51 protein-coding genes and 2 tRNA genes (2 of these 53 running past the window's edge) are annotated in these 57,671 nt (G+C 35.0%); 26 read left to right on the top strand and 27 right to left on the bottom strand.

Annotated elements, in window-relative coordinates; all coding sequences use genetic code 11:
* The 4 genes from DFQ03_RS04045 to DFQ03_RS04060 form a co-directional block, all read right to left on the bottom strand.
* Positions 1-93: the start of a translocation/assembly module TamB domain-containing protein gene (locus tag DFQ03_RS04045; protein ID WP_133671720.1), read on the bottom strand. The gene continues 4,905 nt to the left of window position 1, outside the view; the window shows 93 of its 4,998 coding nt (coding positions 1-93); the start codon lies at positions 91-93; its stop codon lies off the left edge, out of view.
* A gap of 503 nt (positions 94-596) precedes the next feature.
* Positions 597-1,700 carry a DUF4407 domain-containing protein gene (locus DFQ03_RS04050; RefSeq protein ID WP_133671721.1) on the bottom strand — a complete coding sequence of 368 codons (1,104 nt, stop codon included), beginning with the start codon at positions 1,698-1,700 and terminating at the stop codon, positions 597-599.
* Between the two features lie 116 nt (positions 1,701-1,816).
* The gene (locus DFQ03_RS04055; RefSeq protein WP_133671722.1) at positions 1,817-4,045 is read right to left on the bottom strand and encodes a M56 family metallopeptidase; all 2,229 of its coding nucleotides are present in this window, start codon (positions 4,043-4,045) and stop codon (positions 1,817-1,819) included.
* A 2-nt stretch (positions 4,046-4,047) separates the two neighbouring features.
* Positions 4,048-4,413, bottom strand: a complete 366-nt coding sequence (locus tag DFQ03_RS04060; RefSeq protein WP_133671723.1) for a BlaI/MecI/CopY family transcriptional regulator — start codon at positions 4,411-4,413, stop codon at positions 4,048-4,050.
* A 226-nt stretch (positions 4,414-4,639) separates the two neighbouring features.
* Here DFQ03_RS04060 and DFQ03_RS04065 point away from each other — a divergent pair, with 226 nt between their 5' ends.
* Complete coding sequence (locus DFQ03_RS04065; protein ID WP_133671724.1) at positions 4,640-5,218, top strand: PhnA domain-containing protein; 579 nt, start codon at positions 4,640-4,642, stop codon at positions 5,216-5,218.
* Between the two features lie 195 nt (positions 5,219-5,413).
* Here DFQ03_RS04065 and DFQ03_RS04070 read toward each other — a convergent pair whose 3' ends face one another.
* Positions 5,414-6,805, bottom strand: a complete 1,392-nt coding sequence (locus DFQ03_RS04070; protein ID WP_133671725.1) for a dipeptidase — start codon at positions 6,803-6,805, stop codon at positions 5,414-5,416.
* 128 nt (positions 6,806-6,933) lie between these two features.
* Between DFQ03_RS04070 and DFQ03_RS04075 the strand changes: the two genes are divergently transcribed.
* The 3 genes from DFQ03_RS04075 to DFQ03_RS04085 all read left to right on the top strand — a co-directional run bounded on the left by DFQ03_RS04075 (position 6,934) and on the right by DFQ03_RS04085 (position 8,675).
* A tRNA-Leu gene (locus DFQ03_RS04075) sits at positions 6,934-7,015 on the top strand.
* A gap of 148 nt (positions 7,016-7,163) precedes the next feature.
* Positions 7,164-8,372, top strand: a complete 1,209-nt coding sequence (locus DFQ03_RS04080; protein ID WP_133671726.1) for a bifunctional alpha/beta hydrolase/OsmC family protein — start codon at positions 7,164-7,166, stop codon at positions 8,370-8,372.
* A gap of 21 nt (positions 8,373-8,393) precedes the next feature.
* Positions 8,394-8,675 carry a DUF427 domain-containing protein gene (locus tag DFQ03_RS04085; RefSeq protein WP_133671727.1) on the top strand — a complete coding sequence of 94 codons (282 nt, stop codon included), beginning with the start codon at positions 8,394-8,396 and terminating at the stop codon, positions 8,673-8,675.
* Positions 8,676-8,810: 135 nt separating this feature from the next.
* Here DFQ03_RS04085 and DFQ03_RS04090 read toward each other — a convergent pair whose 3' ends face one another.
* Entirely contained in the window at positions 8,811-11,189 is a 2,379-nt protein-coding gene (locus tag DFQ03_RS04090; RefSeq protein WP_133671728.1) for an outer membrane beta-barrel family protein, read from the bottom strand.
* Between the two features lie 188 nt (positions 11,190-11,377).
* Here DFQ03_RS04090 and DFQ03_RS04095 point away from each other — a divergent pair, with 188 nt between their 5' ends.
* Together DFQ03_RS04095 and DFQ03_RS04100 are read left to right on the top strand one after the other, a co-directional pair.
* On the top strand, positions 11,378-12,406 hold the full coding sequence (locus DFQ03_RS04095) for a sensor histidine kinase (protein WP_133671729.1): 1,029 nt from the start codon (positions 11,378-11,380) through the stop codon (positions 12,404-12,406).
* Entirely contained in the window at positions 12,403-13,113 is a 711-nt protein-coding gene (locus DFQ03_RS04100; RefSeq protein ID WP_133671730.1) for a LytR/AlgR family response regulator transcription factor, read from the top strand. Before DFQ03_RS04095 ends, DFQ03_RS04100 begins: the two co-directional genes overlap by 4 nt.
* A 759-nt stretch (positions 13,114-13,872) precedes the next feature.
* Here the strand turns inward: DFQ03_RS04100 and DFQ03_RS04105 are convergent.
* On the bottom strand, positions 13,873-15,120 hold the full coding sequence (locus DFQ03_RS04105) for a 3-deoxy-D-manno-octulosonic acid transferase (RefSeq protein ID WP_133671731.1): 1,248 nt from the start codon (positions 15,118-15,120) through the stop codon (positions 13,873-13,875).
* Positions 15,121-15,210: 90 nt separating this feature from the next.
* On the opposite strand from DFQ03_RS04105, the gene DFQ03_RS04110 reads away from it, so the two are divergent.
* The 4 genes from DFQ03_RS04110 (at position 15,211) to DFQ03_RS04125 (ending at position 19,176) form a co-directional block, all read left to right on the top strand.
* A complete protein-coding gene (locus DFQ03_RS04110) occupies positions 15,211-16,365 on the top strand; it encodes a DegT/DnrJ/EryC1/StrS family aminotransferase (RefSeq protein WP_133671732.1) in 1,155 nt (384 codons plus the stop codon).
* A 44-nt stretch (positions 16,366-16,409) separates the two neighbouring features.
* Complete coding sequence (galE, locus tag DFQ03_RS04115) at positions 16,410-17,426, top strand: UDP-glucose 4-epimerase GalE (protein WP_133671733.1); 1,017 nt, start codon at positions 16,410-16,412, stop codon at positions 17,424-17,426.
* A gap of 76 nt (positions 17,427-17,502) precedes the next feature.
* Positions 17,503-18,774, top strand: coding sequence for a metal-dependent hydrolase family protein (locus DFQ03_RS04120; protein WP_133671734.1), 1,272 nt, complete (start codon positions 17,503-17,505; stop codon positions 18,772-18,774).
* Between the two features lie 48 nt (positions 18,775-18,822).
* Entirely contained in the window at positions 18,823-19,176 is a 354-nt protein-coding gene (locus tag DFQ03_RS04125; RefSeq protein ID WP_133671735.1) for a hypothetical protein, read from the top strand.
* 7 nt (positions 19,177-19,183) lie between these two features.
* On the opposite strand, the gene DFQ03_RS04130 is transcribed toward DFQ03_RS04125, so the two are convergent.
* Complete coding sequence (locus DFQ03_RS04130) at positions 19,184-20,287, bottom strand: acyltransferase family protein (RefSeq protein WP_133671736.1); 1,104 nt, start codon at positions 20,285-20,287, stop codon at positions 19,184-19,186.
* Positions 20,288-20,322: 35 nt separating this feature from the next.
* A complete protein-coding gene (locus DFQ03_RS04135; RefSeq protein ID WP_243834415.1) occupies positions 20,323-20,838 on the bottom strand; it encodes an alpha-ketoglutarate decarboxylase in 516 nt (171 codons plus the stop codon).
* A gap of 117 nt (positions 20,839-20,955) precedes the next feature.
* On the opposite strand from DFQ03_RS04135, the gene DFQ03_RS04140 reads away from it, so the two are divergent.
* Entirely contained in the window at positions 20,956-23,751 is a 2,796-nt protein-coding gene (locus DFQ03_RS04140; protein ID WP_133671737.1) for a 2-oxoglutarate dehydrogenase E1 component, read from the top strand.
* Positions 23,752-23,776: 25 nt separating this feature from the next.
* Positions 23,777-24,997, top strand: coding sequence for a 2-oxoglutarate dehydrogenase complex dihydrolipoyllysine-residue succinyltransferase (gene odhB / locus DFQ03_RS04145; protein WP_133671738.1), 1,221 nt, complete (start codon positions 23,777-23,779; stop codon positions 24,995-24,997).
* A gap of 41 nt (positions 24,998-25,038) precedes the next feature.
* On the opposite strand, the gene DFQ03_RS04150 is transcribed toward odhB, so the two are convergent.
* Complete coding sequence (locus DFQ03_RS04150; RefSeq protein ID WP_133671739.1) at positions 25,039-25,488, bottom strand: retropepsin-like aspartic protease; 450 nt, start codon at positions 25,486-25,488, stop codon at positions 25,039-25,041.
* A 37-nt stretch (positions 25,489-25,525) separates the two neighbouring features.
* Here DFQ03_RS04150 and DFQ03_RS04155 point away from each other — a divergent pair, with 37 nt between their 5' ends.
* The 8 genes from DFQ03_RS04155 (at position 25,526) to DFQ03_RS04190 (ending at position 30,680) form a co-directional block, all read left to right on the top strand.
* Positions 25,526-26,293, top strand: coding sequence for a TatD family hydrolase (locus tag DFQ03_RS04155; protein WP_133671740.1), 768 nt, complete (start codon positions 25,526-25,528; stop codon positions 26,291-26,293).
* Positions 26,294-26,315: 22 nt separating this feature from the next.
* The gene (locus DFQ03_RS04160) at positions 26,316-27,347 is read left to right on the top strand and encodes an asparaginase (protein WP_133671741.1); all 1,032 of its coding nucleotides are present in this window, start codon (positions 26,316-26,318) and stop codon (positions 27,345-27,347) included.
* Between the two features lie 71 nt (positions 27,348-27,418).
* A tRNA-Ser gene (locus DFQ03_RS04165) sits at positions 27,419-27,506 on the top strand.
* Between the two features lie 77 nt (positions 27,507-27,583).
* The gene (locus DFQ03_RS04170; RefSeq protein WP_027065007.1) at positions 27,584-28,333 is read left to right on the top strand and encodes a MotA/TolQ/ExbB proton channel family protein; all 750 of its coding nucleotides are present in this window, start codon (positions 27,584-27,586) and stop codon (positions 28,331-28,333) included.
* A 25-nt stretch (positions 28,334-28,358) separates the two neighbouring features.
* Positions 28,359-28,790 (top strand): hypothetical protein, encoded by a 432-nt coding sequence (locus DFQ03_RS04175; protein ID WP_133671742.1) that lies wholly within the window; start codon positions 28,359-28,361, stop codon positions 28,788-28,790.
* Positions 28,791-28,805: 15 nt separating this feature from the next.
* Positions 28,806-29,429: an ExbD/TolR family protein gene (locus DFQ03_RS04180; RefSeq protein ID WP_133671743.1), complete on the top strand. Its 624-nt coding sequence runs from the start codon at positions 28,806-28,808 to the stop codon at positions 29,427-29,429.
* Between the two features lie 22 nt (positions 29,430-29,451).
* Complete coding sequence (locus tag DFQ03_RS04185; protein WP_027065004.1) at positions 29,452-29,934, top strand: ExbD/TolR family protein; 483 nt, start codon at positions 29,452-29,454, stop codon at positions 29,932-29,934.
* A 77-nt stretch (positions 29,935-30,011) separates the two neighbouring features.
* Positions 30,012-30,680, top strand: coding sequence for a porin family protein (locus DFQ03_RS04190; RefSeq protein WP_133671744.1), 669 nt, complete (start codon positions 30,012-30,014; stop codon positions 30,678-30,680).
* Here DFQ03_RS04190 and DFQ03_RS04195 read toward each other — a convergent pair.
* From DFQ03_RS04195 to pyrH, 6 genes are all read right to left on the bottom strand, one after another.
* Entirely contained in the window at positions 30,675-31,280 is a 606-nt protein-coding gene (locus DFQ03_RS04195) for a hypothetical protein (RefSeq protein WP_133671745.1), read from the bottom strand. The two genes, DFQ03_RS04190 and DFQ03_RS04195, sit on opposite strands and share 6 nt — an antisense overlap.
* Entirely contained in the window at positions 31,280-32,737 is a 1,458-nt protein-coding gene (rpoN, locus tag DFQ03_RS04200) for an RNA polymerase factor sigma-54 (RefSeq protein ID WP_133671746.1), read from the bottom strand. The genes DFQ03_RS04195 and rpoN overlap by 1 nt, the downstream gene beginning before the upstream one ends.
* 38 nt (positions 32,738-32,775) lie before the next feature.
* Positions 32,776-34,209, bottom strand: a complete 1,434-nt coding sequence (gene asnS, locus DFQ03_RS04205) for an asparagine--tRNA ligase (protein WP_133671747.1) — start codon at positions 34,207-34,209, stop codon at positions 32,776-32,778.
* A gap of 97 nt (positions 34,210-34,306) precedes the next feature.
* Positions 34,307-36,688: an efflux RND transporter permease subunit gene (locus DFQ03_RS04210; protein ID WP_133671748.1), complete on the bottom strand. Its 2,382-nt coding sequence runs from the start codon at positions 36,686-36,688 to the stop codon at positions 34,307-34,309.
* A gap of 130 nt (positions 36,689-36,818) precedes the next feature.
* Positions 36,819-37,373 carry a ribosome recycling factor gene (frr, locus tag DFQ03_RS04215; RefSeq protein WP_133671749.1) on the bottom strand — a complete coding sequence of 185 codons (555 nt, stop codon included), beginning with the start codon at positions 37,371-37,373 and terminating at the stop codon, positions 36,819-36,821.
* 45 nt (positions 37,374-37,418) lie between these two features.
* Positions 37,419-38,126, bottom strand: a complete 708-nt coding sequence (gene pyrH / locus DFQ03_RS04220) for a UMP kinase (protein ID WP_133671750.1) — start codon at positions 38,124-38,126, stop codon at positions 37,419-37,421.
* 155 nt (positions 38,127-38,281) lie between these two features.
* Here pyrH and DFQ03_RS04225 point away from each other — a divergent pair, with 155 nt between their 5' ends.
* On the top strand, positions 38,282-40,153 hold the full coding sequence (locus DFQ03_RS04225; protein WP_133671976.1) for a M61 family metallopeptidase: 1,872 nt from the start codon (positions 38,282-38,284) through the stop codon (positions 40,151-40,153).
* An 80-nt stretch (positions 40,154-40,233) separates the two neighbouring features.
* Here DFQ03_RS04225 and tsf read toward each other — a convergent pair whose 3' ends face one another.
* From tsf to rplM, 4 genes are all read right to left on the bottom strand, one after another.
* Positions 40,234-41,058 carry a translation elongation factor Ts gene (gene tsf / locus DFQ03_RS04230; RefSeq protein WP_133671751.1) on the bottom strand — a complete coding sequence of 275 codons (825 nt, stop codon included), beginning with the start codon at positions 41,056-41,058 and terminating at the stop codon, positions 40,234-40,236.
* Between the two features lie 71 nt (positions 41,059-41,129).
* Entirely contained in the window at positions 41,130-42,260 is a 1,131-nt protein-coding gene (gene rpsB / locus DFQ03_RS04235; RefSeq protein ID WP_133671752.1) for a 30S ribosomal protein S2, read from the bottom strand.
* A 235-nt stretch (positions 42,261-42,495) separates the two neighbouring features.
* On the bottom strand, positions 42,496-42,882 hold the full coding sequence (rpsI, locus tag DFQ03_RS04240) for a 30S ribosomal protein S9 (RefSeq protein WP_133671753.1): 387 nt from the start codon (positions 42,880-42,882) through the stop codon (positions 42,496-42,498).
* 1 nt (position 42,883) lies between these two features.
* Positions 42,884-43,339, bottom strand: a complete 456-nt coding sequence (rplM, locus tag DFQ03_RS04245; RefSeq protein ID WP_073242320.1) for a 50S ribosomal protein L13 — start codon at positions 43,337-43,339, stop codon at positions 42,884-42,886.
* A 246-nt stretch (positions 43,340-43,585) separates the two neighbouring features.
* Between rplM and DFQ03_RS04250 the strand changes: the two genes are divergently transcribed.
* Both DFQ03_RS04250 and DFQ03_RS04255 read left to right on the top strand, forming a co-directional pair.
* Positions 43,586-46,216 (top strand): DUF5916 domain-containing protein, encoded by a 2,631-nt coding sequence (locus DFQ03_RS04250; RefSeq protein ID WP_133671754.1) that lies wholly within the window; start codon positions 43,586-43,588, stop codon positions 46,214-46,216.
* 96 nt (positions 46,217-46,312) lie between these two features.
* Complete coding sequence (locus tag DFQ03_RS04255) at positions 46,313-46,819, top strand: hypothetical protein (RefSeq protein ID WP_133671755.1); 507 nt, start codon at positions 46,313-46,315, stop codon at positions 46,817-46,819.
* A 52-nt stretch (positions 46,820-46,871) separates the two neighbouring features.
* On the opposite strand, the gene DFQ03_RS04260 is transcribed toward DFQ03_RS04255, so the two are convergent.
* The 6 genes from DFQ03_RS04260 to DFQ03_RS04285 form a co-directional block, all read right to left on the bottom strand.
* Positions 46,872-47,171 (bottom strand): T9SS type A sorting domain-containing protein, encoded by a 300-nt coding sequence (locus DFQ03_RS04260; protein ID WP_133671756.1) that lies wholly within the window; start codon positions 47,169-47,171, stop codon positions 46,872-46,874.
* A gap of 97 nt (positions 47,172-47,268) precedes the next feature.
* Entirely contained in the window at positions 47,269-50,103 is a 2,835-nt protein-coding gene (gene polA, locus DFQ03_RS04265) for a DNA polymerase I (protein ID WP_133671757.1), read from the bottom strand.
* 95 nt (positions 50,104-50,198) lie between these two features.
* Positions 50,199-50,714, bottom strand: coding sequence for a hypothetical protein (locus tag DFQ03_RS04270; protein ID WP_133671758.1), 516 nt, complete (start codon positions 50,712-50,714; stop codon positions 50,199-50,201).
* Positions 50,715-50,724: 10 nt separating this feature from the next.
* Positions 50,725-51,042: a hypothetical protein gene (locus tag DFQ03_RS04275; protein ID WP_133671759.1), complete on the bottom strand. Its 318-nt coding sequence runs from the start codon at positions 51,040-51,042 to the stop codon at positions 50,725-50,727.
* The gene (locus DFQ03_RS04280) at positions 51,005-51,568 is read right to left on the bottom strand and encodes a hypothetical protein (RefSeq protein ID WP_133671760.1); all 564 of its coding nucleotides are present in this window, start codon (positions 51,566-51,568) and stop codon (positions 51,005-51,007) included. Before DFQ03_RS04280 ends, DFQ03_RS04275 begins: the two co-directional genes overlap by 38 nt.
* Before the next feature lie 65 nt (positions 51,569-51,633).
* A complete protein-coding gene (locus DFQ03_RS04285; protein WP_133671761.1) occupies positions 51,634-52,620 on the bottom strand; it encodes an isoaspartyl peptidase/L-asparaginase family protein in 987 nt (328 codons plus the stop codon).
* Positions 52,621-52,661: 41 nt separating this feature from the next.
* Here DFQ03_RS04285 and DFQ03_RS04290 point away from each other — a divergent pair, with 41 nt between their 5' ends.
* The 3 genes from DFQ03_RS04290 (at position 52,662) to DFQ03_RS04300 (ending at position 55,061) form a co-directional block, all read left to right on the top strand.
* On the top strand, positions 52,662-53,384 hold the full coding sequence (locus DFQ03_RS04290; RefSeq protein WP_133671762.1) for a copper homeostasis protein CutC: 723 nt from the start codon (positions 52,662-52,664) through the stop codon (positions 53,382-53,384).
* 58 nt (positions 53,385-53,442) lie between these two features.
* The gene (locus DFQ03_RS04295) at positions 53,443-54,672 is read left to right on the top strand and encodes a metallophosphoesterase (protein WP_133671763.1); all 1,230 of its coding nucleotides are present in this window, start codon (positions 53,443-53,445) and stop codon (positions 54,670-54,672) included.
* Between the two features lie 92 nt (positions 54,673-54,764).
* Entirely contained in the window at positions 54,765-55,061 is a 297-nt protein-coding gene (locus DFQ03_RS04300) for a thioredoxin family protein (protein WP_058103959.1), read from the top strand.
* A gap of 80 nt (positions 55,062-55,141) precedes the next feature.
* On the opposite strand, the gene DFQ03_RS04305 is transcribed toward DFQ03_RS04300, so the two are convergent.
* On the bottom strand, positions 55,142-57,671 hold the 3' portion of the coding sequence (locus DFQ03_RS04305; protein ID WP_133671764.1) for a glycosyltransferase family 117 protein. Its footprint extends 794 nt past the window's final position; only the last 2,530 of its 3,324 coding nucleotides appear in the window; its start codon lies off the right edge, out of view; it ends in the stop codon at positions 55,142-55,144.

Here is a 57,671-nt window from a genome sequence, read left to right on the forward strand (position 1 = left end):
TAAAAGCAAAATAAAAAACAACAGTAATACACCAAGAACAATTTTTCCGAGGAGCTTTAAATACTTTTTGAATTTTGAATTTGTTTGGGTCATATGGTAAACACTAAAGGATTGAATACTAACATTCAATTTTCAACCGTAATGTTACCATTACTGTTGTGCCATAAAACCTGTAGCAATTATAATTAACAATACTATTATAATAACGAGGTTGTAAAACCTTCTTTTCTTTTTCTTGGTTTCTTTAAGTGATGTCATTGCTGTGCAAAGTTAAAGCTACCAATATATAAATTTAGCTTATTTGATACGAAGATTATCGGTAAACAACATATTGTATATATGTTATAGGGTGCTAAAGCCTAGAATTTAAAAGATTGAAATAGCTCGTCTATACATTTTGTCAATTGGTCTATACTTATGCTCTCTTGGTCAGTAACGATAAATTTAAATGACTTTAGCAGAATACCTTTGAAGTGTAATTAACAGTTAGCTAATAATAATTTAGTGCTGAGTTTCATGAAAATAACAAGAAACTCAAATAGATGTTCAGGTAGTTCCCCCAAATCACTAAAGACCAATAGTACTATTGGTCTTTTTTACTTTAATCCTTTTGTTTGAATGTTATGAAAGCTGTCTGCTTGTAAGCGCAGCAGTTCTTCTGCTTTTTTCTTTTTGTAACCGTAAAGCTCTTCTTCTCCCTTTAAGTCTTCATATATTTTCTGATTGATTTCTCCATCAGTTGAAGCAATGAGTTTTCGTTGTGCCAGTTTTTGGTCTACCCAAGTAGAAAGTACGCTTTCTTCCTCATCTAATTTGATATCATATTCACCTTTTGGAGCTAGTAATTTTGCAATAATCGGGGAAGTTTCTATCGCTAAGAATAGCAGAAATATGAAAAAAGAGGGTAACCATGGTAATTCATCTAACGCAGTAATTCTCGCCATTAATCCGTCGAAACCATCTATTATGGGTTGCGAATTTTTAACTACTTCGGCATATTCAGTATCTAATGCCGCAATTTGAGATTCTAAACCCGTAATTTTTTCTGCATTCGTAGTTTTTAAAGCTTGTAATTCGGCAAGAGATGCATCGTGTTTTTCACGTTTCTCGGCATAAACAGGACCTTTACCTAGCAATTTGGTTCCGGCAGTACCTTCAGCTTCATTGATGTAAATATCATATAACGCATTTGTCTCTATTTCTTTGGTCGCAACTTCAGCTTTTAGTCTGGCGATATCTTGATTTAACTGCTCTACTTTGGGGGTGTATTGCAGCGCAAGTTGGTCTTTATTGGCTAAAGTCAGTTCATTCTTTTGCTCTAGTAATACCTGATTGATCTCTTTCTCGAAAATTTTCATTTCCAAGGGTTTTGAAATCACAATGGCGATAATAACGGCAAGAATAATTCGTGGTACGGCCTGTAGAAACTCCTGACCAAAATTCCCTCTTTTTTTAATGGTAGAAACTATAAAGCGGTCTAAATTGAAAATTAGTAATCCCCAGATAAAACCAAAAAATATAGCTGCATAAACATTGTCAAAAACAGTATATAGTGCATAACTACTGGCGATAAATGCCATGACCGCAGTAAAGAATACTGTTGCACCTATACCCGCATACTTATTTTGCTCTCCTTTAGAGCATGTTTTTAAAAGTTCAGAGTCTGCTCCTGAGCAAAGAATAAAGAAGTCTTGAATCATGATTAATAATTTGTTTTTGATTGATGATGATGTATAATGGGTGAACGTAACTTTTTCACTTTTGGTACGCAAAAAGCCCTCGAAAAGAGGGCTTTAACATATGTTTGACGTTGTTGTTACCTTATTGTTACAGGTTCTTTGGTAATTCTTAATTCTGTTTTACCATTTTTCTTGCGAGATTCCATGTTTAGTTCTTTGTTCTTCTTTAGTAAATCAATGGCTTTATCAGACGAAATTTCTTTGTCTTCGTAGAAAAACGTTGCTCCTTTTTTTGCCATGCTTATAGCGTAATCTAACGGTGACGGCGGAGTAGGAGGTGGAGGTGCAACCGGACTGCTAGGTTTAGAATGAAAAGTTTGGGTGTTTGAAGGAATTCCGTTTATAGCCTTTTTGTCAAGGTTTAAATGATCATATGGGTCTTGATTTTCAATGATTTCATTAATCTGACTGTCTGCATAATCTGAAGAATTCGGCGCTTTAGGCACTGGTGGTGGTTTTGGAAAATCTGGGAATGGTTCTGCAGCTGTTTTTTGCTTTTCAGACATGATACCATAGATATTAGTTAATTGGTCCACGTCTGATTTTAAGATGCGTATATTGCCACCTTTGGATATCATAGTATTGTACCTTTTAGCAAGCTTATTGTATTCTTTTATTTGAACCGATGTTGCTTTACGTTTTATTTTATTGGTTTTAGAATTGTATTCTTGAATGTCAATTGTTGCTGCTCCGTATGTGGTTAATTCTTCCTCTACTTTTGCTATTATTTCTTTAGGGCTGTCAGGTACAATTTTTATAATTGTTTTTACAATTTTGCTTTTCTCTTTTGTAGTTAAATGAGGATTAATTAATGATAAATATTTCTCTAAATCATTTAGTTCAACTAGGTCATCTTGTACAAGTAACTCCCCTTGTTTATTTATGTTTACGGTAATCTTTGGTATAGTAGTTTGTTGCTTCTCTAATCTTGTATAGTGATTACCTCTAGAGTCAATTAATTGATTATTTTCGATTTTAAATGTCCAATCTTCATAGCCATATGTGAAATAATAACCGTTGCCACGTTTCTTAGGGTAATAACGAACAGCTTTTTTATCACCTTTTATGAAATCAAAAACCATATAAATATCGTATTCGGAAACAATTATTTTAATGTTATTTTCCTCATTACGCCATGTGCCATTTAATTGATTTCTTAAGCTTTTTTCTTTGCGGATAAATCTTTCTCCGTTAATTTGAATGGTTTCTTCTTTTGCATTTGTTTCAACTAAAAGCTTTTCTTTATTAAGCTCAGAATAATAGTAAAATTGTCCTTCTATTTTTTCAATTTTTAAGATAAGACCTTGGTTATTGCCCCATAGTAAATTTTCATTTTCTTCGGTAATTGTTAATTTTTCTAATTCATTTTCTTTATTTAACCAATCTCCATTAATGGAGTAATTATCGGGTTCACTAACGATTTTTTCTTTCCTGTCAGAAAAACCATAAAGCATTAAAGCTAATATTGGCAGCAACAATAGACTTCTAATTACAATCCCTTTTTTTGATGTTTGTTTTTTCATGATGATGAATCGTTTTTTGATTGATGAATAATTTATGGCATTTGCAATACCAACTGATTGATGCGAGTATAAATTGCCGTTTGATAAGTATGACAGTAAAGTATTTTGATAATTTAAGTGGTCTTCTTGACCATTAAGTACAGCACTATCTGCTAAGAATTCATGATTTAGTTTAATAGTTTTTTTAAAAGCATAGATTAACGGATTGAACCAAAATAATACTTGTAATACTTCAATAAAAAGAACATCTAAACTATGCCTTTGTATAGCATGGGTTTCTTCATGTATCAGAACAGAATTAGGTATGCTTTTGGTCTCAAATTTTTGCTTGTTCAGAAAAATATATCGTAAAAAAGTATGTGGTGGTAGTTGTTCTTTTAATAGTATTCTATAGATAGCACTATGTTTTGTTTTTGGGTTGTTATGAATACGTTTCCAAATTTTATGGAGATTGATAAGAAAACGCAATGCAAATCCTGCAACACCTAATCCATAGATAGTCCACAAAATTAAAGACCAATTCATGGGCGATGTTTCTACAGCCTGAATTACTGGTTGTATTTTTTGGGATTCATTTATAGATATAATTTGAGTGACTGCCGTGGTGGGTTCTAATTCAATATATTCTGTAAAAACAATTTGTGGTATTATAAAAGAAGCGATGACTGCAGTTAGTAGAAAATATCTTTTAAATTGATGCATGCTTTCATTCTCCAAAAGGAGTTTATAGAAAAGCAAAAAGATGCCCATACATGCGGTAGATTTTAAAAGATAGATTTCCATAATTACTTCTTTTCTATTTCAACATCTATTAGTCTTTTAAGTTCTTCCAATTCAGCTTTACTTAAATTGGTTTCTTGCGTGAAAAAAGATGCGAACTGACTCGCACTATCATTGAAGAAATTTTTAATGAGTCCGTTAACATGTTTAGAGAAATAGTCTTTTTTCTTAACCAACGGAAAGTATTCTCTACTTCTACCAAAGCTTTTATAGTCAATAAACTTCTTGTCGGTCATTCTTTTTAAAAGTGTGGCAACCGTTGTGGTGGCGGGTTTGGGTTCTGGGTAAGCATCAAGCAAATCTTTCATGAACGCCTTTTTCTGCTTCCAAAGAATATTCATTAATTCTTCTTCTGATTTGGATAATTGCATTTTCTACAAGTTTAGAGTATGTTCTACAAATATAGAATAAATATTTTAATTCTACAAATATAGAGGCGTTTTGTTAGTTTTTGCCTTAGGGATAGCAATGAAAAGCCCGCATTCGCTTTTTAGCGAAGCGTACTTGTAATGTATAGCCCGACCCCAATTCTTTGGGGAAAGGTCCATATGACCCATTTAAAAGATGTAAATTTGACTTCTTAAAACAACCAAAAATATGAGTGTATTAGCTGATTTGGAAGCACGTAGTGGCTCCACTTGCGAATTATGTATGGGGACCAATAATTTAGAAGTTTTTGAAGTGGAACCGGTAACGGTAAGTGGTGTAGATTCTAGTATATTGGCATGTGAAATTTGCCGAACCCAAATTGAAGATCCTGAGCAAATGGATGCAAACCACTGGCGTTGTCTTAATGACAGTATGTGGAGTGAGTATGATTCTGTGAAAGTTGTGGCTTGGAGAATGCTGTCAAGATTAAAATCTGAAGGGTGGCCGAAAGATTTGTTAGATATGATGTATCTAGAGCCAGATGCATTAGACTGGGCAAAAGTAACAGGCGAAGGTTTAGCGGAAGCTGACAAAATTATTCACCGTGATGTTAACGGAGTAATTTTAGAAAACGGAGATAGCGTTGTTTTGGTAAAAGATTTGAAAATAAAAGGGTCTAGCCAAGTTGCTAAGCAAGGTACTGCAGTAAGAAGAATTTCTTTAGATCGTGAAAACGCAGAATATATAGAAGGTAAAGTAGGACCAACAATGACGGTTATAATTACCAAGTACGTGAAGAAAATATAGTTGAAAGTTGATAGTTGTTGATTCTTGGTTCTTTGAATCAATATATCATCAATAAAAGATACTTCTAGAATAAAACAAACGTCTTTGCGAGGAACTTTTTAGCGACGAAGCAATCTGTAAGTTTCGTGTTCCAGATTTACAGATTGCTTCGCTAAACTCGCAAAGACTTTTTTTAAACTGTTAACTGTTAGCTATTTACTTCTTGGTCATTTCTGTAAAATGCTCATAGAAGTAAGGAATTGTTTCAATTCCTTTAAAATAATTCCATACACCGAAATGTTCGTTAGGTGAGTGTATGGCATCACTATCCAGACCAAAGCCCATAAGTATCGTCTTACTTTTTAGCTCTTGCTCAAATAAAGAAACTATAGGAATACTACCTCCACTACGTTGCGGAATCGGTTTTTTACCGAATGTAGTTTCGTAAGCTTTTGAAGCCGCTTGGTAGGCAATGGTATCTATAGGAGTAACATATCCTTGTCCGCCATGATGAGGTTTTACGACCACCTTCACACCTTTTGGAGCAATAGCCTCAAAATGCGTTTTGAATAAATCGGTGATTTCTCTCCAATCTTGGTTGGGCACTAATCTCATAGATATTTTCGCATATGCTTTACTAGCAATAACAGTTTTGGCACCTTCACCAGTGTATCCGCCCCAGATACCATTAACATCTAATGTCGGTCTTATGGAATTACGCTCGTTGGTAGAATATCCTTTTTCACCGTAAACAGATTCAATATCCAAAGCCTCTTGGTATTTTTCGATACTAAAAGGTGCTTTTGCCATTTCGGCACGTTCTTCAGCAGAAAGTTCTTCTACCTTATCATAAAATCCGGGTATGGTTATATGGTTGTTCTCATCATGTAGACTGGCGATCATTTTAGTTAAAATGTTGATAGGGTTAGCAACGGCACCACCGTATAAACCAGAATGTAAATCACGATTTGGACCTGTAACTTCTACTTCAACATAACTAAGTCCGCGTAAACCTGTAGTAATAGAAGGAACATCATTGGCAATCATTCCCGTATCGGATATTAAAATAACATCGTTAGCCAGTTTTTCTTTGTTCTCGCCTACATAAATGCTTAAGTTATTGCTGCCAACTTCTTCCTCGCCTTCAATCATGAATTTTACATTACATGGAAGTTGATCAGTTTTCACCATCAGTTCCAATGCTTTTACATGCATGTACATTTGTCCTTTATCATCACAAGCTCCACGAGCGAATATGGCACCTTCTGGGTGTTTCTCCGTTTTTTTAATAACAGGTTCAAATGGTGGTGAATGCCATAGATCAATAGGATCTGCCGGTTGAACGTCATAATGACCATAAACAAGAACTGTAGGTAGATTAGTATTTATGATTTTTTCACCATATACGATTGGGTATCCTGCAGTTTCATGAATTTCTACAATATCACATCCAGCATCCTCCAATCTAGATTTTACCATTTCAGCAGTATCTAACACGTCTTGAGAAAAGGCAGGGTCTGCGCTAACAGACGGAATTTTAAGTAGTTCGATAAGCTCATTTAAAAATCGGTCCTTATTTTCCGATAGATAATTCTTTACGTTTTTCATGTACTATTTTATATGACTTTCGATAAAAGTACAAAAAGCGTAATTTTTAAATAGCTAAAATTTAGAGAATTGATTTTTTGCGTTATATTTGCACCCCGATAATCACATATCGTGATTTAGGAAAGTATGCAGGCGTGGTGGAATTGGTAGACACGCTAGACTTAGGATCTAGTGCCGCAAGGTGTGAGAGTTCGAGTCTCTCCGCCTGTACATCGAGAAGCCTTTCAGGAAACTGAAAGGCTTTTTTTATTCTTTAGATTTCTAGTTTACAATTCGGTCTTCAGTACTGCTCTGTAAGTTTTTATTAATATTTACATCTAATACATTGGTAATACTGACAGTATAGAAATAATATTATATGGGCTTCGAAAAAGTAACATTCACAAATTCTCAAGGCAAACAATTGGCTGCGCGGTTAGAACTCCCTACAAAGCAAGAAGCACATAGTTATGCGATTTTTGCACACTGTTTCACATGTAATAAGAATTTTTCTGCAGTTCGTAATATATCAAGAGCCTTAGTGAATAAAGGTATAGCGGTACTTCGGTTCGATTTTACAGGTCTAGGAGATAGTGAAGGTGATTTTGAAAACACTAACTTTTCGTCAAATGTTTCTGATTTGATACAAGCAGCCAAATTTTTGGAAGAGAATTACAAAGCCCCTTCATTACTGATTGGACATTCGCTTGGTGGTGCAGCTGTAATTTTTGCAGCTTCTGAACTTGAATCTGTTGATGCCGTTTCTACTATTGGCTCACCCTCTTCACCGGCACATGTGCAACATTTATTCAAATCTAATGTAGAAGAAATAAATGCGACAGGAAAAGCAAAAGTGAATATTGGAGGTAGGGACTTCACCATTAAAAAAGATTTTATCGATGATATTGAGTCAAAACCTATGAAAGAGGTTTTAAAGAATTTAAGAAAACCTTATTTGGTCATTCATTCGCCCCAAGATACCATTGTGGGTATTGAAAATGCAAACGAATTATATCAATACGCGCATCATCCAAAAAGTTTTATTTCTATAGACAGGGCAGACCATTTATTAATGAATAGTGCAGATTCTACTTATGTTGGTAATGTAATATCTGGTGGGGCAGAACGCTATTTAGATATTCCGAAGAAAGAGCTCTTAAAAACTTCTCATCAAGTGGCGGTAAGTATCGGTAGTGAAGGGTTTAACTCTGAAATAGTTTCTGGTAATCATTTGTTGATTGCAGATGAACCTACTGATTTTGGTGGAAACGATTTCGGACCGTCACCCTATGACTATTTGGCTTCTGGTTTAGGTGCATGTACAGCAATGACCTTAAGAATGTATGCGACCCGTAAAAAATGGGATTTACAAAAAGTAATTGTGCATGTAGACCATGGCAAAGATCATGCGCCAGATTCAGAAAATGTTTTTTCTGAAGGGAAAAAAATTGATACTTTTAAAAGAGAAATAGAAATATTCGGAAATTTAGATGATAAGCAGAGGCTAAGATTATTAGAAATAGCGGATAAATGTCCTGTTCACAAAACGCTTTCAAAAGGTGCGTTGATTATGACGGAATTAATATAATAGGATTTAAAAACTAATACTATGAAACAAGCAATTTGGAACAATAAGGTGATTGCAGAAAGTGATGCAACTGTTGTAATAGAAGGGAATCATTATTTTCCGCCAAATGATATTAAAAAGGAGTTTTTTAAAAGAACAGAAACTCATAGTACGTGCCCCTGGAAAGGAGTTGCTTCTTATTACGATGTAGAGGTAAGCGGTAAGGTAAATAAAGATGCGGCATGGTATTACCCTGAAGTTTCAGAATTAGCAAAGGGCATTAAAGGTTACGTTGCGTTTTGGAAAGGTGTCGAAGTGAAATAAAAATGATTATTTAGAATAGAAAAAGGTCAGCTAATAGCTGACCTTTTTTGTTATATCTAATTTATAAATTATAAGTAGGGGTGTCTTTGTATTATTAAGAAGTGCTGTTTCTAAGTATTACTTATTTGTTGCGGGTTAAAATCGCTTTTGTCCTGAAAATTCCATTGCCTCCCCCTTGCCAAATCCAAAACTGATACCCAGGGTTACAAACCTACCTCGCTTACTATAATCTCTAAGATAGTAGGTTGGTTGATCGGTAATGCTTTCGCTTATACGAGAAGCGAAGACATCCCTAATACTCAAGTTGACAATGGCTTTACCTTTTAGAATTTTTTTTCTCGCTCCAAAATCCATAAATAGGTTTTCTGATATTTCTTGAAGCAATGTTCTATAACTAGATTGGTAGTTTCCTATGAATTCCAAATCGATATCTGCAGGAAGTTTAATTTTACTGGTTAAACGCGTAGACCATTGGTTTCCTTCAAAATTGAACAAGCTCCCTTCAAAATCTCCTTCTCGGGCAAAATGGCTGAAATTAAAGTCGTTGGTAAAAGATATCCAATTTGCGGGTATGTATTTGGCATTGAATTCTATACCTGTGGTATTGCTTATGCCAACATTCTCTGGTCTTGAAATACTCACATTGTCTTCAAACTCAACAATATCTTCCACAACATCTTCGGTATGTCTGTAGAAAACACCTAGGTTCATTGAAGCCTTGCCAAGTTTATAAATACTGGTCACCTCAAAACTATCGGTAAATTCTGGCTGTAAATCTGCATTACCCGTACTTATGCTAAAGTTGTTCCTAATATTAAAAAACGGATTCAAATCCCACAAACGGGGTCTAAATATACGTTTAGAATATCCTGCTTGTAATGATAGGTCATCGTTAATTTTATAGCTTGTGTGACCGCTAGGAAAAAGGTTGTTGTAATTTTTATCGTTGCTCACGTTCGTGGTCTGTAGCAAGGTAGCAACATCGGTGTCTTCAAAACGAAGTCCTACTTTTATGCCCCATTTATCTCCTTCATAGGCAGTGGTACCGTAAATGCCCAGTACTTTTTGGGTCCATTCGAATACGTTGGTCAAGTTAGGATCTTCAATGAAATTTGTTCCGTCAAAATTGCTTATGGCAAAATCATTTTCTACATCATTAATTTGATATTGCGCACCGGTCTCTAAGGTAAATTGTTCTGACCAAGGATGAGTGTAATCTGCCTTAAAAGTATATTCTGCTTGGGTGAAATCTGTTCTACTTTTTTGAAGCGTGTCATCATCGGTACCAATGGTCGTCGTATTGTTAAAGTCTGATGTTTGATCCTTGGCGAATAAGTTTCCAGTAGCACTTAATAACAATGATTGTTCTTCATTACCTTCAAAATCCTTTTTGTACTGGAGTTCATACGAATATTTAGGGTTTGTAGCCTCTGTCAATTCTTGTCTTCTAAAAACATCTGTTAATGTGTTGCTTGCATCAAAAGTACTGAAAATGGCATCTGCATTCTCTTTTTCCCATTCATATGCGAAATTTCCGGAAAGTGTTATAACATTCAGTTCATTAATATGGTAGTCGGTTCCCAAAATAAGATTAAAAAATGTCTCGTTTTTATCGTTTTCGCCAAAACTGCTGATATAGGTGCCGTCTTCTAAGTTCCTATTCTCTGTTTCTTCATCACTAGGGAAGGTTCTTCGACCAAATCCTAACTGACTGAATAAATTGAACTTTTCGGTACGTCTATTAAGACTGAGTCCTAAACTATGATTATTTGGTACGCCCGTATTTAACGTCACAGCACCATTTAATCCTTTTTTTTCCTCTTTTTTAAGAACAATATTTATGATGCCCGATGTACCTTCTGCATCATATTTGGCAGAGGGGTTTGTAATTACCTCTATACGCTCTATCATATCTGCTGTTAATGTGCCTAGGGCGTTTCCTTGTTCATTGGCAATTACTGAAGGTTTTCCATTAATCAACATTTGAACTCCTTGGCTACCACGTAAGCTGACCGCTCCTTCAATATTCACGTTTACCGAGGGTACATTGTTCAAAACCTCTAATGCACTTGCTCCAGTACTACTTAAATCTGCACCTACATTGAATACACGTTTATCTAATTTAAATACAGTCTGACTAATCTCACCTTCTACCACAACTTCATCAAGTTGTTGCGAATCTTCTGCTATGGTAACGGTTCCAAGATTTATTTTACCGTCCACAATGGTGGGGTTATCAAATCTTTTGGTGGTGAAACCTATAAAACTTACTTCTATATAAAATTCTGAAGCAGTTGTTTCTAAGGTGAAACCACCGTCTTGTAATGTTGTTGTACCTACTATAGGTTTTTGATTGGCTGGGTCACCTACAAGAACGGTCGCAAATTCAATTGGTCCGCCATTATTGGTTTCTACTATTTTACCAGTAATAGTGGTGGTGTTTTGTGCGAATGTGGTCGTAGTGACAAATAGCGAGAAAATAAAAAGAATTGAGTATTGAAGTTGATTAAGCATTATGAGTGTTGAAGTTGTTGTTGACAGTAAAGATGCACTTTACTTTATAGGAATGAAACCTAAATTCTGCGAACGACAAATGTTTTGGTGTAAACGACAAAGTTGAGTTAAATGGCGTTTGCCAGTTTAATTATGTCGATTGCGGTTTTATTAAATGAGGTATGGTTGTAAAGTGTTATTTTTAAGTAATGACCTCCATTTTCAAATTAAATACTATTGCTACAAAAGAAATACTATTTCAAGTCGTCTTGCATGTAGTGGTTTTTCTATTCTTCACATTTGACAAGTACGAACCAGAAATAAAGGGTTTTAAGGTGATAGCATTTATTAATTACGCATTGGGTGCTTTTATTATCAATTATATTTTACTGCCTCGTTATTTTTATATGAAAAAGTACTTGTACTTTTTTTGTTCGGTAGCATTCATTATAAGTATTAATATTGCATTTGAAGAACTTATTTTAGAACGGATTTTTTATCCAGATACACGAGCCATGTATTTCCCTGGTGTTGTCTACAGTCTTCTTGATGTAATGCCGGTAATTCTAATTTTAGTGGGATTCAAATTCGCGTGGGATGCATCAAAAAAACAATTGGAGGTCGAAGAACTTCGTACATCTGTCAAAGAAAGTGAATTACTTTTTTTGAAATCACAGATCAATCCACATTTTTTATTCAATAATCTGAATAATTTATACTCATATGCCATAGAGGAATCGCCAAAGACTCCGTCCATCATCCTTGAATTATCTTCTGTTTTACGTTATATGCTATATGATTGTAAAGAGAAATTTGTCATTTTAGGAAAAGAAATAGAACACTTAAAAAATTTCACCCAATTAAATGAAATGCAAATTGAAGAAAGGGGTAAGGTTAGTTTTAGAACACAAAAAATTAATAATGATTATCAAATTGCACCTTTGATTTTATCGGTATTTATAGAGAATGCCTTTAAACATAGTACTGCCAGCCAATCTGAAAATATTTTCATAAATGTTAAGATTACTTTTGATGAAACTGGTTGTCTGGATTTTGAATGTAGAAATTCATTCTTAGAATTAAGAAATACCGAAAGTCTTTCTAATGGTATTGGGTTAAAGAATGTAAAGAAAAGGTTAGAATTGCTATATCCAAATGCTTATGATTTATATATTCAAAAAGATCAGAATATATACTATGTTCATTTAAAATTACAATTAATACGGGCTGAAAAATGATGCAATGTATTGTCATAGAAGATCAACCACCAGCACAACGAGTGTTGAAAAAATATATTAATGATATTGGTAGTTTAGAGCTTAAGGCAACTTTTGCAGACGCACTTTCTGCCGTTGACTATCTTAAGACAGAAAAAATCGATTTAATTTTTCTGGATATTCATTTGCCAAAGATTTCAGGTTTAGAATTTTTAAAAGTTATAAAACATGAGCCTAATGTAATTTTGACAACTGCTTTTTCTGAATATGCTTTAGAGAGTTATGATTTTGGCGTAGTAGATTATCTTTTGAAGCCGTTTTCTTTTGAACGCTTTGTTCAAGCAGTGAATAAAGTACAGAGATTAGAAAGTGACTTCAAACAAGAAAGAACATTAGCTGAGAAAAACCCGCTTTCAAATGTCATTTTTATAAAATCTGGATATGAACATATTAAAATAGAAGTAGGTGACATTTGTTACATTCGTTCAGATTCAGATTATACTGAAATTCATACAAAAGACCAGAGACATCTTTCTCAAGAAACATTACGTTACTGGCAAGTATATTTGGATCCACAAAAATTCTCAAGAATACATAAATCGTACATCTTGAACATTACTAAAATTTATAAGATCAACGCAAACCAAGTGATATTAAAAAACAATGAAACCTTACCTATTGGTAGAGCTTTTAAAGAAGAGTTTATGAAATTAGTTATAAAAGAATAGGTTGTTAATTGTATTAAACAAAAAAGCCCCTTTTGCAAGGGGCTTTTTTAAAAGTAATTTTTTTACAATAAGGGTTTGGTATTAAAAGGTTAGACAATCCCTATTAGGGCTAAAAAAGCTCCTACAACAACAACTGCTAAAAATGCATGCATTGCAATAACGAGCACGGATAGATACGTTTCTACTCCGGTTTTAAATGATAAATTGTTCATAACATTACCTACTTTAAAGTTACACTACTAAAGTTAGTTGAATTAGGCAACAATTCCATATAAAATGTTGTAAAACTCTCTTAGATAGATGTAAAATCTTACAATTTAGTGGTAGGGGGTTTTTGAATTGTGCATTTCAACCTTAAAAAAGGTATCTCATTGATAATTGAAATTCAACACTTTATAGCCTCTTACTACTCATTGTAGCATTTGTCGGTAATATTATGGTAGAATCTATTTAATTAGATTTAACCAATCGGCTATTCCTGCTAAGGGTACTGATAAAAGTATTATTACCAAGCAGGTAATCATTAATTTAAGAAATCCATTGAGTATTTTAACTCCTGAAGTTAGTTCTTGTTCCATAATCATTGTTCTATTGTTCTATAGTCAATATGGTAGATCTAACCTAAAGTGCTGTAAAGTAGCGTTGTAAAATCGATTAACGTATTAAAAATGCCTTTGTAAAGTAAAGTTCCGGAAAATCAGCTTTTAGTTTTAGGACTTGTCTATTACGTAATTTGGAGGTGCATTAACTGAAATTACTTCAATTATTTGATATTAAAACTGAATTTAATTCAGCAACGATACGTGTGGTGGCACCAGCTTTTTCTTTGATGTAGTCTGTATTAATTCGCCCAATCTTTGATCTGTAGTCATTACTATTAAAGCACTTGTCTACAACCTCTTGAAATTGGCTATTGCTTTTTATAGAAATGACTCCGCCTAATTGTACTAACTCTTCCGCCTCGGCAAATCCGTCAAACTGCGGACCGATGACAACTGGTACTCCAAAAACAGCAGGTTCTAATGTATTGTGTAGCCCCGTAACAAAACCACCACCAACATAGGCGATATCTGCATAGCTGTAAATTTTAGTTAAAAGACCAATAGTGTCAATGACTAAGACTTCGCAATTTTCTAAATCACCATGTTCAAGATTTGTATAACGAACAACCTTTTTATTTATAGATTGAATTATTTCTTGAATATGATTGTCTTTAATAGTATGCGGCGCTATAACAAACTTAATAGGGTGTGTGTTGTTATTGATATAGTCGATGATATTTTTTTCATCTTCAGCCCACGTGCTTCCGGCAACAAAGCAAAATTGATCTTTCTTAAAACGCTTCATGAAATCTAATTCGTTATCACTTTTTACTATTTCACTTACTCTATCAAATCGAGTATCTCCAGCAATAGTTACATTGGTAAACCCGACGGAATTCAATAATGATTTTGATTTTTTATTCTGTACAAAAAAGTGCGTGAAGTTATTTAATGCGTTGCGCATAAAACCACCATACCACTTAAAATAAATTTGATTGTCTTTAAATAATGCTGAAATTAAATAGGTAGGAGTATCAGCCTTTTTTAAGGCATTTAAGTAATTAGGCCATATTTCATATTTTATAAAAACGGCAATATCTGGGTGTGCGTCTGTCAAAAAGGACTTTACTTTCCGTTTTGTATCCATTGGTAGGTAGCAAATAACATCAGCTATTTTGCTATTCTTTTTTACTTCATATCCTGACGGAGAAAAAAAGGTAAGTACTATTTTATGTGTAGGATGATGAATTTTTAATTGTTCAATAACAGGCAAACCTTGCTCGTACTCTCCTAACGATGCGGCATGAATCCAAATGACTTTATCTTCTTTAGAAATAGATTGATTAAGTAGTGAAATAGTCTCTTTTCTTCCTTTTACAAATAGCGATAGCTTTGAATTAACTAGTGCCAATACATTTATAATGGCAGATGCGCTTATGACGAGAAGGTTATAGAGAAAGTACAAACTGATGCTTTTGGGCTAAATTACGTTTCTTTCCATAAAATTACTGTCCTCTGTTTCGTATTTTTGTACCGCTTCATGTAATTACAACAGATGAAAAAGATACAAATGGTTGACCTAGGCGGTCAATACCAAGAAATTAAAGATCAAGTAAATACTTCTATAACTCAGATTTTAGAAACGTCGGCATTTATAAACGGACCAGAAGTTCATGCTTTTCAAAAAGAGCTAGAAGATTACCTTCAGGTTAAGCATGTAATACCATGTGCTAATGGTACCGATGCTTTGCAAATTGCAATGATGGGTTTAGGTTTGAAACCTGGAGATGAGGTGATAACGGCAGATTTTACTTTTGCTGCAACAGTAGAAGTAATTGCATTGTTGCAACTAACACCGGTTTTGGTAGATGTTTATCCAGACACCTTCAATATTAATATAGAAGCGATTGAAAAAGCAATAACACCAAAAACGAAGGCTATAGTTCCGGTTCACTTGTTTGGTCAATGTGCCAATATGGACGCTATTCTTGAATTGGCAAAAAAACATCATTTATATGTAATTGAAGATAATGCCCAGGCGATCGGAGCTAAATATCTTTCAAAAGATGGTACAAAGCATATGGCCGGTAGCATGGGGCATGTAGGTGCAACATCATTCTTTCCTTCTAAAAACTTAGGTTGTTATGGCGATGGGGGTGCAATTTTCACCAATGATGATGATTTAGCGCATACTTTGCGTGGTATTGTAAATCATGGTATGTACGAACGTTACCATCATGATGTAGTTGGGGTAAATTCAAGATTAGATTCGATACAGGCTGCAGTGTTACGAGCGAAATTGCCCAAATTAGACGGTTATTGCGAAGCTAGAAGAAATGCAGCAAGAGCGTATTCAAAAGCATTTGAAGTTCAAGAAAATATTATAACACCGGTAACGGTAAATAATTGTGAAGGTATTTGCGATGTGTGCGATTGTCATGTTTTTCATCAATATACTTTGAGAATTACAAATGGTAAAAGAGATGAATTAGGACAATTTTTAGCTAAAAATGAAGTTCCTTTTGGTGTTTACTACCCAATTCCGTTACATAAGCAGAAAGCTTATCTAGATGATCGCTATAACGAAGCAGATTTTCCGGTGACGAATCAATTGGTGACAGAAGTATTGTCTTTACCGATGCATACAGAATTAGATGAAGAACAGATTAACTATATAACGGAGTTAATTATCGGATTTGTTAACGGGTAATAGTGTAGTTTTTTAAATTTGATAACGTTCAAATAGCATTATAAATGAAAGTATTAGTAACAGGCGGATTAGGTTTTATTGGTTCACACACAGTAGTGGAGCTACAAAACAAAGGGTTCGAAGTGGTCATTATAGATGATTGCTCTAACTCTAATGAAAATGTACTTGATGGTATTAAAGCTATCACGGGTAAAAAGCCGCTCTTTGAAAAGTTAGATTTAAAAGAAAAGCATAAAGTTGAAGACTTTTTTCAACGCTATCAAGATGTTACCGGTGTTATTCATTTTGCAGCTTCTAAAGCAGTAGGCGAAAGTGTTGAAAAACCACTTTTGTACTATGAGAACAACATAGGGACTTTAGTATACATCTTAAAAGAACTATGTAAAAAGAATAAGGCTAGTTTTATATTTAGCTCTTCTTGTACGGTTTACGGTCAAGCAGATAAAATGCCGATTACAGAAGATGCGCCAGTTAAGGTTGCAGAATCGCCATACGGTAATACAAAGCAAATGGGCGAAGAAATCATAGCTGATACTTGTAAAGTAACACCTGGATTAAATGCAATTGCATTACGTTATTTTAACCCAATGGGAGCACACCCAAGTGGAGAGATTGGTGAATTGCCAATAGGTGTTCCTCAAAATTTGGTGCCGTTTATTACACAAACTGGTATTGGATTAAGAGATCAGTTATCCGTTTTTGGTGATGATTATCCTACGCCAGATGGAACTTGTATAAGAGATTATATCTATGTTGTAGATTTGGCTAAAGCTCATGTTGTAGCTTTAGAGCGTTTGCTTAATGGTAAAAATGAGTCTAATTATGAGGTTTTCAATGTTGGTACTGGTACAGGTAGTTCTGTGTTAGAGGCTATACAAAGTTTTGAAAAAGTTTCTGGCAGAAAATTGAATTATAAGATAGTAGATAGAAGACCGGGTGATATTACAACTGCTTATGCAGATACAACCAAAGCGAATAAAGTTTTAGGTTGGAAAGCAGAATATACTTTAGAAGAAGCAATGAATTACGCGTGGATCTGGGAACAGAAAATACGAGACTGATTTTTTCAAGGTTAACAATATAAATAAGGGGAAATATGGCTATATTTCCCCTTATTTAATTTAAAGACCACCTCTTATGAAAAAATCATTATTTCTTCTTGTACTTCTTTCTTTTACAGTAGCCACAGCTCAAAATACATACCTTCAATGCGGTAAAATTGTGGATGTTGAATCGGGTAAAATTATGTCTGAGAAAACGATTGTTATTTCAGGTAATCAGATTACAGAAATTAAAAATGGTTATGTAACGGGAGGTGATCAAGATCAGGTGGTAGATTTAAAGTCTAAGACCATTTTGCCAGGTTTTATAGATATGCATGTTCATATTGAAAGTGAATCTAGTCCGTCAAGATATTTAGAGGCTTTTACCAGGAATGAAGCCGATGTAGCATTTGAATCTACGGTATATGCAAAAAGAACTTTAATGGCGGGCTTTACAACCGTACGTGATTTAGGTGGCTCGGGAGTAAATATTGCCTTGAAGAAAGCAATAAATAAAGGTACAGTAGTTGGTCCGCGAATTTTTACAGCTGGTAAAGCACTTGCTACTACTGGTGGTCATGCAGATCCAACTAATGGTAGAAGTAATGAGTTAATGGGTGATCCAGGGCCGAAAGAAGGTGTTGTTAATTCTCCTGAAGATGGTAAAAAGGCGGTTCGTCAACGTTATAAAGAAGGTGCAGATGTTATTAAGATAACTGCTACTGGTGGTGTTTTAAGTGTGGCGAAAAGTGGTCAGAATCCTCAGTTTACTATCGAAGAAATAAAAGCTATTACAGAAACGGCTAAGGATTATGGTATGCTTACTGCGGCTCATGCACATGGTGATGAAGGTATGCAAAGAGCAATTTTAGGAGGAATAAAAACTATTGAACATGGTACCTTAATGTCTGAAGAAACGATGGACTTAATGATTAAGCATAAAACGTTTATGGTGCCTACAATATCTGCAGGTCAGGAAGCGGCTAGACTAGCTAAAATACCTAACTACCTGCCGCCTGTTGTAGCTAAGAAAGCTTTGGAGATCGGACCTAAATTAAATGCAACATTTGCAAAGGCTTATAAAAAAGGGGTGAGTATTGCTTTTGGTACTGATTCTGGGGTATCACCTCATGGAGATAATGCAAAAGAGTTTGTGTATATGCACAAAGCAGGTATGCCTATTATAGAGGCATTGCGTTCTGCAACGATAACTAATGCAATGCTTTTAGGCGAGAATGAATTAGGTCAAATAAAAGAGGGGTATATAGCCGATATTGTTGCTGTAAATGAAAATCCCTTAGAAAATGTAGAAACATTGACAGAAGTAATATTTGTTATGAAAGAGGGCGTTGTATATAAGCAATAAACTTTTAGATTGCATTCTGTTTGATGGAGTAAAGAATATAGGAGTGACATGAAGCTAAATGTTGATAATAGTGAGCAATTAATGCAAGTTGCCATTGAGGATTCGCTTTTTGATAAATTGAAGTATCAGGTTGAGAAGGATTTTCTTCTTGCCAATATTCCTCTGCAAATACCTAAAACATTAGGTTATTCTGAGTTTATTGCGCTTATTCGTGAGAAGGTATATTACTTAATGATGGAGCATTTTGCTGAATATCTAAACTTAATGTATATCATAGACATTCCAGAAAGTGCATTTCAGAATATTGAAATCACCGATACTGTTGATGTGGCAGATCAGATTACATTATTGGTTTTAAAGCGGGAGTATAAAAAGGTGTGGTATCGTAATCGATATCAATAATGCTACTTTATACTTTTATGTATACTCCTTTTTTATCCATAATATAACCAACAAGCCAGCAGGTGAACATAATCCATAAGGCAAATATCAGTGAGCCGAAATAATTCCCAGCTGTAGCAATGAAAATATTGTCTGCTATCCAATTATAAGCGTTTGTTCCTTTCATAGATATCTCTGCCAAGCTAATAATGAACAGTTCTGATAATAGATAGATGAATAGCGTATTTTTGCCAAATACTTCAAAGAAATAAGTCCATTTACCGGGTTTAGACATATCTAGTAAATAGATTAAAATAGCTATAACAAAAATGTCAATTCCGCTAGTTAACAATACAAAAGAGCTAGACCATAGTTTTTTGTTGAATGGGAATATTAAATCCCACGCAAATCCAGCAACAACTAACAGACCAGCAACCATAATAAGTTTGGCTATCGTTTCAAAATTTTGACCACTCTTTTGAATGAATTTACCTGTAAAGTATCCTGCAATGACATTTACGATAGCGGGCAATGTACTTAATAATCCTTCCGGATCAAAAGCTACGCCACCATTACCATGGTACATATGATCTGCGCCAATAAGAAATTTATCAAATTTTAATACCGCATTACCGGTTAAAGAGAAATCGCCAAATACCAATAATATTATATGATAGCCTATCAAAGCCAAAGCGCTAAAGATTAAAACAGATTTTGTTTTAAAAAAATGAATTAGAATTGACGCAAATAGGTAACACAATGCAATTCGCTGTAATACCCCGAAAATTCTGGTTTCGGCAATCGGTTTTAAGCTGCCATCTTCAAAAAAAGGAAACCAATACATTAAAAAACCTAATAAAAAAATGATAGAAAAACGCTTAAAAACTTTTTTTAAAAATGCACTGCTAGCTTCAGTTTCGTATTTTTTCATACTAAAGCTCATGGCATTACCAACCACAAATAAAAAGGTAGGGAAGACTAAATCGGTAAGTGTAAATCCGTTCCAGACAGCATGTTTCAGAATTCCAAAACTAGTATCTCCGTTTCCGGGGGAGTTAACAATAATCATGAGGGCTACATCCATCCCTCTAAAGACATCTAGCGAAAGATATCGATTTTTAAGTTTGCTCATTGTGGTTGGTTTGGTATATTGAAAGGTAATCAATTTTAGAAATAAACACGAACAAACGGCATTAGCGCATTGCCATAAATACTTTTGTTATCATCATAGAGTAAATCGTACCGAAGACCGATCGTTACATTTCTTGTGCTGTAACCGGCACCTATAAAAAATGCAGGTAACCAATAATTATCTTCTATATCTATGGTTGATGTGGCTATAATTCTATTTATGCGTAATTGTTCAAATTCTCCAGAAAGCTGTATTTGTGGTATGGGGTTGTATAATGAGAGAACACTACCACCATAAGCCAATAATTTATCTTCATCGTACTTTGCATAATTGAAGCTTAAACTTGCGCCAGAGGCAAATTGTTCGTTAAATTGATAAACAGCACTGGGTGCAATAGATCCATTAAATCCATTATTTGTGAATCCTAATCCAATACTTCCGCCAAATCTTACGTTATTCCAGAAATCAGCATTGCTATTTGAAGATTGAGCAAGTGTACAAGTGATATTTATTGTTGCTAGCCCTATGAAAAATATTATTTTAAAGTTCATTTGATGATTTTGTTTTAAAGTTTCATTTTTTTCAATAATACATAGCAATATATCGTTAGATATTGTAAATGTTGTATTTTTGTTAGAAGTTTATTCTAAAGATACAGAAAGTAATTCATGGATAAATATTCCTTTTTAAATACCGTTCATACCTCTTTTTTTTCAGAGTTATACGATAAGTACTTAGTAAATCCAGATAGTGTAGAGCCAAGTTGGAGAGCCTTTTTTCAAGGATTCGATTTTGGAATGGAAAGCTCTTTAGACGAGCTGGAAATCGATGAAAATCGCACTACAGTTGTGGTAAATGGCCATTCTAGTGAAATGCCAGAATCTCTTCAAAAAGAGTTTCAGGTAATTCGATTAATAGATGGTTACAGAAGCAGAGGCCATCTGTTTACTAAAACAAATCCCGTACGTGAGCGAAGACATTACGAACCAACTTTAGATATTGAAAATTTCGGATTAGCGTCGTCTGATCTCGATACTATTTTTAATGCAGGTGACGTAATTGGTATAGGTCCAAATTCTTTAAAAGAGATTGTTAGACATTTACAAAGTATCTATTGTGATGCTATTGGTGTAGAGTATATGTATATACGAAAGCCAGAGCGCGTTAAGTGGATTCAAGATTGGATAAATGTAAATGACAATCATCCTAATTTTGAGCCTGACAGAAAAAAACATATTCTTAAGAAGCTTAATCATGCTATTTCTTTCGAAACTTTTTTGCATACTAAGTATGTAGGGCAAAAAAGATTTTCTTTAGAGGGAAATGAATCGTTGATCCCTGCCTTAGATGTAATTGTAGAACGCGCCGCTGAAATGGGAGTGAAGCAATTTGTTATGGGTATGGCACACCGTGGCAGATTAAATGTACTTACCAATATATTTGGCAAATCTGCTAAAGATATCTTTAGTGAGTTTGACGGTAAAGATTATGAACAAGAGATTTTTGATGGAGACGTTAAGTATCACTTAGGTTGGACATCTGATAGAAAATCTGATAACGGAAATAAAATTAAGATGAGTATTGCTCCTAACCCATCTCACTTAGAGACGGTAGGTGCAGTTGTTGAAGGTATTGCTAGAGCAAAACAAGATGCTGATTATCAAGATGATATTTCTAAGGTTTTACCTATTGTAGTTCATGGTGATGCTGCAATAGCTGGTCAAGGTTTGGTTTATGAAGTAGTTCAAATGGCTGGTCTTGATGGTTATAAGACCGGTGGTACGATACATATAGTAGTAAATAACCAAATTGGTTTTACAACAAACTATTTAGATGCAAGAACATCTACCTATTGTACCGATGTTGCTAAGGTAACATTGAGTCCGGTATTACATGTTAATGCAGATGATGCAGAGGCGGTAGTACACGCATCTCTTTTTGCGTTAGAATATAGAATGCGTTTTAAGGGTGACGTTTTTATAGATTTGTTAGGATATAGAAAATATGGGCATAATGAAGGTGATGAGCCAAGATTTACACAACCTAAATTATATAAAGCAATATCCAAGCATAAAAATCCAAGAGATATCTATGCAGAAAGACTGATTCAAGAAGGTGTTATTGATGACACTTACGTAAAGCAGTTAGAAAAGCAGTATAAAGATTCTCTAGAAGAAAAGTTAGAAGATTCGCGTAAAGAAGATAAAACTGTTATTACACCGTTCATGGCAGATGAATGGAAAGGCTTTGAAAATGTACGTGAGTGGGAAATGATGGATGCGGTGAATACTAAATTCACTATAACTAAATTGAATAAAATTGCCAAAGTAATTACTGCTTTACCAGAAGGAAAGAAGTTTTTACGTAAAGTTGAGAAATTGGTTAAGGATAGATACAGAATGTATTTTGAGGCCGATAACTTAGACTGGGCAATGGGAGAACTATTAGCATATGGTTCTTTATTAGAAGAAGGTTATGCTGTTCGTATGTCTGGGCAAGATGTAGAACGTGGTACTTTTTCTCACCGTCATGCGGTAATGAAAGTAGAAGAAAGTGAAGAAGAGGTTATTTTATTAAATCACCTTTCTGAAAAGCAGGCTAAATTTCAAATATACAATTCACTATTGTCAGAATATGGTGTGGTAGGTTTTGACTATGGTTACGCCATGGCTAGCCCTAATACATTAACTATTTGGGAAGCACAATTTGGAGATTTCAGTAATGGGGCTCAAATTATGATCGACCAATATATTTCTGCGGCAGAAGATAAGTGGAAGCTTCAAAACGGTTTGGTAATGTTATTGCCTCACGGTTATGAGGGGCAAGGTGCTGAGCACTCTTCTGCTAGAATGGAGCGTTACTTACAATTGTGTGCTAAGGATAATATGTATATAGCAGATGTGACTACTCCAGCACAAATGTTCCATATTCTTCGTAGACAAATGAAGTCTAATTTTAGAAAGCCATTGATCATATTTACTCCTAAGAGTTTGTTGAGGCATCCAAGGGCGGTATCTAAAATTGCTGACTTAACCGGTGGTGCTTTCCAAGAAGTAATTGATGATGAAACTGCAGATGCTAAAAAAGTAAAAAGTTTAGTATTCTGTACAGGTAAGTTCTATTATGATTTGCTAGCTGTTAAAGAAGAGAACAATAGAGGGGATGTTGCTTTGGTAAGGGTAGAACAGTTGTTCCCTATACCGGAAAAACAAATGAAAGCTGCTATAGCAAAGTATAAAAATGCCGATGACGTAGTGTGGGCTCAAGAAGAACCTAGAAATATGGGTGCGTGGAGCCATTTATTAACGCATTTTGATGAGGCTCGAAATTTTAGAGTAGTGTCTAGACGTTTTTATGCGGCACCTGCAGCAGGTAGTTCTGTACGTTCAAAAGCACGTCACCAACAAGTTATAGATTACGTCTTTGACAAGACAAAGGACAATATGTCCAAACCTAAAAAATAATATAACATATCAAATTATAGAAAGAATGATTCTAGAAATGAAAGTCCCTTCGCCGGGAGAGTCTATCACAGAGGTAGAGATAGCGGAATGGTTAGTTGAAGATGGGGATTATGTAGAAAAAGATCAGGCAATTGCAGAAGTAGATTCAGATAAGGCTACTTTGGAATTACCTGCAGAAGTAAGTGGTACAATTACATTGAAAGCAGAAGAAGGTGATGCTGTGGCCGTTGGTGCTGTCGTTTGTTTAATAGACACAAGTGCAGCGAAACCAGAAGGTGCAGCAGATGCATCTAATGAACCGAAGGAAGAGAAAAAAGAAGCGCCAAAGACCGAAAAAGCTCCTCAGCCAGCTAAGGCTAAGGAAACTTATGCTTCGGGTGTACCTTCACCGGCTGCAAAGAAAATACTAGACGAAAAAGGAGTGGATAGTACATCTGTTTCCGGTTCTGGTCGTGATGGAAGAATTACCAAAGAAGATGCTGTAAATGCAGTGCCTTCAATGGGTACACCTACGGGTGGTAACCGTGGTGAGACTCGTTCTAAACTTTCCATGTTAAGAAGAAAAGTTGCCGAGAGATTGGTTTCTGCAAAGAATGAAACAGCTATGCTGACCACTTTCAACGAAGTGGATATGAGTGCTATTTTTGAACTTAGAAGTAAGTATAAAGAAGATTTTAAAAGTAAGCATGGTGTGGGATTAGGATTTATGTCCTTTTTCACAAAAGCTGTAGTTAGAGCTTTGGAAATGTATCCTGCTGTTAATTCTATGATTGACGGTAAAGAAATGGTTTCTTATGATTTCTGTGATATAAGTATAGCAGTTTCAGGACCAAAAGGATTAATGGTGCCTGTTATTCGTAATGCTGAAAACTTAACATTTAGAGGTGTTGAAGCTGAGGTTAAAAGATTGGCAATTAGAGCGCGTGAAGGTGAAATTACTGTTGATGAAATGACAGGTGGTACATTTACGATTACCAATGGTGGTGTATTTGGATCTATGTTATCTACACCAATTATCAATCCGCCACAGAGTGCTATTTTAGGTATGCATAATATAGTAGAGAGACCAATTGCTCGTGATGGAGCTATTGCGATTGCACCTATAATGTATGTTGCGGTTTCTTATGATCACCGAATTATCGATGGTAAAGAATCTGTTGGTTTCTTAGTAGCTATAAAAGAAGCTTTAGAAAATCCTGAAGAGTTGTTGATGGATAATAATGTAAAGAAAGCTTTAGAAATGTAAAGTTTCTAAAATTTGATATATGTAAAAAGCGTTGGGTAATCTCAACGCTTTTTCTTTTTTAAATAGATACACTTTTTGTTGTAATCTATAATTGCTTTTGATTTTTTAAGAATATCAGCTCCTATAATTCCGTCTACCGGTTCTGCATGGTGTGCAGTTAAAGCTTCATTAACATGTTTTAAGTCGAAAAGTACAATCTCTAATTTTTTATATTTCCAAGAATTTAATGTAATGGTGTTCTTTTTAGAGATCAGGGTCTCCATATTGGTAGCACCAGCACCAGCAGCTTTAATTATAGATTCTTCAGAAATTAGTTTAAAGTAATCAATGCGGTCAATGCCAATACAGGTATTAGAGGCTCCGGTGTCCAAAATAAATCGGCCAGGTACTGAATTTATCTCTGCATTTATTTCAAAATGGTCGGTAGCAGTTAAGACTAGGGGTAAGCGCACATAATCTTTATCCTTCAAAAATTTTTTGAGGGTACTCATAATTCATTTTTTTCAAAGATAAGTCTATTTTTGCGGCATGATAATAACCGATACGCATACACATTTATATAGCGAAGCTTTTGATGGTGACCGAAAAGAGGCGATACAGAAAGCAATTGATTTAGGGATAGAACGTTTTTTTATTCCAGCTATAGATTCTACATATACAGGAAGTATGTTAGCCTTAGAAAAAGAATTTCCCGGCCATATGTTCTTGATGACCGGATTGCATCCCACACATGTGAAAGAAAATTTTGAAGAAGAGCTAGCGCATGTTGAAGAAATGTTGGATAAGCATACCTATTATGCCATTGGGGAGATTGGAATTGACCTGTATTGGGAAAAGAAGTACCTAAAAGAACAGCAAATTGCTTTTAGAAAGCAAATACAAATAGCGAAGAAGCATAAATTGCCTATTGTTATTCATTGTCGTGACGCTTTTGATGAGGTTTTTGAAATATTAGAAGAGGAGAAAGGAGATGACTTAAGAGGAATTTTTCATTGCTTTACAGGTACAAAAGAGCAGGCAGAAAAAGCGATATCATATAATATGAAGTTGGGTATTGGCGGTGTTGTGACTTTTAAAAATGGAAAAATCGATACTTTTTTAAATGAAATTGATCTCCAACATATTGTGCTAGAAACCGATTCGCCCTATTTGGCACCTACACCTTATAGAGGTAAAAGAAATGAAAGTGCTTATATTGTTAATGTGCTTGAGAAATTAGCAGATATTCATAGTGTTCCAAATGAACAAATAGCTTTAGAAACTACAAAGAACTCTAAAGAGGTTTTCGGAATTTAATAATTAATTTAAAGTCAGGGTTTTGAGCGTAGATAAAAGAAATATTTTATTAATATACACAGGTGGTACCATTGGTATGATGAAAGATTATACCTCGGGAGCTCTTAAAGCTTTTGATTTTTCACAATTGTTGAAAAATATTCCAGAGCTAAATCAATTAGATTGTACTATATCTAGTTTTTCTTTTGAACACCCTATAGATTCATCCAATATGAATCCTACTCATTGGGTGGCGATATCTGATATTATCGCAGAGAAATATAAAAGCTATGATGGTTTTGTGGTATTACATGGTAGTGATACTATGAGTTATACAGCGTCTGCGTTAAGTTTTTTACTTGAAAATCTTACTAAACCAGTGATATTGACTGGGTCGCAGTTGCCTATTGGTGATTTAAGAACCGATGCCAAAGAAAATTTAATAACGGCCATACAAATTGCTGCATTATATAAAAAAGGTAAACCTGTTATACAGGAAGTCGGTCTCTATTTTGAATATAAATTATACCGTGGTAATAGAACTACGAAGATAAATGCAGAGCAATTTCAAGCTTTTGCATCGTTAAATTATCCTCATTTAATAGAATCGGGAGTGCATTTGACCGTTTTCCACGAATATTTATTGCCTCAAAAAAGGAAATTAACGTTAAAATCTCATAGAAATATGGATGATAATGTGGCTATTTTAAAAATTTTTCCAGGAATTAACAAAAATGTAATCGATGCAATTTTGCAAGCTGAAAATTTAAAAGCGTTGGTTTTGGAGACCTATGGATCCGGAAACGCACCTATGGAAGAATGGTTTTTAGAGAAATTAAATAATGCAATAAATAAAGGGATACATATTATTAATGTTACTCAGTGTTCTGGCGGCGCCGTAATGATGGGTCACTATGAAACGAGCTCTAGGCTGAAAAAAATGCAAGTAATTAATGGTAAGGATATTACAACTGAGGCTGCTATTACAAAGGCAATGTACTTACTCGGTAGTGGTGTCTCTCATGAGCTGTTCAAAACGGTTTTTGAGACATCTTTAAGAGGAGAGATGCTATAAATTTAACAGTGGTTTAATTTCTTAAACCAATATTTTTTTTGTTATTTGCCCACCCTTAAAAAAGGTATCTTAGAGAGGTGGCCGAGTGGTCGAAGGCGCACGCCTGGAAAGTGTGTATACCCCAAAAGGGTATCGAGGGTTCGAATCCCTTCCTCTCTGCAAGTAAGTTTTACTTTTTTTATATTGTTTTTTTTTTATCTTTAACCCTATTAACTAACTAATTTAAGTTCAGAAAAATGAAAAAATTATTCCCAAGCCTAGCAGTCGCTGGGGCATTTGTAGCAGGTACAAATATTGTAAGTGCAAAAGTAGCAGCAGTAGCTTTGCTAGTTCAAGAAGGAGCTCCTGAAGCGGAAAGAGGATTTACTCAACTATTAAAAGAGATGTTTATTACTGGTGGTGCCGGTTTTATGGGTATCGTACTTTTATGTTTGATCCTTGGTTTGGCAGTTGCTATTGAAAGAATTATTTATTTGAACATGGCTAGTACAAATTCTGCCAAGTTGAAACAACAAGTTGAAGACGCATTGGCATCTGGTGGTGTTGAGGCTGCAAAAGAAGTTTGTAGAAATACAAAGGGTCCTGTTGCTTCTATATACTATCAAGGTTTAGATAGAGCTGGTGAAAGTATCGAGTCTGCTGAAAAAGCGGTTGTTGCTTACGGTGGTGTACAAATGGGTCAATTGGAGAAAAACGTTTCTTGGTTGTCTTTATTTATCGCTATTGCTCCAATGCTTGGTTTCATGGGTACGGTAATCGGTATGATTGCAGCCTTCCAAAAGATTGCAGCTGTTGGTAACTTAAGTGCATCTCTTATTGCAGGTGATATTCAGGTTGCATTATTAACAACTGTATTCGGTCTTATTACGGCTATTATCCTTCAAATTTTCTATAACTACATTATCGCTAAAATTGATAGCATCGTTAATGATATGGAAGACTCTTCGATTACTTTAATCGATATGTTGGTAGATCACAAAAAATAAGTATCACTTTTAATACCTAAAAATTATGCAAAAAATTATTAAAATAGCATTAATTGCTATAGGTGTATTAAGTGCTATACTATGGTATTTATTGCCAAGTTCAGATATGCCGGCAGCTGAGGCTGCTTCAAGTGGAGCGTTGAACACAATGTTTATTATTACATATATTTTATTAGGAATAGCTGTTGTAGTAAGTTTAGTGTTTACTCTTAAAAACTTATTTGCAAACCCACAGGGTCTTAAAAAGACGTTGTTCGTAGTAGGTGGTTTTTTATTAGTGGTTGGAGTTTCTTATGTTTTAGCAAGTGGAACGGATGTTGATCCAGAATTCGCAGCTATGACAGATGAGAGTACAGTTAAGAATATAGGAATGGGTTTGAATGTGTTTTTTATCCTTACTATAATCGCTGTATTGTCTTTGATTATACCAGCTGTTAAAAATATGTTCAGTAAATAATAAAATTATAAAACTATGGCTAGAAGAGCAGGAGCACCAGAGGTTAGTGCGGGTTCAATGGCGGACATAGCTTTCCTTTTACTTATCTTTTTCTTAGTAACGACTACTATTGAAACTGATGCAGGATTGGATCGTATGTTACCACCAATGGAGCCACCTACCGAAGCACCACCAATTATTAAGCAAAAGAACATTTTTACGGTTAATATTAACCGAAATGGTCAATTGTTGGTGGAAGATGAGATTCTTTCGATAGATAAATTGCGTGAAAAAGCAATGGCGTTTTTAGATAATGGTGGAGCACCATCAGGAAGTCCTGATTATTGTAGCTACTGTAAAGGAAAGCGTAATGCTGAATCTTCGGATAACCCGACGAAAGCAATTATCTCTTTGAAGAATGATCGTGAAACAAAGTATAGTACTTACATAACAGTTCAAAACGAATTGGTAGGTGCATACAACGATCTTAGAAATAGAGAGGCTAAACGTTTATTTGGTAAAGATTATGTTGATATGGAAGCTGAGTATTTGAATCCTGAAACTGAAGATTCTGTTAAAGAAGAATTGAAAGAAAAGGTTACTAGAATACAAGGTTTGTTTCCACAGAAATTATCTGAAGCTGAAACTTCAAGCGAATAATTAATAAATTAAAAGTAACACTATGTCAAAATTTGCAAAGAAAAAAGATGGAGAGGTACCAGCGGTATCAACAGCTTCCCTTCCTGACATTGTATTTATGCTTTTGTTTTTCTTTATGACGGTAACCGTTATGAAGGATAGTTCCTTGAAAGTTGAAAACGTACTTCCGAATGCTAGTGAAGTAAAGAAATTGGAGAAGAAAGATCGTGTTATCTATATTTATGTTGGTAAACCAACTAGAGAATATGAGAAAACTTTTGGTACTGAACCAAAAATTCAATTGAACGATAAGTTCGCTAGTCCTTCTGAAGTTGGTGATTATATTTTAATGGAAAGAGCTAAAAAGCCTCAAGAAATTCAAAATGTATTGACCACGGCACTTAAGGTTGATAAGAACGCTAGTATGGGATTGATATCCGATATTAAACAAGAGTTAAGAAAGGTAAACGCTTTAAAGGTAAATTATACTACCTATGAAGGTGATGCTTTCAATAATCTACAATAGTTAGTTAAGTAGAATATTACATTTTCAAAACGCTTCAAATTTATTTGAAGCGTTTTTTATTTCATTAACTTTACTTCATGCGTTTTGCCATTTTATTTTTATTAGGAGTTCTCCAATCTAATGCTCAGGTAGTATCAGATAGTATTGAAGATACACGATATTTTGAAGATCAGTTTTATGTAGGTCTCTCTTATAACTTTATATTGAATCATCCTGAGGGTTCTAATCAACGTAACCTGTCTTATGGTCTACAAGCAGGTATTATTAAAGATATTCCTTTAAATAGGAAAGGAACTAAGGCTATAGGCATTGGTGCAGGTCTAGCTTTAAATAGTTATTATTCAAACCTCGTTGCCGATATTTTTGAAGATGTTATTTCTTATAGCATAAATGATGATATTACTCGAAGTAAGCTTGAGACACACCTGGTAGAGTTTCCTTTAGAGTTTAGATGGCGTAATTCTACTGTAGAAGAATATAAGTTTTGGCGTGTTTACGGTGGTATAAAGGCTGCTTATGTTTTAGGAGCTAGATCAAAATATGACCTAGGTGATATCAGCGAAGGCTTTAAGAATACGGATTTAACTAAATTTCAATACGGACTTACCTTAAGTTTTGGGTACAATACTTTTAATCTTCATGCATATTATGCATTAACTGAGCTTTTTGACGATAAAGCATCGGTAAATGGTGAGGTGTTGCACTACAGACCGTTACGTATAGGTCTTATCTTCTATATTTTATAACCAGAATCTTACGGTTAATAATTGAGATAATAGACCTATAAAAAGACCGATTATAACTTCAATTGCAGTATGTGCTTTTAAGTATAGCCTAGCGGTTATTATACTCCCAGTACATACGATAAGTAGACTTATTGCAATTATTAGGTTAATTTCAAAATGGATACTTAAATTAATGAGATACATTAATAAACCACTTACCCCAACAGTATGTAGACTAGTTTTAAAATTGAATAACAGTAATAATATACAGGCTACGGTTGCGCCTAATAGCCCTGTAAAATAAAAATAGAGCTCACTTACGTAATTATTTGGAATGACCTTATAAAGGATTAAAAGGAGTATTGATGCTTGAATGTAAAGTGGATATTTTCTCTCTTGAATTGTGTCCAGTGAAATGGAATGTGCCAAACCCAAATTCTTCAATATCAAGAAGGTTATTATTGGGATTATAACGGTTAATATAAAAATGGGTAAAACACTCGCACTTTGAATTTCTAATGGGGTGTATTTGGGAGTAATTAAAAAATAAGCAACAGTACCACCAATAGGAATAAATAGCGGGTGAAATACGTAGGAGATAAGATTAGAAAAAACCTTCATTAGATTTCTTTTCTCATACGTGCAACAGGTATACTTAACTGCTCTCTATATTTTGCAACTGTTCTTCTCGCAATAGGATAACCTTTTTCCTTTAAAATGGCAGCAAGTTTGTCATCGGTTAATGGCTTCTTTTTAGTCTCATTTTGGATAACTGTCTCGAGAATTTTCTTTATTTCCCTTGTTGAAACATCTTCTCCTTGCTCATTTTTCATCGATTCAGAGAAATATTCTTTTATCAATTTGGTACCATAAGGCGTATCTACATATTTACTGTTGGCAACCCTAGAAACCGTTGAAACATCCATTCCTATTTCATCTGCAATATCTTTTAGAATCATAGGTCTCAAATTGCGCTCATCTCCTGTTAGAAAGTATTCTTTTTGATATTGCATAATTGAGTTCATGGTAATGAACAAAGTTTGTTGGCGCTGTCTAATGGCATCTATAAACCATTTAGCGGCGTCTAACTTTTGCTTAATGAACATGACCGTGTCTTTTTGAGACTTAGACTTTTCTTTCGCTTCTTTGTAGCCTTTAAGCATATTGCTATACTCTCTAGATACATGTAGCTCTGGTGCATTTCTGCCATTTAGTGTCAGCTCCAATTCGCCTTCGGTAATTCTAATGGCAAAATCGGGTACTACATGTTCCACAATTCTATTATTACCAGAATACGAACCGCCAGGTTTCGGATTCAATTTTTCAATTTCTCCAATAGCAGCCTTTAATTCAGCTTCTGTAATGTTATGCTTCTGTATTAATTTTTGATAGTGTTTCTTGGTAAAGTGTTCAAAAGACTTCTTGAGAATCTCGGTAGCAAGTTCAACACTTGGGGTGATTTCTTTACGCTCTAGTTGTATTGTTAAGCACTCTTCTAAAGATCTAGCACCAACTCCTGGTGGGTCTAACTCTTGAACTATAGATAGAATTTTTGTAATGGTTTCTTCATCAGTGTATATGTTTTGGGTGAAGGCCAAATCGTCCATAATATCAGCGATGGGTCTTCGTATGTAACCGCTTTCATCAACACTACCTACTAGAAACTCGGCAATATTCCACTCATCATCTGTTAGATAAACGGTATTTAGTTGATTTATCAAATGCTGATTAAATGAAATACCGGCAGCGTAAGGAACACTTTTTTCTTCGTCGTCTGAGCTATAATTATTAGCTTTCGTGCGATAATCGGGAATTTCATCATCACTTAAGTAATCATCGATATTGATGTCTTCAGTATTAATGGTTTCATTATCTGATGTATCATCATAAACATCATCATACTCATCATTCGTATTTTCTAAATCTTCTTTACCTGTTTCTAAAGCCGGATTCTCCTCTAATTCTTGCTTTAGACGTTGCTCAAATGCCTGCGTAGGCAATTGAATCAGCTTCATCAATTGAATTTGCTGTGGAGATAACTTTTGAGATAATTTAAATGATAGATGTTGTTTCAGCATTACTTTATTCTAGTACTTGTAAAAGTAACTAAATCCGCTTAGAATTCGGCATTCTGTGGCGTTCTTGGAAACGGAATTACATCTCTAATATTACCCATACCAGTTGCGAAAAGAACTAATCGTTCAAAACCAAGACCAAAACCACTATGTTCTGCAGTTCCGAATTTTCTTAAATCTAGGTACCACCATAACTCTTTCTCGTCGATACCCAATTCTTTGATTTTCTCTTTCAAGACATCCAATCGCTCTTCTCTTTGCGAACCACCGACGATTTCACCAATACCAGGGAATAAAATATCCATAGCTCTAACGGTTTTTCCATCTTCATTCAATCGCATGTAGAAAGCCTTAATTTTTGCAGGGTAATCAAATAATATTACCGGACATTTAAAATGCTTTTCTACTAAGTAGCGCTCATGTTCGCTTTGTAAGTCTGTACCCCATTCTTCAATAGGATATGTGAATTGTTTCTTTTTATTAGGCTTACAGTTTTTAAGGATATCTATAGCTTCGGTATAACTAACTCTTTTAAAGTTGTTATCTGCTACAAACTTTAATTTTTCAATTAACGGCATATCGCTTCGTTGTGCCTGCGGTTTGCTTTTTTCCTCGTCTATTAATCTCTTCTCTAAAAATTCTAAATCTTCTTGACAATGCGTCAAGGTATAAGAAATAACATTTTTAATAAAGTCTTCTGCAAGGTCCATATTAGCATCTAAATCGAAGAATGCCATTTCTGGTTCGATCATCCAGAATTCAGCTAAATGTCTTGATGTATTTGAGTTTTCGGCTCTAAATGTAGGTCCGAATGTATAAACTTTTCCTAATGCCATGGCATATGCCTCAGCTTCCAATTGACCAGATACGGTTAAGTTGGTCTCTTTTCCGAAGAAGTCTTCTTTATAGTTTACATCACCATCTTCTGTCAATGGAGGATTTTTTTCATCTAATGTCGTAACACGAAACATTTCACCAGCACCTTCGGCATCTGACCCAGTAATAATGGGAGCGTGAAAATAGTTGAATCCGTTTTCCCTAAAATAGTTATGAATAGCAAAAGATAAGGTAGACCGAACACGCATAATTGCAGCAAAAGTGTTAGTTCTAATTCTTAAGTGTGCCTTTTCTCTCAAAAACTCCAAAGAGTGCTTTTTTGGTTGAATAGGGTATTCTTCTGGGTCAGCTACACCTAGTACTTCTAAAGCGCTTACTTGAATCTCTACAGATTGACCGCGACCTTGACTTTCTACAAGTGTACCCGTAATTTTTAATGCAGCACCAGTATTTACTTTCTTTAATAATTCTTCGTCAAAATTTTCAAAATCAACAACACATTGAATAGTGCCTAAAGTGGATCCATCGTTCAATGCAATAAATCTATTGCTTCTAAAGGTTCGTACCCAACCTTTAATAGTTATTTCTTGTAGTAAGTTTTTACTTGCTAGTAGTTCTTTTATTGTTGCTAAACGCATGATATTGAATTGAAAATTAAAGTCCCAAAGATAGGATTTTGTTAAAAAATAGAGGGATTAAAAAGCGATATATACAAGGCTTAAATAATTTTATTGGTTATTTTTCATCTTGTGGTAAAATATCTATTTGTGGCTTTTTAAGTGTTTGCTTGTTTGCTATACTTTTTTCTAATGATAATAGTAAAGAAGGCAATAGAATTAAATTGGCCAACATCGCAAGTAATAGTGTTGCAGAAACCAGTGAACCTAGTGCTACCGTACCACCGAAATTAGATATAACAAAGACAGAGAAGCCGAAGAACAGAACAATAGAGGTATAGAACATACTAACCCCAGTTTCTCTTAGTGCGTTATAAACCGATTTTTCTATTCGCCAATTATTAGCTGTGAGTTCTTGCCTATACTTTGCGAGAAAGTGTATCGTGTCATCGACCGAAATACCAAATGCAATACTAAAAACTAATATGGTAGATGGTTTAATAGGAACACCTACAAAGCCCATTATACCTGCAGTTATGACTAATGGCAATAAATTAGGTATCAATGAAATAACAATCATTCTGAACGACCTAAACAAATATGCCATGAAAAGTGCAATTAGTCCAATCGCCAAAGCAAGAGACATTATCAGATTCTTGACTAGATACTTTGTTCCTTTTAAGAATAACAATGCACTACCGGTCATGTAAACATTATACCGTTCTGCGGGGAATATTTTTGTGATATTCTCTAACAAGCGTTGCTCAATTTCTTCCATTCGGCTGGTGTTGACATCTCGCATGAAGGTGGTTATTCGAGCCGTTTGTCCTGTGCTGTCAACAAAAGATTTTAGTAAATCTCCGTTATCACCAGATTTACGGGCTACATCCATAATGAAGGTGTTTTCTTGACTGGTGGGCAATTGGTAATATTTAGGAATACCATTATAAAAAGCCTGTTTAGAATACTTTACTAAATTCACTACAGATACAGGAGTTGAAAGCTCTGGTATTTCTTCTATAACTTCCCCAAATTGATTCATGCGCTTAAGCGTTGAAGATTTTAAAACACCTTTTGGAGCTTTTGTATCTACAACGATTTCAACAGGCATTATACCTTTAAATTCTTTTTCAAAAAAGCGAATGTCATGAAAAAATTCGGCATTCTTAGGCATATCTTCTATGGGGCTTCCAGATATTCTAATTTGATAAATACCGATAATACTTATTACAAGTAAAGAAATAGAAACAATATAAACTGTAATTCTTCTGTGTCTTACAATACGTTCCATCCAATGTACAAAGGCATCGATCCATTTTTTATTTAAATGTTTTAAATGCTTTGTTTTTGGTAGCGGCATAAAACTATAAACAATAGGGATGATTAATAATGATAGTATAAATATTCCTATGATGTTAATTGAAGCTACAATACCAAATTCCTTTAATAATGTACTGTCTGTTATAATGAAGGTAGCAAAACCAGAAGCTGTTGTAATATTCGTCATCAACGTCGCATTTCCAATCTTTGAAATTACACGTTGCAATGAAAGTGCCTGATTACCGTGTTTCTTGACTTCTTGTTGATACTTATTTATTAAGAAAATACAGTTAGGTATACCAATAACAATGATTAATGGCGGTATAAGTGCAGTAAGAACCGTGATTTCATATTGTAGCAAGCCAAGCAAGCCAAATGCCCACATTACGCCAATAATCACCACACACATTGAGATGAATGTTGCTCTAATACTTCTAAAGAAAAAGAAGAAGATTAATGAGGTAACACCAAGAGCAGCCAAAATGAATTTACCGATTTCATCAATAATATTTTGAGAATTCATTGTCCTCACATAAGGCATACCAGATATGTGAACATCTAAATTGGTCTCTTCTTCAAATTTTTTAACCAGTGTATTAAGATCTTGTAAAATAAAGTCTTTTCTAACCGAGGTATTGACAATGTCCTTATCTAGATTAACAATAGTTCTTATTGTTTTACTTTCTTTATTATATAGAAGGTTGTCGTAGAAGGGGAGGTCATTGAATAAATGATTCGTAATACTGTCTATTTCCTTTTTAGACTTTAGTTCGCCATTTATTAAAGGGTGCATTACAAACTCTTGCTTCTCGTTATCTTTTATTAACTCCTTTAAGTTATCGGTTGAAATCACGAATTCAACTTCTGGGAAAGCAGCTAGTTGTTTGCTTAATTTATTCCAACGGTTAAAATTGTCAGGTGTAAATAAAGCACTATCACGTATTGCAAAAACTACGGCATTACCTTCTTCTCCAAATTTGCTAAGAAAATCTTGATATTGAATATTTACCGGGTGGTCATCTGGTAATAGGTTGGTCTGCGAGCTTGAAAAACGCATGTATTGCCATTGCCATCCCATGAAAATCGTGAAACCGGCAATCAAGAGTAAAATTAGGATTCTATTTCGTAGAATTATGTTTGCCGTTTTAGGCCAAAATCCTTTCGTAAGTTTAGCTACCATAACTGTTTTTGCAGGTCGCAAAGGTAACTATTAGCTACATCTGTTCCTAAATTGAAAAGTTTAAATTTTATACAAAAAAATAAAGCTACCTGATTAAGGTAGCTTTAAGGGATAATTATAAATTTCTTGATTATACTTTCATGATTTCTGCCTCTTTTTTATCTAAGAAGTCTTCAATTTTCTTTGTGAAAACATCAGTTAAATCTTGTACGTCGGCAGTGGCATTTTTTTGAAGGTCTTCAGAAATATCTAAATCCTTAATTTCTTTATTTGCATCTTGTCTTGCACTACGTACACCGACTTTTGCATGTTCCGCCTCTGCTTTAGCTTGTTTTGTAAGCTGTATTCTTCGCTCTTCGGTCAATGGTGGTACATTGATAATGATCATATCGCCATTGTTCATAGGGTTAAAACCAAGGTTGGCGTTCATTATCGCCTTTTCAATTTCTTGAAGCATGTTTTTTTCCCAAGGTTGAACAGAAATTGTTCTGCCGTCTGGTGTGTTCACATTGGCTACCTGAGATAACGGAGTTTGTGATCCATAATAATCAACCATTACAGATGATAACATGGCAGGGCTGGCTTTACCGGCTCTAATCTTTAAAAATGCGCGTTCTAAGTGAGCTATAGCGGCATTCATGCCTTCTTTTGTAGCGTCTAAAACAAATTCTACTTCTTCGTTCATATAATAAGTATATTACTATCGCAATGACATAAACTGTACCAATAATTAAAGGTTAACGGTTGTACCAATAGTTTGGCCGTTAACAATTTTTAGTAAGTTTCCTTTTTTGTTCATATCAAAAACTACGATAGGTAGTTCATTTTCTTGACTTAGGGTAAAAGCTGTGGTGTCCATAACCTTCAGTCCTTTTGTAAGTACTTCTGAAAAAGAAATATTGTCAAATTTCGTAGCACTTTTATCTTTTTCTGGGTCAGCAGTGTAAATACCATCTACACGTGTACCTTTAAGTATTACATCTGCTTCTATTTCAATAGCGCGTAATACGGCTGCAGAATCTGTCGTAAAATATGGATTGCCAGTTCCTCCACCAAAGATAACAACTCTTCCTTTTTCCAAATGCCTCATGGCTCTTCTTCTAATGAAAGGCTCGGCAACTTCGTTGATTTTTATAGCAGATTGTAATCTTGTTTGTACACCGTTCATTTCTAATGCGCTTTGTAATGCCAAACCGTTTATAACTGTTGCCAACATACCCATGTGGTCACCTTGTACTCTGTCCATGCCAGTTGCAGCACCTGCTAAACCACGAAAGATATTTCCTCCACCGATAACAATTGCTACCTCTATACCTTTTTCAACTACTTCTTTAATTTCTTCTGCATATTCGTTTAGACGATCAGAGTCTATACCGTATTGCTTTTCACCCATAAGGGCTTCACCGCTTAGTTTTAGAAGAATTCTTTTGTAGTGCATCTTTATTTTTTATTTGCCATCAAAAATAATGAAAATTTTTGATGGGTACGTTCAATATTTAATTGAAGCAATTCTTAATTCGCTAAGATAGGGTCGTAACATATTATCTATCTTTGATATCATTGATTTTTAAATATTTACTTATGAAGTTTTTTATGAAGAAAAATGTTTTAGTTATTGCTTTAGCCTTGATCTTAAATGCCTGTGGTGCGGGTAAGGCGCTTTTGTCCGTAGAGAATAGTCCAATTGTGACTTCTATAGATTTGCTCAATATTATAGACGATAAAGTTCAGGTTGGTATAAACCCTGGGGCATTCACTACTTCTACCGTAATATTTAGAATACCTAAAACAGTGCCGGGAACTTATAGTTCAGATAATTACGGACAGTATATTGAAGATTTTGAGGCTCTTGATTATAAAGGTAATTTATTACAAAGCATAAAACTCGATGATAACTCTTGGAGTATTTCTGGTGCGGTTCAATTAGATAAAGTACAATATTGGGTTAATGATACCTACGATACCGAGAATGATGTTGAAGATGCGGTATTCTCACCAGCGGGAACAAACATTGCAGAGGGAAGTAATTTCATGCTTAACCTTCATGGATTTGTCGGTTATTTTGATGGATTTAAAGAAGTTCCATATGCTATACAAATTAAAAAGCCTGCTGATTTATTAGCTACTACCACACTTTCTGGTGAGGTTGATAGAAAGCCAGACCCAATTTGGGATGCTTTTACTGCTAAGCGCTATTTTGAAGTAATCGATAATCCGATCATGTATGCAAAACTGAATATAGAAACTTTTGAAATTAATGGTATTACCGTAACACTTAGTCTGTATTCTCCAAATAACGTGTATAAAGCATCTGATTTAAAAGATAAAATGGTAGCTATGATGGGTGCTCAAAAGAAATTTTTGGGTGATGTTGATAGTACTAAAGAATATAATATTTTATTATATATGTCTGATATTAATATACCAGATGCTCGTGGTTTTGGAGCTTTGGAACATCATACTTCTACGGTAGTGGTTTTGCCGGAAGCTATGGACATTGGTCGACTAGAGCAAGCTATGGTAGATGTAGTTTCTCATGAGTTTTTTCATATCGTTACGCCGTTATCGGTTCATTCTAAAGAGATTCAATATTTCGATTTTAATGATCCAAAAATGTCAGAACATTTATGGATGTATGAAGGAACTACGGAATACTTCGCTAATTTATTTCAGATTCAGCAGGGTCTTATTTCTGAAGAAGAATTTTATGAGCGTATGCTGACTAAAATAGTTAACTCGAAATTTTACGATGATAATATGTCCTTTACCGAAATGAGTAAGAATATATTAGAACAGCCTTATGAGCCTAATTATGCAAATGTATACGAGAAGGGTGCTTTAATAAATATGTGTCTTGATATTATTTTAAGGAAAAATAGTAATGGTGAAAAAGGGATGCTTTGGTTAATGAAAGAATTATCTAAAAAATACGGTACCGATATACCTTTTGAAGATGAAGCTTTGTTTGCAGAAATTGTTTCTATGACGTATCCAGAAGTGGATGTATTTTTTAAAGAACATGTTATTGGTGCTACGCCTATTGATTATGATGTGTTTTTTGCTAAGGTTGGTTTAGCTACTAAAGATGTTCAAGAGCCTACGGGCTACTTTTTTGATGGTCAGGTGCCCTATATGGATGTGGATGTTCAAAATGATAGTGTGGTATTTATTCGTGAGAATATTGAATTGAATTCTTTCTTCGATAATTTAAAATTAAAAGGAGGCGATATTTTTAGAACTATAAATAAGCAAGAAATCAACTTAGAAACACTGCGCCCTATAATAGGGGAGAGTTTTAGTTGGACCCCGGAAACAGTTGTTAGTATGACTATTGAAAGAGCTAGTGAAATGATATCTGTTGAGGGACCTGTTGGTCAACCGGTAAAGAAGGTTAAAAAGATAGTAGCCTTAGAAGGTGTATCTGAGAAAACGGTACAGTTGCGAAATGCATGGTTGAAGAATTAGGTATTTACTAAAGTATTTTAAATGAAAAAACCGCCTACTTTGCAGTAAGGCGGTTTTTTATTGAGTTAGTTGTATTGTAATTAACCTAATGCAACTCTTTTGAAGCCTGTTACTTCTAAATTAGAATCAATAGATTTTACATACTGAGCAACACTTTGTTTGTTGTCTTTAATGAAATCTTGGTTTACCAAAGTATTGTCTTTAAAGAAACGCTTTAACTTACCTTTTGAGATATTATCAAGCATTGCTTCTGGCTTACCTTCTTGACGAAGTTGATCCTTTGCAATTTCAATTTCTTTATCAATAACAGATTGATCAACACCATCTTCATTTAATGCAACTGGGTTCATTGCCGCGGCTTGCATAGAAACATCTTTAGCAACTTCTTCAGCACCGGCTACGGCAGCTGAAAGACCTGTTAAAACAGCTATTTTGTTTCCTGCATGAATGTAAGAACCTACGAAAGGAGCACTTAATGTTTCATAACCGCCTATTTCAATTTTCTCACCGATAACACCTGTTTGTTCGATAAGTTTTTCTTGAACGGTCATTCCTTTGTAATCAGCAGCTAAGAATGCTTCTTTAGAATCAAAGTTAATTGCTAAATCTGCTAATTCTGTTGCTAATGTTACGAACGTATCGTTTTTAGCTACGAAATCGGTCTCACAGTTCAAAGAAATAATAACACCACTAGTGTTGTCATCATTGACTTTAGCGATAGCAGCACCTTCAGAAGAATCTCTGTCGGCTCTTTTTGCTGCAACTTTTTGACCTTTTTTACGAAGAATTTCGATTGCAGTTTCAAAATCGCCATCAGCTTCAACTAAGGCTTTTTTGCAATCCATCATTCCTGCACCAGTAGTCTTTCTTAATCTGTTAACTTCTGCAGCTGTAATCTTTGCCATTTTATTTACTTTTAATGTACCCATTTTACCGGGTTGTTCTTAGATTTATTTATATCAAAAAATAGAGTAACTTATTCTACACCACCTTTGGTGTTGTCTTGCCACTCTTTAAGTTCGTCCCATTTACCATCCGCAGCCATTTTAGCTTGCTTTGGCCAAGAGGTAGGATCTAAATGAGCCATTCTAGAACTTGCTTCTGTTAAGATTTCTTTGATTTTTTCAGCTTCTCCTTTAGAAAGATCTGCGAAAGTTGTAATACCTGCAGCAACTAATGCTTCAGCAGCTTTAGGTCCGATACCCTCAACTTTAGTTAAGTCATCAGCTTTTGCATCTTTGGCAACTGCTTCTTTTGTAGCCTCAACATTTACTTCAACGTTTGGTACATTATCAACCATTGGTGCTGGTTTAGTATCAACTTTTGCTGGAGTTGGTTCTGGCTTTTCAGCAGTAACCTTTTTCTTTGGAGCTTTATCTTTTTTCTCAGATTTACCTTCAGATGCATCACCTTTTTCAGCCTTACGTTCAGCAAGACCTTCAGCAACTGCATTTGTAACTTCTGTCATAATGATGTCAATTGACTTAGAAGCATCATCATTAGAAGGTATAAGGTAATCTACATCTCTAGGGTCACAGTTGGTATCAACCATTGCGAAAATAGGAATGTTTAATTTTTGAGCTTCTTTTACTGCAATGTGCTCTCTCATGGTATCAACGATGAATAATGCACCTGGTAAACGTGTCATTTCAGAAATAGAACCTAAGTTTTTTTCTAATTTTGCACGTAAACGGTCAACTTGCAATCTTTCTTTTTTCGAAAGCGTAAGAAAAGTACCGTCTTTCTTCATACGATCGATAGAAGCCATTTTCTTAACAGCTTTACGAATAGTAACGAAGTTTGTCAGCATACCACCTGGCCATCTTTCTGTGATGTAAGGCATGTTTACGTTTGCTGCTTTTTCAGCAACGATATCTTTTGCTTGTTTTTTGGTAGCTACGAAAAGTATTTTTCTACCTGATGCTGCAATTTTGCTAAGAGCCTCATTGGTCTCGTCTAATTTTGCAACTGTTTTGTAAAGGTTGATTACGTGAATACCATTACGCTCCATGTAGATGTAAGGAGCCATGTTCGGATTCCACTTTCTTGTTAGGTGACCAAAATGTACACCTGCTTCTAATAATTGTTTTACTTCGACTCTCGCCATTTTAAATTTAGTTTACGTTCTTATGAATTAGCAATGATAAAGTGGTATTTGCATGAGCAAAAGCCTTCATCATTTAGATGCTAAACTAATCTTACCTTTAATTATAAGTGATTAAAGGATTTTTAATTGTCCTCGAAAGGACTTTCAATGAACTTGTTAATAATCTGGATTTCCAGTATGATAAAATATAAAAATAGGCACCCAAAAAGGGTGCCTGGTAATCTTATAACTCGAATTAACGTTTCGAGAATTGGAATTTTTTACGTGCTTTCTTCTGACCGAATTTCTTACGTTCAACCATTCTTGGATCTCTAGTTAATAGACCTTCTGGCTTCAAGATAATTCTGTTCTCAGCATCAATTTCACACATTGCTCTAGATAATGCAAGACGAATAGCTTCTGCTTGACCAGTGATACCACCACCGAAAACATTTACTTTTACATCATAAGTATCTAAGCTTTCAGTTAAAGTGAAAGGTTGTTTTACTTTGTATTGAAGTGTTGCAGTTGGGAAGTATACACTTAAATCTTTGTTGTTGATAGTAATGTCTCCATTTCCATCAGAAAGATATACTCTCGCTACAGCGGTCTTTCTACGACCAATTTTATGAATTACTTCCATCTTATTTAATGTCTTTTAAATTAACAACAGTAGGCTTTTGAGCTTCCTGACCGTGCTCTGTTCCTGCGTAAACTTTAAGGTTTCTGAAAAGCTCGGCACCTAATCTGTTCTTAGGTAACATACCTTTTATCGCTTTTTCAAGAATACCTTCTGGATTTTTATCCAATAATTGCTTTACGGTAGTAGAACGTTGACCACCTGGGTAGCCAGTATATCTCAAGTAGGTTTTATCAGACCACTTGTTTCCTGAAAGAACAATTTTCTCTGCGTTGATAATAACAACATTATCACCACAATCTACGTGAGGGGTGAAACTTGGTTTGTGCTTTCCTCTTAACAAATAGGCGACTTTAGAAGCCATGCGTCCTAATGTTTCTCCTTCGGCATCTACCAATAACCACTCTTTGTTGACAGTTGTTCTGTTGGCCGAAACGGTCTTATAACTTAATGTATCCACTACTGCTATTTTTAACTATTATTTTAATCAATCCCTAGAAAGGGGCTGCAAATCTACAATTATTAAGTTGAATTGCAAATACTTGTTTCTTATTTTTTTACATTTTTTCAATAAATGCAAAATCAAACTACTTTGCTGGTACTGAGATACTGTTAAACTAATAGGTTTTATTACTATTTCTGTAACATTTACAATTCCGTAGTGTCTCTTCTAATATTAAAACAATCAACCAAAAAACACACAATTATGGATAAATGCTTATTCAAGAGTATCTTATTTATTTTACTAACAACTACAGTAGTAGCTCAAAAAGATTACGCAAAGGTACAAAGGGAATATACTACAGTGCAACTTTCAATAGGTGATGAAATCACAATTGATGGCGAATTGTCTGATAGCGCTTGGATTAATGTCTCCTGGGATGATAATTTTACTGTTTTTGAGCCAAATAACGGTAAAAAAGCGAGTCAACGAACAAAATTTAAAATTGCTTATGACGCTAAGTTTCTATATGTAGGCATTCGTTGTTATGATAGTATTCCTGATAAAATAGAAAAGCGTCTTGCACGAAGAGATAACTTCTCTGGAGATTGGATAGAGGTTAATATCGATAGCTATTATGATAAAAGAACGGGTTTTTCTTTTAATGTTTCTGCCGCTGGTGTAAAGGGTGATGAATTTATTTCTCAAAATGGTGATTTCTGGGATGCCAGTTGGAACCCAATTTGGTACACTGCCGCTCATATAGATACCGAAGGATGGACCGCAGAAATGAAAATTCCTTTTAGTCAGTTGAAATTTGGTGCTGCAGAAGAACAGATTTGGGGTCTTCAGGTCCATAGACGTTATTTTAGGGGAGAAGAACGGTCTATTTGGCAGCCTATTTCTTTAGAAGCACCTGGTTGGGTGAGTGAGTTCGGTAGGTTGACAGGCTTAAAGAATATTGAGCCGCAAAAACAATTAGAGATTCAGCCTTTTTTAGTAAATCAATTTGATGCTTATCCAGAGCAAATAGGGAATCCGTTCAGAGATGGTCAAGATTATATTTTAAATGTAGGGTTGGATGCTAAAATCGGATTAACGAATGATTTGACTTTAGATTTAACTGTTAATCCAGATTTCGGACAAGTAGATGCTGATCCTGGTGCAATTGCATTAGACGGATTTCAAATCTTTTTTGAAGAACGGCGACCTTTCTTTATTGAGAACAAAAATATCTTCGACTACGAGTTTGCCGATGGAAATGATAATATATTTTATAGTAGGCGAATAGGTCGAAGTCCACAAGGGTATGTAGATGTTTCACAAAATGAGTTCGTGGATCAACCTACGAACTCAACAATATTGGGTGCTGCGAAATTTTCTGGTAAAACAAAAAACGGGTGGTCTTTAGGGGTGTTGGAAAGTGTTACCGGTAAAATGTATGCAGATGTCGAAGATGTTGCTGGTAATAGAAGATCAGAACTAGTAGAGCCTTTAACCAACTATATTGTAGGTAGGGTGCAAAAAGATTTTAATGAAAGAAATTCTTTCGTTGGCGGAATATTTACCGCTACTAACAGAAACTTGCCCGAGCAGCTTGAGTTTTTAAGAAGTGGCGCATATACTGGTGGTTTAGATTTTAAGCATAATTGGAAGAATAGAAATTATTACATAGAAGGTAATGTGGTGGGTAGCCATGTTACAGGTGGTGAAGAAGCAATAGCACGAACTCAAACTAGTATTACACACCTTTTTCAAAGAGTAGATGCTGGTCATGTTTCTGTTGATACTAATAGAACATCATTAACTGGTACTGGTGGTAAGATAGAAATAGGTAAAGCAGGTGGAGGCAATTGGAGGTATGATGGCGGAGTAATTTGGCGATCACCCGAGTTGGAACTTAATGATATTGGTTTTTTGCGTCAGGCGGATCAAATAAAACAAACTGCATCTTTGAGTAGATTGTTTATAAAGCCAACTAATTTTTACCGTAAGGCCAACATAGAATTAAACCAGTATTCTACCTATGATTTTGAAGGCAATTATAATAGAATTCAATATCAATTTGAAGGTTTTATAAATTATAAAAATAATTGGTGGACAGAATTGGGTGCGGCACATAAGCCTCGCATTTTTTCAAATACGGTTCTTCGTGGTGGTCCACGGTGGCGTTGGTCAGATGAGAATTTTGCGTATCTATTCTTCGGTTCTGATAGTAGAAAAAAATTGAGTTTTACGCTAGGTTACGTAAACAGCCAGGCAGCGGAAAAAAACTTTTCGTTGGCGCGGTATGTCTTTAGATTATACTACCAACCTTTTGATGCTTTTAATTTGTCTATTTCTTCTGAATATGAAGAGAACCCGAATAAAACTCAATATGTGACCGAAGCTGATTTTAATGGCGATGCGAGATATATTACTGGTAATATTGATCAAAAAACGTTTAGCACTTCTATCCGTTTTAATTATAGTATAAATCCGAATCTATCTATTCAGTATTATGGTGAGCCATTTATTTCTCGTGGTACATATACCGATTTTAATTATGTGAATAATCCTATTGCAGAAAGGCTCAATGAGCGAGTAACTCTATTCTCCGAAAATCAAATTTCTCAATCTAATAGTACTGATAATTATTTGATTGATGAGAATTTTGACGGAATTACAGATTATCAGATTGAAAATCCAGATTTTTCATATGTGCAATTTCGATCGAATTTAGTATTGAGGTGGGAATATGTACCTGGTTCGGAAATCTTTTTAGTTTGGTCGCAGGGGGTAGTGGGAGCAGGGGACCCAAGTGAAACATTGGGTAGAAATTTAGATCGACAAATCTTGGGACAAAAGAAAGATAATACGTTTTTATTGAAGGCAACGTACAGGTTTATTCTGTAAATATTTGGTTTTTATGATGTAACCATTTGATCTATTTTGAAATAATAAGGCGTTTTTTTCGTTTTCAGGGGTGTACAACCAAAAAAAACTAAAAAGATGTATAAACATATTTTACTTATTGCAGGGGTAGTATTTACACTTGTATCCTGTAGTTCTGATAAAGATGAAACACAAACGGAGGCAGAAGATACTAGCACTGCTATTATTGGTACATGGGACGCTACGGAGCTTGAAATTGATAATGAGACCGCAAGCGATGATGTTAAATTTGGGAAACAAATATTAGATTTTCTAACAGCTAAAGATTGTTACATCATTATATTACAGTTTAATGAAGATTTAACCGCCAGTGCTTCAAACTCTGCAAATTATGTAGAAGTAAACGCTACCAGTTCTGGTTTGGATATCCCTTGCCCTACGGATTCTGATATCAATGAAAGTACTTATATTTTTGATGGTGAAACCGTAACGACCATTGATGAAAATGGAGAGGAATTGACCATAAGCGTTTCTATTGACGGAAACATTATGACAGTTGATGCAAGTGACTTGGATATTCCTGACTTTTCTGAAGACGGACAATTAATTTTTGTAAAACGCTAAGATTTACAAAGTGTATAGAATTTAAAAATCCTTGTCTAATGGCAGGGGTTTTTTATTGCTTGTAAAATTTTGTTTTTATATTCTGATGCTCTGATTGTATGGTAATCATATACAAACCTTTTTCAAGGTTGAAAACAGGAATGTTCAGAGCGTTTCTTTTAATTTCCCATTTGTGGAAAATGACCTGATTACCATAACTGTCTCTAACAGTAATGGCGGCATTTTTATCATTTTTTAGACCGAGTACATTGATGACATTGGTTGCCGGGTTTGGAAAGACCTTAACCTCTTGTGCAACTAATGAAACGGCGTTAAACACCGTAAAAACTAAAATGATAAAAAGTCTTTTCATGAAAAATAGCGTACCTCATTGTAGAAGTAGGCTATATGCTAACGTTTTAAAAATACATTTTCGTCTTCCTTTAAAGAAACTTTAACATAGCCTAACTTTAATGCGCAACCAACCAATTCTCACCCAATCCAACTTCAACATCTAAAGGTACTGCCATGGTATATGCATTTTCCATTTCAGATTTAATGAGTGTTTGTAATTCTTCTAATTCCGGTTTATAAATATCAAAGACCAATTCATCATGTACTTGCAATAGCATTTTAGACTTGTAATTGCCTTCTTCCAATTTATTATGAATATTGATCATGGCGATTTTTATGATATCTGCCGCACTACCTTGAATAGGTGCGTTTACGGCATTTCGCTCTGCAGCCCCTCGAACTATGGCGTTACTACCATTGATATCTTTTAAATAGCGTCTTCTGCCCAACACAGTTGAAACATAGCCATTGTCACGTGCAAAATCTACTTGCTCACTCATGTAGTTCCGTAGTTTCGGGTAGGTCTTGTAGTAGGTATCTATTAATTCTTTTGCCTCTTTTCTTGATAGGTCCGTTTGGTTACTTAATCCGAATGCAGAAACACCATAGATGATTCCGAAGTTTACAGTTTTTGCATTACTACGTTGTTCTCTAGTTACTTCATCTAATGGAACATTAAAAACTTTTGATGCAGTAGAGGCATGAATATCTTCACCATTTTTAAAAGCTTCTATCATGGTGGTTTCTTCACTTAACGCAGCAATAATACGTAGCTCTATTTGTGAATAATCCGCTGCTAATAAAGTGTAGTTCTCATCTCTTGGTACAAACGCTTTTCTTACTTGTCTACCGCGCTCTGTTCTTATTGGTATGTTCTGTAAATTAGGGTTGTTACTGCTTAAGCGCCCTGTTGCAGCAACGGTTTGCATATAATCTGTATGCACTCTTCCTGTAGACGGTTCTACTTGTTCTGGTAATGCGTCTACATAAGTGCTTTTTAATTTAGCAAGACCTCTATAGTCCAATACATTCTGTATGATTTCGTGATCTTTCGCTAAATACGATAACACATCTTCTGCGGTGGAGTACTGACCTGTTTTTGTCTTTTTAGGCTTGTCCACTAGTTTCAGTTTGTCAAACAGTATTTCACCTAGTTGTTTTGGTGAACCAATATTGAATTCTTCACCGGCAGCTTCATAAATTTTCTTTTCTAGATTGCTGATGTCATTGTTCAAGTCGTCTGAAAGTGAATTCAAGAATTCTTTGTCTAAATTGATGCCTTCCAATTCCATATCTGCCAATACTCGTAATAGCGGAATCTCAATATCTTGAAATAACTTTTCTGTATTCGCTTCTTTTAATTCGGGTCTAAAATGTTGTGCAAGTTGATAGGTGATATCAGCATCTTCAACCGCATATTCCGTTTGTTTTTCTAACGGAACATCGCGCATGCTCAATTGATTTTTTCCTTTTTTACCAATGAGTTCAGTGATGGAAACGGGAGTGTAATTTAAATAGGTCTCTGCAAGAACATCCATGTTATGACGCATATCAGGATTAATTAGATAATGTGCCAACATAGTATCGAACAAAGGTCCTTTGACATCAATATTATACTTATCCAGTACCTTAATGTCATACTTAAGATTTTGACCTATTTTTTCAATTTCTTCAGATTCAAAGAACGGGCGTAACTCTTCTAAAAGTGCCTGTACTTCTTCTTTATTAGCTGTGAAGGGAATGTAATATCCTTTTGTAGCTTCCCAAGAAAAAGCAATACCAACTAATTCTGCTGTCAAAGGATCTAAACCTGTAGTTTCGGTATCAAAACATACCGAAGTTTGCTGCATTAAGTTTTTTAAGAATAATTTCATCGCCATACCAGGGGCAACACTTTGGTAAGAGTGTGCAACATCTGCAATGGTCTTTCTACTTGAAAAATCTTTAACGGTTGCACCAGAATCTGCGGGACTTCCAAATAGCGAGAACTGTCCCGATCCAGCATCTTGTATTTCTTTTTTGGCTGCGGGTTTATTGGTAGTTTCTGTAGTGGATTCTTCCACTTCAGCAGAGAACAACTTAATAAATTGATCTTTTAACCTTCTAAACTCAAGCTCTTCGAAAATTTTCTGAACTTCTTCGGCATTCGGTTCAGACATCTCGTAATCGGTAGCATTAAAAACGACATCTACATCCAGGCAAATAGTTGCCAATTTTTTGGATAGTAAGCCAAGTTCACCATTGGCTTCTACTTTCTCTTTCATTTTACCTTTTAGCTTATCGGTATTAGCTAAAAGACCTTCCATTGAATCAAACTGCTCTATGAATTTTTTTGCAGTTTTATCGCCAACACCTGGTAAACCGGGAATGTTATCACTGGCATCCCCCATCATTCCCAAGTAATCAATAACCTGTTCTGGTCTTTCAACCCCAAAACGTTTTTGAATTTCTGGAATACCCCAAATTTCAATACCGTTACCCATTCTAGCAGGGCGGTACATAAATATATTTTCAGATACTAACTGACCAAAATCTTTATCTGGCGTCACCATAAAAACTTTGTAATCTTCTTTTTCTGCTTGTTTTGCCAAAGTTCCAATAATGTCATCTGCTTCCCATCCTTCTTTTACTACTACAGGAATTTGCATAGCATTTAAGATATCTTGAATATAAGGTACAGCAATACGAATGGCATCGGGAGTTTCTGATCTGTTTGCTTTATACTCTGGGAATAACTCAGTACGTTCGGCACTACCTCCCTTATCAAAACAAACGGCTAAATGATCTGGTTTTTCACGGCGTATAACATCGAATAAAGAATTCATGAATCCCATAATTGCTGAGGTATCCATTCCTTGAGAATTTATTCTTGGATTTTTTATAAGTGCGTAATAACCACGAAAAATTAGTGCGTATGCATCTAGCAAAAAGAGTCTTTTTTGATCTGCCATTTTTGAGTATTGATTGTAAAGCGTTAAAAGTACAAATTGATCGTGAAACAATAGGGTAGATTTCCTGAATGCTTAGAAGTTTTGTTATTCAATATTTATTTTTCAGGAGATTCATAATCCCCATATATTCTAAAATATTTATAAACGTAATAACCAATGTTTTCACCCTCATCATTTTCAAATTCCTTATACCTTATTTCTAAATTATCGTAGTCTACTAAATTGACTTTGAAAGGTTTGATGTTAATTTCTGAACTATCAATAGTATTCGTAAGTCTAAAACTAAGTTTTTCAGCGGGTAATATTATCCATTTTCCATCTTTACTAGTTTTTGAATCAAGTTCACAAAAATCAGTCCGCCCAGAATTATTTTCGGTTTCAAAATAATCTTCAAAGTAAAGATTACCATCTTCGAAAAGGATAAATTCTGTTTGACTTTCACATTTCCCAGTTGATAAATATTCATCTGAAGAACTATCCTTGAAAAAAACAATTCTTCTGGATCCAACCCATTTGCCAGCTATCTGTTCAGAAAAACTATATTCTTCTTCAATAGTGCACCCTGATAATAAAGTCAACATAGCTGTTAGAAATGAATAAACTGTTTTCATTATTGATATTTTAGAAATGGTTTGAGGAATAATAGTCAGCTTCTTTTTCCTGAAGTAGGTCATAATAATCAACACCTAATAAGTATTGTACATTATATAAGCCTACTTTTAAAGGAGCATTTAAATCTGTATAAAAGACTTTATTGTATTGTTTAAAAAAATTACTGTTTTCTTCTAACCTTGTGATAGGTTCTTTAACATAGGCATTGATAAAAAATGAACTGGTATATTGGTAAACATGAATAATTTCATGTGCAATAACCTTTTCTATATCAACATTAATATTACGTTTAAATTGAATTATATAAAGCGACTCCAAATGGTTCACTATCTCTTAATTTAGGTAATTTTTTGTTTTTGAAAATAAAATGACCAGAGTATAATGTTCTTTTAAAATCAAATTTTGAGGTTGCAAATCCATATGCATTACCGTAAAGTGCAAAGGGTAAAATTCGATAGCGTAGTTTTTTTTCTCGCTTAAAATCATATTCCAGATAATTAAAGCCGAAATCTATGTGCCATCGTGCCCAAAAGTTTCGATTAGCGGAGGCGTTATAAATAATGGAGTTGCCTGCCGAATTCAAAATTTTAGAAGGCCACAAGTAGGTGTAGTTATCAGTTCTATGAAATTGCCTTACCAGCCTTTTGCTTTCAAAGGTTAAATAACCTCCTAAAGCACCTTGATACATACCTTTGAAAAAAACCTTCGAACCCTTTTCATCAGGTTTCTTGTTGATCAAAGCTCCAACTCCGCCTATGATAGCTTTTGAACCTATATTGTAAAAAGCAGCTTGTGAATCGTTTCTTTGTGGATATAAATATCCTGAAATCAATAAAATTAGAATTATCCTCATGGTTGGTTTTGAGGGAAATCTGAAATCAAAAACTACGCCATTTGTAAGATTTTTCAGAAATATTCTTAACTTTTTAAATAACTACCTGAAGGGTTGTTAATATGACCTTCTTTAGTGTAGGTTCTATAACTGAAGCCTGGGTGAATACAGTAGCCGCCTGTTTCGCCTTTTTTATTAATGGCTATAAAACCAATTTGAAAATCTTGCTTGTCCTTATTTTTAGCGATGATGCGTTTTACACCTTCTTCGCATGCTTCTTGTGGCGATTTGCCTTGTCGCATTAATTCAACAATTAAGAAACTACCAACGGTTCTAACCACTTCTTCGCCAACACCTGTTGCTGTAGCGCCGCCAACTTCGTTGTCAACGAAAAGTCCGGCGCCAATTATAGGGGAGTCACCAACTCTACCTGCCATTTTATATGCCATTCCGCTAGTGGTACATGCGCCCGCAATATCACCATCGGTATCAATTGCTAACATGCCAATTGTATCGTGATTTTCTATATTGATAATGGGTTTGTAATGTGAGGTCTTTTTCCATTCTTGCCATGCCTGTTTCGATTCTTCAGTTAACAAATCTGTTTTTTCAAAGCCTTGCTCGTAAGCAAACTGTTCTGCGCCTTTACCGGCAAGCATTACGTGCGGAGTTTCTTCCATCACCTTTCTGGCGACCGAAATAGGGTTAGCTATATTTTGTATGGCAAGTACGGCGCCACAATTGCCATCTTTGTCCATAATACAGGCATCTAAAGTAACATTGCCATCTCTATCTGGTCTGCCGCCATTACCAACTGTACTGTTGTTTAAATCGTTTTCTTCGACCATAACACCTTGGTGAACGGCATCAAGAGCATTGCCTCCTTTTTCTAATACTTCCCATGCTTTGGCGGTTGCATTTCCAAAATCCCATGTGCAAATTGCTATTGGTGTAATACCAGCTTTGCTGCTTACTTTTTCTATAGTTTCATCTTTGAATGAAGCTAATAATGGTGCCGATACTATTCCTGCAGCCGCAGTAGTAGAATTTCTTAGAAACTTTCTTCTTTTCATGGGTTTGGTTCTTTACTTTTAGTGACCTTAAATATAGCAATATGATAGTAGAAGTTTGTGCTAATTCTTTAGAATCTGCCTTGGTTGCCGAACGTGCTGGTGCAGACCGTATTGAGCTATGTTCAGAATTGGCAGTAGGCGGATTAACTCCTTCCTACGGATTGTTGAAGGTTGTGAAAGAACAAGTAACTATTCCGGTTTATGTGTTGATTAGACCACGTAGCGGAGATTTCACTTATACGATTGATGAATTAAATATTATGCTTTCTGATATTGAATTATGTGTTGAATTAGGTTTTGACGGAATTGTATCGGGAGCTCTTTTAAATGATTTTTCTTTGGATGTTGTACAAACCCAAAAGTTAAAGACTGCGGCCGGTAATTTAAAATTTACCTTTCATAGGGCGTTTGATTGGATTAAGAATCCGTCGGAAGCTTTAGAACAACTTGAAGCAATGCAAGTAGATTATATATTATCATCTGGTCAGCAAAAATCTGCTCCGCTAGGTATTGATTTTTTATCCGAATTAAAAAGTAAAACTAAGTCTATTCAAATTATGCCTGGTTCTGGTGTAAATGCAAATAATATTGAATCGTTTAAAGATAAAGGCTTTAGTGTAGTACATTTATCAGGCACCGCAATGATACGGGTGTCGCCTTCCAAACCATTAATTACCATGAATTCAGAGCGTTTTTTGAGTGATGACCATATAGCGGTAACCCAATTGGAAAATATTAAATCTGTCGTATCCAAGGTTAAATAAAATGTAAATGAGCACACATACCGCTGTTATACAGATATCTTTGTAAAAATTAATTAGAATGATTCGTTGGTTTATTTTTGTCATAGCTTATGTAGCGTTGAGCTTTTATGTGCTTCAGGCATTGAAAACAATTACGAAACAACCATGGTGGTCGTGGTTATATATTGTCGTTTCATTAGTGGTCATGCTAAATTTTATCTACCAATTTTCTATAGGTGAAGAAACGGGTCGTGTTTTAAGTATATCTAAAAGTTATGCTTTCGGGTTTTTGTTGACCTTGTTAACATTCAATATTATTACAATTTTATTTTTGTTTTCAGAAGATATGTATCGTCTAGTTTCTGGAGTGTATCAAAAATTATATGGCGAAGAAAAGCAATTTGGGTTGCCGGCTCGTAGACGATTTTTAAGTTTATTGGCAATGGGTATCGCTGCTGTACCATTTGGTACTTTATTGTACGGAATGTACAAAGGGAAATACAACTTTAAGGTCTTAAAATATAATTTAGAGTTCGATGATTTACCCGATGGTTTTGATGGGTATCAGATTACCCAAATATCAGATATACATAGTGGTAGTTTTGATGATCGAAAAAAAATCGAGTACGCTGTAGATCTTATCAATAAACAAAAAAGTGATGTGCTTTTGTTTACTGGTGATATGGTAAATAATATGACCTCTGAAATGGAACCTTGGGCTGATCTTTTTAGCACACTTCATGCTAAAGACGGTAAATTCTCTGTGCTTGGAAATCATGATTACGGTGATTACATTCCTTGGGATACCGAAGAGCTGAAACATCAAAATTTAGAAGATCTTAAAAAGCTACAAAAAGATATGGGTTTTGATCTTTTGCTCAATGAACATAGATACCTACAAAACGGAGATGATAAAATTGCTTTGGTAGGAGTAGAGAATTGGGGTAAAGGCGGATTTAAAAAAGCCGGAGACCTTAAAAAAGCTGCCTCACAGATTAATGTCGATGATTTTAAAATATTAATGAGCCATGATCCATCGCATTGGGAGATGGAAGTAATACAAGATGCTTATCACTATCATTTAACCTTAAGCGGACATACCCACGGAATGCAATTTGGTATCGAAATACCAGGATGGATCAAGTGGAGCCCCGTAAAATGGAGGTATCCTTACTGGGCAGGTATTTACAAAGAAATGGGTCAATTCATTAATGTAAATAGAGGATTTGGTTTTTTAGGATACCCTGGTAGAGTAGGAATTTGGCCTGAAATCACAGTAATTACACTTAAGAAAAAGGTGTTAACATGATTTTAACCCTTTTACAGAACTACAAATGGGATGCTAGGAGTAGTATTTTAACAATTTTTATTACATTTGGCTAACATTGAAAAGCATTTTATATGTCCAAATTTGGTGAGCTAATAGATTTAAAAGTACCCGTTCTTCTGGATTTTTATGCAGAGTGGAACGAACAGTCAACTGCTATGCATCCTGTATTAAGAGATGTTGCGGCAGCTTTAGGCGATAGAGGTAAGGTCATAAAGATAGATGTTGACAAGAACAAGGAGCTTTCTCAAGCTTTACGAGTTAAAGGTCTACCTACTCTTATGATTTACAAAAAAGGTGAAATGGTATGGCGCCAAAGTGGCGAGCAAGATGCTAATACACTTATTGGTATTTTAAAAGAATACGTTTAGACTAGTATAATTTTAAAATAAAAAAGCTTTGAGTGTAAACTCAAAGCTTTTTTATTTTGCGATATTTTAAACCGTATCATTTATTCTATGATGTCAATTTTGGTATTGTCTGGTAGAATAGTATCTGAAACCGGCATTGTATCTCTCATATCTGGATCAGACTTTAGCAATTCTTCACGCATGTCCATATCATCTTCATCTTTATAGAAGTGTTGGAACTTGTCAATATACTCATTGAAGATCAATGTTTCTTTCTCGGCAATATCTTCGCTATCATTTGTTATGATGATATCTATATTTCGTCTGTAAGCTTCCATATCTGCGATGATGTCATCAATATTACTGTATTGCTCATCTAAGCTTGTAGAAGCATAATATTCCAATCTTTCTTGATATTTCTTTTTTAGTTTTTCGAATAGCGCACGTGCTTTATCGCCTTCGCCAACTTTATAGTAGCCATCTATAAAAGGTTCCACCAAAGTGTAGTACCCGAATTTATCTACTGGCATATTGGTTAACGATATTTCGATAATATCTTTGGCCCTGTCGATTTTGTTCTCTTTGATTAACGCCTCTGTTAAACGAGCTAAGTTGCCTCTAAAAGATACACTTTGAATACGTGTTTGGGTATCGTGGTAAATATCACCACCTGCATTGCCCCAATCCCATCCGGTAACTATATCATACATTAAATCAGTATCGATACGGCCAAGCTCAAATGCATTAGGTCTTTCTGTACGAATTGGTACCAGTTTATAGGCTAATCCATCTAATTGTAAGTAATCTTTCATCCATAGGTACTCGGCATCGTCAAAACTACCTCCTGAGAAGTATAAAGGACGTTTCCAATCGTTGTTGGCTAAGATGTCAAGCATCATCATGCTCTTCTTCGTTATTGCGCCGGGTAGATCGATATCAATATAGTCTACAATAAGGTCGGCATCTTTTTCTTTTAACAAACCACTGCTCAATACATTTTGTTTGTTAACCGGCACCCTAATTTTATTGGTAGGGTAGTAGACCATGTTTTGAGTATCTTCAGAATATTGACTTAGGTCTGCCCCGTTTTGCTCAAATAAATACTTAAGCTTTGTTCTTGGTTTATCACTATCGATCCAGTTTATGAAATCTTTAATTGGCCATCTGTTTTCTGTAATACCTTGGTGGTATAACACATCTCGTGAGCCCCATCTATATTTCTCATGCGTAATTTGAGAAGGTATTGGTGCACTTTCATATGCCGCGACCTTCATTTGGTCCACATACCAATCTGTTTCAAATAGACTGGTACAGACAATACGTACATCTGTTCTGTAGTTTTCAATTTCTTGAGCATACCAAATAGGGAAGGTGTCGTTGTCGCCAATTGTAAATAATATAGCGCCAACATCTTCTTGACATGAGTCTAAATATGCCTTTGCAGATGAATTTGCAGTATACCTGCCTGATCTATCATGATCATCCCAATTCTGTACAGCCATTACCGTAGGTACTGCAAGTAAGGTAACTACAACTACTACTGGTGCTAAAATTTTAGGCGTTATCCAATCTTTAAAGCTATCATAGAGTCCGTAAACCCCTAAGCCGATCCAAAGCGCAAAAACATAGAATGATCCCACAAGTGAATAATCTCGCTCACGAGGTTGAAAGATTCCCGGATTGGTGTAAAATTGAATTGCCAAACCTGTAAATAGGAAGAATATCAGCAATACCCAAAATTGCTTTTTGTCTTTTGAGACTTGAAAAACGATACCTATAATTCCTAAAATCAAAGGCAAGAAGAAATAGGTATTTCTTCCTGGGTTGTTTTGTATATCGCTTGGTAAGTTATCTTGACTACCTAATCGCCAGCTATCGATGGCATTAATGCCGCTTAACCAATTTCCGTTTTCATTGTAACGACCTTGAACATCATTTTGTTTTCCAACAAAATTCCACATGAAATATCTTAGGTACATATAATTGAACTGAAACTCAACCATGTATTTTACATTGTCCCAAACGGTTGGTGGCTGCACTTCTATATACTCGTCAAACCGTTTTAAGAAACTAATGTATTGGTCGGCACCAATTTCGCCATTTGCAAAACCTATTTTAACTTGTTCTGCAGCTTGTCTTAATTCTTGATTTGGTTGCGTAATTCTAAAATCTAATGCCCCAAAATAGCGCATATAGTTTTCTGCGTTTTGAGAGCTCCACATTCTAGGTAACAAGCCTTGGTGTTTTGGATTAGGACCCTGAACCGCATCGACATATTTGTTAACTACGATATACTTATTTAAGGTGTAATCTTTCTCATATTTAGGTTTGCCGTCTTGGTCTTCACCTGCTGCAGCAAACATGTCAGAGTAATACGTGCCGTAAACGGGACTATCAACACCCGGGTATTGCTCTCTATTGTAATATGCTAAAAGTGCTCGAGCATCTTCAGGATTGTTCTCGTTGATGACAACCTTTGCATTTGCTCTAATAGGTAACATTAACCAAGAAGAAAACCCTAAGAATAAAAACATCATACAAAGAACAATGGTGTTTGCAGTTCTGTAATTGTTTTTTCGAGTATAGTTTAATGAGAAGTAAAAAGCAGCTATGAATAGTAGCCCTATTATA

The sequence above is a fragment of the Maribacter caenipelagi genome, from assembly GCF_004364175.1.
Classification (GTDB): Bacteria; Bacteroidota; Bacteroidia; order Flavobacteriales; family Flavobacteriaceae; genus Maribacter; species Maribacter caenipelagi.

Coding starts and splice junctions, on each gene's coding strand:
- DFQ03_RS04050 (WP_133671721.1), bottom strand. CDS start 1,700: ATGATTCAAGACTTCTTTATTCTTTGCTCAGGAGCAGACTCTGAACTT.
- DFQ03_RS04055 (WP_133671722.1), bottom strand. CDS start 4,045: ATGGAAATCTATCTTTTAAAATCTACCGCATGTATGGGCATCTTTTTG.
- DFQ03_RS04060 (WP_133671723.1), bottom strand. CDS start 4,413: ATGCAATTATCCAAATCAGAAGAAGAATTAATGAATATTCTTTGGAAG.
- DFQ03_RS04065 (WP_133671724.1), top strand. CDS start 4,640: ATGAGTGTATTAGCTGATTTGGAAGCACGTAGTGGCTCCACTTGCGAA.
- DFQ03_RS04070 (WP_133671725.1), bottom strand. CDS start 6,805: ATGAAAAACGTAAAGAATTATCTATCGGAAAATAAGGACCGATTTTTA.
- DFQ03_RS04080 (WP_133671726.1), top strand. CDS start 7,164: ATGGGCTTCGAAAAAGTAACATTCACAAATTCTCAAGGCAAACAATTG.
- DFQ03_RS04085 (WP_133671727.1), top strand. CDS start 8,394: ATGAAACAAGCAATTTGGAACAATAAGGTGATTGCAGAAAGTGATGCA.
- DFQ03_RS04090 (WP_133671728.1), bottom strand. CDS start 11,189: ATGCTTAATCAACTTCAATACTCAATTCTTTTTATTTTCTCGCTATTT.
- DFQ03_RS04095 (WP_133671729.1), top strand. CDS start 11,378: ATGACCTCCATTTTCAAATTAAATACTATTGCTACAAAAGAAATACTA.
- DFQ03_RS04100 (WP_133671730.1), top strand. CDS start 12,403: ATGATGCAATGTATTGTCATAGAAGATCAACCACCAGCACAACGAGTG.
- DFQ03_RS04110 (WP_133671732.1), top strand. CDS start 15,211: ATGAAAAAGATACAAATGGTTGACCTAGGCGGTCAATACCAAGAAATT.
- galE (WP_133671733.1), top strand. CDS start 16,410: ATGAAAGTATTAGTAACAGGCGGATTAGGTTTTATTGGTTCACACACA.
- DFQ03_RS04120 (WP_133671734.1), top strand. CDS start 17,503: ATGAAAAAATCATTATTTCTTCTTGTACTTCTTTCTTTTACAGTAGCC.
- DFQ03_RS04125 (WP_133671735.1), top strand. CDS start 18,823: ATGAAGCTAAATGTTGATAATAGTGAGCAATTAATGCAAGTTGCCATT.
- DFQ03_RS04130 (WP_133671736.1), bottom strand. CDS start 20,287: ATGAGCAAACTTAAAAATCGATATCTTTCGCTAGATGTCTTTAGAGGG.
- DFQ03_RS04135 (WP_243834415.1), bottom strand. CDS start 20,838: ATGAACTTTAAAATAATATTTTTCATAGGGCTAGCAACAATAAATATC.
- DFQ03_RS04140 (WP_133671737.1), top strand. CDS start 20,956: ATGGATAAATATTCCTTTTTAAATACCGTTCATACCTCTTTTTTTTCA.
- odhB (WP_133671738.1), top strand. CDS start 23,777: ATGATTCTAGAAATGAAAGTCCCTTCGCCGGGAGAGTCTATCACAGAG.
- DFQ03_RS04150 (WP_133671739.1), bottom strand. CDS start 25,488: ATGAGTACCCTCAAAAAATTTTTGAAGGATAAAGATTATGTGCGCTTA.
- DFQ03_RS04155 (WP_133671740.1), top strand. CDS start 25,526: ATGATAATAACCGATACGCATACACATTTATATAGCGAAGCTTTTGAT.
- DFQ03_RS04170 (WP_027065007.1), top strand. CDS start 27,584: ATGAAAAAATTATTCCCAAGCCTAGCAGTCGCTGGGGCATTTGTAGCA.
- DFQ03_RS04175 (WP_133671742.1), top strand. CDS start 28,359: ATGCAAAAAATTATTAAAATAGCATTAATTGCTATAGGTGTATTAAGT.
- DFQ03_RS04180 (WP_133671743.1), top strand. CDS start 28,806: ATGGCTAGAAGAGCAGGAGCACCAGAGGTTAGTGCGGGTTCAATGGCG.
- DFQ03_RS04185 (WP_027065004.1), top strand. CDS start 29,452: ATGTCAAAATTTGCAAAGAAAAAAGATGGAGAGGTACCAGCGGTATCA.
- DFQ03_RS04190 (WP_133671744.1), top strand. CDS start 30,012: ATGCGTTTTGCCATTTTATTTTTATTAGGAGTTCTCCAATCTAATGCT.
- DFQ03_RS04195 (WP_133671745.1), bottom strand. CDS start 31,280: ATGAAGGTTTTTTCTAATCTTATCTCCTACGTATTTCACCCGCTATTT.
- rpoN (WP_133671746.1), bottom strand. CDS start 32,737: ATGCTGAAACAACATCTATCATTTAAATTATCTCAAAAGTTATCTCCA.
- asnS (WP_133671747.1), bottom strand. CDS start 34,209: ATGCGTTTAGCAACAATAAAAGAACTACTAGCAAGTAAAAACTTACTA.
- DFQ03_RS04210 (WP_133671748.1), bottom strand. CDS start 36,688: ATGGTAGCTAAACTTACGAAAGGATTTTGGCCTAAAACGGCAAACATA.
- frr (WP_133671749.1), bottom strand. CDS start 37,373: ATGAACGAAGAAGTAGAATTTGTTTTAGACGCTACAAAAGAAGGCATG.
- pyrH (WP_133671750.1), bottom strand. CDS start 38,126: ATGCACTACAAAAGAATTCTTCTAAAACTAAGCGGTGAAGCCCTTATG.
- DFQ03_RS04225 (WP_133671976.1), top strand. CDS start 38,282: ATGAAGAAAAATGTTTTAGTTATTGCTTTAGCCTTGATCTTAAATGCC.
- tsf (WP_133671751.1), bottom strand. CDS start 41,058: ATGGCAAAGATTACAGCTGCAGAAGTTAACAGATTAAGAAAGACTACT.
- rpsB (WP_133671752.1), bottom strand. CDS start 42,260: ATGGCGAGAGTCGAAGTAAAACAATTATTAGAAGCAGGTGTACATTTT.
- rpsI (WP_133671753.1), bottom strand. CDS start 42,882: ATGGAAGTAATTCATAAAATTGGTCGTAGAAAGACCGCTGTAGCGAGA.
- DFQ03_RS04250 (WP_133671754.1), top strand. CDS start 43,586: ATGGATAAATGCTTATTCAAGAGTATCTTATTTATTTTACTAACAACT.
- DFQ03_RS04255 (WP_133671755.1), top strand. CDS start 46,313: ATGTATAAACATATTTTACTTATTGCAGGGGTAGTATTTACACTTGTA.
- DFQ03_RS04260 (WP_133671756.1), bottom strand. CDS start 47,171: ATGAAAAGACTTTTTATCATTTTAGTTTTTACGGTGTTTAACGCCGTT.
- polA (WP_133671757.1), bottom strand. CDS start 50,103: ATGGCAGATCAAAAAAGACTCTTTTTGCTAGATGCATACGCACTAATT.
- DFQ03_RS04270 (WP_133671758.1), bottom strand. CDS start 50,714: ATGAAAACAGTTTATTCATTTCTAACAGCTATGTTGACTTTATTATCA.
- DFQ03_RS04280 (WP_133671760.1), bottom strand. CDS start 51,568: ATGAGGATAATTCTAATTTTATTGATTTCAGGATATTTATATCCACAA.
- DFQ03_RS04285 (WP_133671761.1), bottom strand. CDS start 52,620: ATGAAAAGAAGAAAGTTTCTAAGAAATTCTACTACTGCGGCTGCAGGA.
- DFQ03_RS04290 (WP_133671762.1), top strand. CDS start 52,662: ATGATAGTAGAAGTTTGTGCTAATTCTTTAGAATCTGCCTTGGTTGCC.
- DFQ03_RS04295 (WP_133671763.1), top strand. CDS start 53,443: ATGATTCGTTGGTTTATTTTTGTCATAGCTTATGTAGCGTTGAGCTTT.
- DFQ03_RS04300 (WP_058103959.1), top strand. CDS start 54,765: ATGTCCAAATTTGGTGAGCTAATAGATTTAAAAGTACCCGTTCTTCTG.